At 73.6% G+C, this 55,981-nt stretch carries 55 protein-coding genes and 1 tRNA gene (1 of these 56 cut by a window edge); 20 read left to right on the top strand and 36 right to left on the bottom strand.

Going from position 1 to position 55,981, the window contains the following annotated elements; all coding sequences use genetic code 11:
- Positions 1 to 914, bottom strand: partial view of a PhoH family protein gene (locus G514_RS0107215; protein ID WP_028651209.1) — the 5' portion only. The gene continues 139 nt to the left of window position 1, outside the view; the window shows 914 of its 1,053 coding nt (coding positions 1-914); its start codon is at positions 912 to 914; the stop codon falls past the left edge of the window.
- A gap of 107 nt (positions 915 to 1,021) precedes the next feature.
- On the opposite strand from G514_RS0107215, the gene G514_RS25395 reads away from it, so the two are divergent.
- The gene (locus tag G514_RS25395; RefSeq protein WP_036563954.1) at positions 1,022 to 1,288 is read left to right on the top strand and encodes a hypothetical protein; all 267 of its coding nucleotides are present in this window, start codon (positions 1,022 to 1,024) and stop codon (positions 1,286 to 1,288) included.
- Between the two features lie 8 nt (positions 1,289 to 1,296).
- Here G514_RS25395 and G514_RS0107205 read toward each other — a convergent pair whose 3' ends face one another.
- The gene (locus G514_RS0107205) at positions 1,297 to 2,511 is read right to left on the bottom strand and encodes a hypothetical protein (protein WP_028651208.1); all 1,215 of its coding nucleotides are present in this window, start codon (positions 2,509 to 2,511) and stop codon (positions 1,297 to 1,299) included.
- The gene (locus G514_RS0107200; protein ID WP_028651207.1) at positions 2,508 to 2,846 is read right to left on the bottom strand and encodes an HIT domain-containing protein; all 339 of its coding nucleotides are present in this window, start codon (positions 2,844 to 2,846) and stop codon (positions 2,508 to 2,510) included. Before G514_RS0107200 ends, G514_RS0107205 begins: the two co-directional genes overlap by 4 nt.
- Positions 2,847 to 2,929: 83 nt before the next feature.
- Here G514_RS0107200 and G514_RS0107195 point away from each other — a divergent pair, with 83 nt between their 5' ends.
- Genes G514_RS0107195 through G514_RS25390 form a run of 4 tightly spaced genes read left to right on the top strand, consistent with a single transcriptional unit; the run spans position 2,930 to position 6,517 of the window.
- Positions 2,930 to 3,493, top strand: a complete 564-nt coding sequence (locus tag G514_RS0107195) for a SigE family RNA polymerase sigma factor (RefSeq protein WP_245582129.1) — start codon at positions 2,930 to 2,932, stop codon at positions 3,491 to 3,493.
- Complete coding sequence (locus G514_RS0107190; RefSeq protein ID WP_028651205.1) at positions 3,493 to 4,467, top strand: Gmad2 immunoglobulin-like domain-containing protein; 975 nt, start codon at positions 3,493 to 3,495, stop codon at positions 4,465 to 4,467. The genes G514_RS0107195 and G514_RS0107190 overlap by 1 nt, the downstream gene beginning before the upstream one ends.
- Positions 4,468 to 4,525: 58 nt before the next feature.
- Complete coding sequence (locus tag G514_RS0107185; RefSeq protein ID WP_028651204.1) at positions 4,526 to 5,452, top strand: Gmad2 immunoglobulin-like domain-containing protein; 927 nt, start codon at positions 4,526 to 4,528, stop codon at positions 5,450 to 5,452.
- Positions 5,453 to 5,470: 18 nt separating this feature from the next.
- The gene (locus tag G514_RS25390) at positions 5,471 to 6,517 is read left to right on the top strand and encodes a winged helix DNA-binding domain-containing protein (RefSeq protein WP_036563952.1); all 1,047 of its coding nucleotides are present in this window, start codon (positions 5,471 to 5,473) and stop codon (positions 6,515 to 6,517) included.
- A 4-nt stretch (positions 6,518 to 6,521) separates the two neighbouring features.
- Here the strand turns inward: G514_RS25390 and G514_RS0107175 are convergent, their stop codons facing one another.
- The 3 genes from G514_RS0107175 to hrcA are packed head-to-tail and all read right to left on the bottom strand — an operon-like array spanning position 6,522 to position 9,490.
- Positions 6,522 to 7,265 (bottom strand): 16S rRNA (uracil(1498)-N(3))-methyltransferase, encoded by a 744-nt coding sequence (locus tag G514_RS0107175; protein WP_028651203.1) that lies wholly within the window; start codon positions 7,263 to 7,265, stop codon positions 6,522 to 6,524.
- A gap of 10 nt (positions 7,266 to 7,275) precedes the next feature.
- Entirely contained in the window at positions 7,276 to 8,451 is a 1,176-nt protein-coding gene (gene dnaJ, locus G514_RS0107170; protein WP_028651202.1) for a molecular chaperone DnaJ, read from the bottom strand.
- 25 nt (positions 8,452 to 8,476) lie between these two features.
- On the bottom strand, positions 8,477 to 9,490 hold the full coding sequence (gene hrcA / locus G514_RS0107165) for a heat-inducible transcriptional repressor HrcA (protein WP_028651201.1): 1,014 nt from the start codon (positions 9,488 to 9,490) through the stop codon (positions 8,477 to 8,479).
- An 83-nt stretch (positions 9,491 to 9,573) separates the two neighbouring features.
- Here hrcA and G514_RS25385 point away from each other — a divergent pair, with 83 nt between their 5' ends.
- Genes G514_RS25385 through G514_RS0107150 form a run of 3 tightly spaced genes read left to right on the top strand, consistent with a single transcriptional unit; the run spans position 9,574 to position 11,573 of the window.
- The gene (locus G514_RS25385) at positions 9,574 to 10,440 is read left to right on the top strand and encodes an MBL fold metallo-hydrolase (protein WP_051247033.1); all 867 of its coding nucleotides are present in this window, start codon (positions 9,574 to 9,576) and stop codon (positions 10,438 to 10,440) included.
- A 37-nt stretch (positions 10,441 to 10,477) separates the two neighbouring features.
- Positions 10,478 to 10,678, top strand: coding sequence for a hypothetical protein (locus G514_RS0107155; protein ID WP_028651200.1), 201 nt, complete (start codon positions 10,478 to 10,480; stop codon positions 10,676 to 10,678).
- 52 nt (positions 10,679 to 10,730) lie between these two features.
- The gene (locus G514_RS0107150) at positions 10,731 to 11,573 is read left to right on the top strand and encodes a DUF3097 domain-containing protein (RefSeq protein WP_028651199.1); all 843 of its coding nucleotides are present in this window, start codon (positions 10,731 to 10,733) and stop codon (positions 11,571 to 11,573) included.
- 3 nt (positions 11,574 to 11,576) lie between these two features.
- On the opposite strand, the gene G514_RS25380 is transcribed toward G514_RS0107150, so the two are convergent.
- From G514_RS25380 to G514_RS0107125, 5 genes are all read right to left on the bottom strand, one after another.
- Positions 11,577 to 11,993 (bottom strand): TM2 domain-containing protein, encoded by a 417-nt coding sequence (locus tag G514_RS25380; RefSeq protein ID WP_051247031.1) that lies wholly within the window; start codon positions 11,991 to 11,993, stop codon positions 11,577 to 11,579.
- A gap of 64 nt (positions 11,994 to 12,057) precedes the next feature.
- A complete protein-coding gene (gene hemW / locus G514_RS0107140) occupies positions 12,058 to 13,296 on the bottom strand; it encodes a radical SAM family heme chaperone HemW (RefSeq protein ID WP_028651198.1) in 1,239 nt (412 codons plus the stop codon).
- A 24-nt stretch (positions 13,297 to 13,320) separates the two neighbouring features.
- A complete protein-coding gene (locus G514_RS0107135; RefSeq protein WP_028651197.1) occupies positions 13,321 to 15,144 on the bottom strand; it encodes an AMP-dependent synthetase/ligase in 1,824 nt (607 codons plus the stop codon).
- 70 nt (positions 15,145 to 15,214) lie between these two features.
- Positions 15,215 to 15,865, bottom strand: a complete 651-nt coding sequence (locus G514_RS0107130) for an MOSC domain-containing protein (RefSeq protein ID WP_211222069.1) — start codon at positions 15,863 to 15,865, stop codon at positions 15,215 to 15,217.
- Between the two features lie 43 nt (positions 15,866 to 15,908).
- Entirely contained in the window at positions 15,909 to 16,814 is a 906-nt protein-coding gene (locus G514_RS0107125; RefSeq protein WP_028651195.1) for an aminoglycoside phosphotransferase family protein, read from the bottom strand.
- A gap of 177 nt (positions 16,815 to 16,991) precedes the next feature.
- On the opposite strand from G514_RS0107125, the gene G514_RS0107120 reads away from it, so the two are divergent.
- Entirely contained in the window at positions 16,992 to 18,128 is a 1,137-nt protein-coding gene (locus tag G514_RS0107120) for a nucleoside-diphosphate sugar epimerase/dehydratase (RefSeq protein ID WP_169576319.1), read from the top strand.
- On the opposite strand, the gene G514_RS0107115 is transcribed toward G514_RS0107120, so the two are convergent.
- From G514_RS0107115 to G514_RS25375, 7 genes are all read right to left on the bottom strand, one after another.
- Entirely contained in the window at positions 18,069 to 19,217 is a 1,149-nt protein-coding gene (locus G514_RS0107115; RefSeq protein WP_051247029.1) for a glycosyltransferase family 4 protein, read from the bottom strand. The genes G514_RS0107120 and G514_RS0107115 overlap by 60 nt on opposite strands.
- A 3-nt stretch (positions 19,218 to 19,220) precedes the next feature.
- On the bottom strand, positions 19,221 to 20,507 hold the full coding sequence (locus G514_RS0107110; protein WP_028651192.1) for a hypothetical protein: 1,287 nt from the start codon (positions 20,505 to 20,507) through the stop codon (positions 19,221 to 19,223).
- Between the two features lie 186 nt (positions 20,508 to 20,693).
- A complete protein-coding gene (locus G514_RS0107105) occupies positions 20,694 to 22,085 on the bottom strand; it encodes an O-antigen ligase family protein (RefSeq protein WP_028651191.1) in 1,392 nt (463 codons plus the stop codon).
- A 32-nt stretch (positions 22,086 to 22,117) separates the two neighbouring features.
- Positions 22,118 to 23,254, bottom strand: a complete 1,137-nt coding sequence (locus tag G514_RS0107100; protein ID WP_028651190.1) for a F0F1 ATP synthase subunit B family protein — start codon at positions 23,252 to 23,254, stop codon at positions 22,118 to 22,120.
- A 222-nt stretch (positions 23,255 to 23,476) separates the two neighbouring features.
- Positions 23,477 to 25,333 carry a translation elongation factor 4 gene (gene lepA, locus G514_RS0107095; RefSeq protein ID WP_028651189.1) on the bottom strand — a complete coding sequence of 619 codons (1,857 nt, stop codon included), beginning with the start codon at positions 25,331 to 25,333 and terminating at the stop codon, positions 23,477 to 23,479.
- A gap of 103 nt (positions 25,334 to 25,436) precedes the next feature.
- Positions 25,437 to 26,123, bottom strand: coding sequence for a response regulator transcription factor (locus tag G514_RS0107090; protein WP_028651188.1), 687 nt, complete (start codon positions 26,121 to 26,123; stop codon positions 25,437 to 25,439).
- Positions 26,120 to 27,388 (bottom strand): sensor histidine kinase, encoded by a 1,269-nt coding sequence (locus G514_RS25375; RefSeq protein WP_051247027.1) that lies wholly within the window; start codon positions 27,386 to 27,388, stop codon positions 26,120 to 26,122. The genes G514_RS0107090 and G514_RS25375 overlap by 4 nt, the downstream gene beginning before the upstream one ends.
- A gap of 140 nt (positions 27,389 to 27,528) precedes the next feature.
- On the opposite strand from G514_RS25375, the gene G514_RS0107080 reads away from it, so the two are divergent.
- The 3 genes from G514_RS0107080 (at position 27,529) to rpsT (ending at position 29,410) form a co-directional block, all read left to right on the top strand.
- Complete coding sequence (locus tag G514_RS0107080; RefSeq protein ID WP_028651187.1) at positions 27,529 to 28,044, top strand: DcrB/PsbP domain-containing protein; 516 nt, start codon at positions 27,529 to 27,531, stop codon at positions 28,042 to 28,044.
- Between the two features lie 40 nt (positions 28,045 to 28,084).
- Positions 28,085 to 29,035 (top strand): phosphotransferase, encoded by a 951-nt coding sequence (locus G514_RS0107075; protein ID WP_028651186.1) that lies wholly within the window; start codon positions 28,085 to 28,087, stop codon positions 29,033 to 29,035.
- A 114-nt stretch (positions 29,036 to 29,149) separates the two neighbouring features.
- Positions 29,150 to 29,410: a 30S ribosomal protein S20 gene (rpsT, locus tag G514_RS0107070; protein ID WP_028651185.1), complete on the top strand. Its 261-nt coding sequence runs from the start codon at positions 29,150 to 29,152 to the stop codon at positions 29,408 to 29,410.
- Positions 29,411 to 29,491: 81 nt separating this feature from the next.
- Here the strand turns inward: rpsT and holA are convergent, their stop codons facing one another.
- The 6 genes from holA to G514_RS25360 form a co-directional block, all read right to left on the bottom strand.
- A complete protein-coding gene (holA, locus tag G514_RS0107065; RefSeq protein WP_028651184.1) occupies positions 29,492 to 30,469 on the bottom strand; it encodes a DNA polymerase III subunit delta in 978 nt (325 codons plus the stop codon).
- A 53-nt stretch (positions 30,470 to 30,522) separates the two neighbouring features.
- A complete protein-coding gene (locus G514_RS25370) occupies positions 30,523 to 32,865 on the bottom strand; it encodes a ComEC/Rec2 family competence protein (protein ID WP_036563947.1) in 2,343 nt (780 codons plus the stop codon).
- The gene (locus G514_RS25365) at positions 32,862 to 33,785 is read right to left on the bottom strand and encodes a ComEA family DNA-binding protein (RefSeq protein WP_051247025.1); all 924 of its coding nucleotides are present in this window, start codon (positions 33,783 to 33,785) and stop codon (positions 32,862 to 32,864) included. Before G514_RS25365 ends, G514_RS25370 begins: the two co-directional genes overlap by 4 nt.
- Positions 33,786 to 33,895: 110 nt before the next feature.
- Positions 33,896 to 34,750, bottom strand: a complete 855-nt coding sequence (locus tag G514_RS0107050) for a DegV family protein (RefSeq protein WP_028651183.1) — start codon at positions 34,748 to 34,750, stop codon at positions 33,896 to 33,898.
- 30 nt (positions 34,751 to 34,780) lie between these two features.
- Positions 34,781 to 37,252 (bottom strand): leucine--tRNA ligase, encoded by a 2,472-nt coding sequence (gene leuS / locus G514_RS0107045; RefSeq protein WP_028651182.1) that lies wholly within the window; start codon positions 37,250 to 37,252, stop codon positions 34,781 to 34,783.
- Between the two features lie 135 nt (positions 37,253 to 37,387).
- Positions 37,388 to 38,104, bottom strand: coding sequence for a TetR/AcrR family transcriptional regulator (locus G514_RS25360; protein ID WP_084151846.1), 717 nt, complete (start codon positions 38,102 to 38,104; stop codon positions 37,388 to 37,390).
- Positions 38,105 to 38,300: 196 nt separating this feature from the next.
- Between G514_RS25360 and G514_RS0107035 the strand changes: the two genes are divergently transcribed.
- The 3 genes from G514_RS0107035 to G514_RS0107025 all read left to right on the top strand — a co-directional run bounded on the left by G514_RS0107035 (position 38,301) and on the right by G514_RS0107025 (position 41,215).
- On the top strand, positions 38,301 to 39,071 hold the full coding sequence (locus G514_RS0107035; RefSeq protein WP_028651181.1) for an SDR family NAD(P)-dependent oxidoreductase: 771 nt from the start codon (positions 38,301 to 38,303) through the stop codon (positions 39,069 to 39,071).
- Entirely contained in the window at positions 39,068 to 40,525 is a 1,458-nt protein-coding gene (locus tag G514_RS0107030) for a flavin-containing monooxygenase (protein ID WP_028651180.1), read from the top strand. Before G514_RS0107035 ends, G514_RS0107030 begins: the two co-directional genes overlap by 4 nt.
- A 108-nt stretch (positions 40,526 to 40,633) precedes the next feature.
- Entirely contained in the window at positions 40,634 to 41,215 is a 582-nt protein-coding gene (locus G514_RS0107025; protein ID WP_028651179.1) for a dienelactone hydrolase family protein, read from the top strand.
- Between the two features lie 3 nt (positions 41,216 to 41,218).
- Here G514_RS0107025 and G514_RS0107020 read toward each other — a convergent pair whose 3' ends face one another.
- Positions 41,219 to 42,181: a helix-turn-helix transcriptional regulator gene (locus G514_RS0107020; RefSeq protein ID WP_028651178.1), complete on the bottom strand. Its 963-nt coding sequence runs from the start codon at positions 42,179 to 42,181 to the stop codon at positions 41,219 to 41,221.
- A 61-nt stretch (positions 42,182 to 42,242) separates the two neighbouring features.
- On the opposite strand from G514_RS0107020, the gene G514_RS0107015 reads away from it, so the two are divergent.
- Together G514_RS0107015 and G514_RS29035 are read left to right on the top strand one after the other, a co-directional pair.
- Positions 42,243 to 42,773 carry a DinB family protein gene (locus G514_RS0107015; protein ID WP_028651177.1) on the top strand — a complete coding sequence of 177 codons (531 nt, stop codon included), beginning with the start codon at positions 42,243 to 42,245 and terminating at the stop codon, positions 42,771 to 42,773.
- A gap of 121 nt (positions 42,774 to 42,894) precedes the next feature.
- Complete coding sequence (locus tag G514_RS29035) at positions 42,895 to 44,907, top strand: ATP-binding protein (protein WP_028651176.1); 2,013 nt, start codon at positions 42,895 to 42,897, stop codon at positions 44,905 to 44,907.
- 25 nt (positions 44,908 to 44,932) lie between these two features.
- On the opposite strand, the gene G514_RS25350 is transcribed toward G514_RS29035, so the two are convergent.
- The 7 genes from G514_RS25350 to G514_RS0106975 all read right to left on the bottom strand — a co-directional run bounded on the left by G514_RS25350 (position 44,933) and on the right by G514_RS0106975 (position 49,098).
- Complete coding sequence (locus tag G514_RS25350; RefSeq protein WP_211222068.1) at positions 44,933 to 45,583, bottom strand: GAF and ANTAR domain-containing protein; 651 nt, start codon at positions 45,581 to 45,583, stop codon at positions 44,933 to 44,935.
- A gap of 296 nt (positions 45,584 to 45,879) precedes the next feature.
- A tRNA-Ala gene (locus tag G514_RS0107000) sits at positions 45,880 to 45,952 on the bottom strand.
- A 46-nt stretch (positions 45,953 to 45,998) separates the two neighbouring features.
- Positions 45,999 to 46,652, bottom strand: coding sequence for a histidine phosphatase family protein (locus tag G514_RS25345; protein ID WP_051247021.1), 654 nt, complete (start codon positions 46,650 to 46,652; stop codon positions 45,999 to 46,001).
- 5 nt (positions 46,653 to 46,657) lie between these two features.
- A complete protein-coding gene (rsfS, locus tag G514_RS0106990) occupies positions 46,658 to 47,038 on the bottom strand; it encodes a ribosome silencing factor (protein ID WP_028651175.1) in 381 nt (126 codons plus the stop codon).
- Positions 47,035 to 47,652, bottom strand: coding sequence for a nicotinate-nucleotide adenylyltransferase (nadD, locus tag G514_RS0106985; RefSeq protein ID WP_036563945.1), 618 nt, complete (start codon positions 47,650 to 47,652; stop codon positions 47,035 to 47,037). The genes rsfS and nadD overlap by 4 nt, the downstream gene beginning before the upstream one ends.
- A 13-nt stretch (positions 47,653 to 47,665) precedes the next feature.
- Positions 47,666 to 47,809 carry a hypothetical protein gene (locus G514_RS30175; RefSeq protein ID WP_157544640.1) on the bottom strand — a complete coding sequence of 48 codons (144 nt, stop codon included), beginning with the start codon at positions 47,807 to 47,809 and terminating at the stop codon, positions 47,666 to 47,668.
- Between the two features lie 41 nt (positions 47,810 to 47,850).
- A complete protein-coding gene (locus G514_RS0106975) occupies positions 47,851 to 49,098 on the bottom strand; it encodes a glutamate-5-semialdehyde dehydrogenase (RefSeq protein ID WP_028651173.1) in 1,248 nt (415 codons plus the stop codon).
- A 32-nt stretch (positions 49,099 to 49,130) separates the two neighbouring features.
- Here G514_RS0106975 and G514_RS0106970 point away from each other — a divergent pair, with 32 nt between their 5' ends.
- Positions 49,131 to 49,880, top strand: a complete 750-nt coding sequence (locus G514_RS0106970) for a ZIP family metal transporter (protein ID WP_028651172.1) — start codon at positions 49,131 to 49,133, stop codon at positions 49,878 to 49,880.
- Between the two features lies 1 nt (position 49,881).
- Positions 49,882 to 50,340: a DNA polymerase ligase N-terminal domain-containing protein gene (locus G514_RS25340; protein ID WP_051247019.1), complete on the top strand. Its 459-nt coding sequence runs from the start codon at positions 49,882 to 49,884 to the stop codon at positions 50,338 to 50,340.
- Between the two features lie 41 nt (positions 50,341 to 50,381).
- On the opposite strand, the gene G514_RS0106960 is transcribed toward G514_RS25340, so the two are convergent.
- From G514_RS0106960 to G514_RS0106945, 4 genes are all read right to left on the bottom strand, one after another.
- Positions 50,382 to 51,335, bottom strand: a complete 954-nt coding sequence (locus G514_RS0106960) for an electron transfer flavoprotein subunit alpha/FixB family protein (RefSeq protein ID WP_028651171.1) — start codon at positions 51,333 to 51,335, stop codon at positions 50,382 to 50,384.
- 33 nt (positions 51,336 to 51,368) lie between these two features.
- A complete protein-coding gene (locus G514_RS0106955) occupies positions 51,369 to 52,169 on the bottom strand; it encodes an electron transfer flavoprotein subunit beta/FixA family protein (RefSeq protein ID WP_028651170.1) in 801 nt (266 codons plus the stop codon).
- Positions 52,170 to 52,292: 123 nt separating this feature from the next.
- Positions 52,293 to 52,679, bottom strand: coding sequence for a hypothetical protein (locus G514_RS25335; RefSeq protein ID WP_245582128.1), 387 nt, complete (start codon positions 52,677 to 52,679; stop codon positions 52,293 to 52,295).
- A 12-nt stretch (positions 52,680 to 52,691) separates the two neighbouring features.
- A complete protein-coding gene (locus G514_RS0106945; RefSeq protein ID WP_036563972.1) occupies positions 52,692 to 53,504 on the bottom strand; it encodes an enoyl-CoA hydratase/isomerase family protein in 813 nt (270 codons plus the stop codon).
- 41 nt (positions 53,505 to 53,545) lie between these two features.
- Between G514_RS0106945 and glgX the strand changes: the two genes are divergently transcribed.
- The gene (gene glgX, locus G514_RS0106940; RefSeq protein ID WP_051247017.1) at positions 53,546 to 55,708 is read left to right on the top strand and encodes a glycogen debranching protein GlgX; all 2,163 of its coding nucleotides are present in this window, start codon (positions 53,546 to 53,548) and stop codon (positions 55,706 to 55,708) included.
- The last annotated feature ends 273 nt before the right edge of the window (positions 55,709 to 55,981 follow it).

Below are 55,981 nucleotides of genomic sequence, written 5' to 3'. Positions count from 1 at the left end.
TCCTCGACGTCGTCGAGGATGCCCTCGACCACGCGCAGCCCCGACTGGGTGCCGCCGGGCAGGTCGACCTGGGTGACGTCACCGGTCACCACGATCTTGGAGCCGAACCCGAGGCGGGTCAGGAACATCTTCATCTGCTCGGGCGAGGTGTTCTGGGCCTCGTCGAGGATGATGAACGCGTCGTTGAGGGAGCGCCCGCGCATGTAGGCGAGCGGCGCGACCTCGATGGTGCCGGCGGCGAGCAGCTTGGGGATCGACTCGGGGTCGATCATGTCGTGCAGCGCGTCGTAGAGCGGCCGGAGGTAGGGGTCGATCTTCTCGCTCAGCGTGCCGGGCAGGTAGCCGAGCCGCTCGCCCGCCTCGACCGCGGGGCGGGTGAGGATGATGCGGTTGACGGCCTTCGACTGCAGCGCCTGGACCGCCTTCGCCATCGCGAGGTAGGTCTTGCCGGTGCCGGCGGGGCCGATGCCGAAGGTGATGGTGTGCTTGTCGATCGAGTCGACGTAGCGCTTCTGGTTCAGCGTCTTGGGGCGGATCGAGCGACCGCGGTTGCTGAGGATGTTGAGGCTCAGCACGTCGGCCGGCCGCTCGGTCGTCTCGGCGCGCAGCATCGCCAGCACGCGCTCGACCGTCTCGACGCTCACGCCCTGGCCGGTGCGGATGATCGCGACCAGCTCGTCGAGCAGGCGCTCGGCGAGGGCGATCTCGGACGGCTGGCCCGAGAGCGTGATCCGGTTGCCGCGGACGTGGATGTCCGCGTCGAAGGCCTGCTCGATGAGACCGAGGTGCTCGTCGCCGGGGCCGAGCAGGCTGACCATGTTGATGCTGTTGGGGACCACGACGGTGTGACGTGCGTTCTGGGGAGCCGTCGGCGGGGTCGAGGTCGTCGCCACATCAGGAGTGCTGTCAGTCATGTGTGCCCGGGCGGGCAGGCCTTTCGGTCGGCAGTGAACCCTTCCATGTTACGGGCTGGGCGCGCTCCGTCCCACCTGGTTGCGCGCCGGGGACGTAGGGTCTGCTCATGCCGGTCGATGACTCCGTCGACTACACGGAGGAGTACGGCGACGAGAACACGCCGCCCTCGTGGTTCCCGGGCGGCCACCTGCCCGCGGACGCGCGCCGGATGGGGCTGACCCACCACGTGCCGGAGGGTGCGCTGCTGGACTTCGCCGGCAAGCTCGACGCCACCAAGCCGTGGCACCGGATGGCGGCGTGGGGGCTGCTGGTGGTCTTCGGCCTGCCGGTGGTGTTCGCGGTGATGCGGGTGCTGGGAGCGCTCAGCTCGTAGAGCTGGAGTCAGGAGTCGTACGCCACCGACAGCATGCCGAGGCACATCTCGTCGGTGCTGCCCTCGGCCCACATGACGTAGCGGTCCTCGCGCTGGGTCTCGAACGCCGGCAGCTTGTCGCGCAGCCACTGCTGGTGCTGGCACGTCACCCGCACGGTGTCGCCCGGGTCGAGGTGGACGGGGTCGACCGGCTTGGAGCCCTGGTCGTCGAAGTCCCACACGGGGATCCGCAGGATCGTCTTCTCGCGGTCGGTGCCCGGGTTGACCTCGATGGTGATCTTGCGGCCGAGCAGGTGCATGTGGCCGGCGACGCCGAGGATGGTCATGCCGCGGTTGATCGGCCGCGTGCAGGTCGTCGTCTCGCTGGGCTCGATCTCGGTGCCGCAGAGGAAGTGCAGGAGCGTGTTGGTGTTGCCGGCCGCGCCGAACCGCTTCTTGACGTCGATCGCCGCGGCGTCGCGGTCGCACAGCGGCCCGTCGCTGTGGTCGGCGCGGCAGGGCAGCTCGACCGGGGCCGGCATCAGGAACGTGTGCAGCGCGGTGAGGTCGGTGCTGCCGGGCATCCACCGCAGCTGGGTCGCCGACTGGTCGGGGGCGGCGCCCTTGAGCAGGTTGTAGTGGACCTGCATCACGATCCGCGAGCCGGCCTCGAGCCGGACGCCGTAGTCGTCGCGGGTCTTGGTCTCGTCGCCGCCGGGCGCCCACGCCGCGAGCCAGTTGGCGTCGTCGAGGTCACCGAACTCCCCGGCGATGCCGGTGCCCCCGAAGCAGGTCCAGCCGGGGTCGCCGCTGGCGGCGTCCTTCGCCTCGGCGGCCTTGACGTCGTCGGGTGAGAGCTTGAACAGGATCACGTGGTGGACGACGTCGGGGTTGCCGGGCAGCACGTTGCTGCCGGTCAGCCAGACGTCCTGGTCGAGCTGGGGGTCGAGCAGGAAGCAGCGGTAGTCGTCGGTGCCGCTGCCGTAAGGAGCCGACGGCGTGTAGGTCTCCGGCATCGTCAGCGTCATCCGCTGCTCGCCCTCGCGCAGCGGCAGCAGCTTGCCCTTCGGCACCGCGGCCAGCTCCTGGGCCTCGACCTCGGGCGGCTTGGTGGGGGTGAGGAGCGCCCCCGGGTCGCCCGCGCGACGGCCGTCGTCGCCGGCGTCCATGCAGGCGGCCGCGAACGGCACCACCAGCGCGACCGCCGCCGAGACGAGCACGCGGCGGGCGGAGCGGGCGGTCACCCGGGCGGCCAGGTCATCGAGCGCCCGGCGAGCAGGTGCAGGTGGGTGTGGAAGACGGTCTGGCCGGCGCCGGCGCCGGTGTTGAACACCAGGCGGTAGTCGTCGTGGCCCTCGGCGGCGGCGACGGCGGCCGCGGTGGTGACCAGCTCGGCGGACGCCTGGGGGTCGCCGGCGGCGAGCGCTGCGGCGCTGGCGTAGTGGTCGCGCGGGACCACCAGCACGTGGGTCGGAGCCTGCGGGTCGACGTCGCGGAACGCGATCGTGCGCTCGGTGGCGTGCACGACGTCGGACTCGACGTCACCTGCGACGATGCCGCAGAACAAGCAGCCCTCCACGACCGCGCTCCCTCCTCGAGACCCCCGCCGTCATCGTCGCACAGGCGTGTCAACCGGCGAAGGCGGTGAAGCGTCAGACTGGTGTGACCGCACGTTCCCTGTTGGCCACGTCGAGGCCGCTGGAGGTCGACCTGGACGCCGACACCGCGCTCGAGCAGCTCTACGCCGCACACTGGCGCGGGCTGGTGCGGCTGGCCGTCCTCCTCCTGCGCGACCGCGGCGCGGCCGAGGAGGTCGTGCAGGACTCGTTCGTGGCGATGCACGGCCGGTGGCGCTCGCTCCACGACCACGACAAGGCCCTCGCCTACCTGCGGCGGACGGTGGTCAACCGGTCGCGCTCGGCACTGCGGCACCGCGGCGTCGTGGAGCGGTACGTCGCCCGGCAGGGCCCGGCGCTGACGCTCGCCGACCCGGCGGACACCCCGGCCCTCGTGAGCGACCGGCGTAGCGCCGTGCTCGACGCCCTGCGTGCGCTGCCCACCCGGCAGCGGGAGGTGCTCGTCCTGCGCCACTACCTCGACCTGTCCGAGACCGAGATCGCCGAGACCCTCGGGATCAGCCGCGGCTCGGTGAAGGCGCACGCCTCCCGCGGCTCGGCCGCCCTGCGCGGCCTGCTCGCCGACCAGCTCCACGAGGGAGAGATCTGATGGACGACCTGGCCACGCTGATGCGGGAGGCGGTCGAGGACGTCGAGCCGTCCGACCGGCGCGCGGAGCTGCGCGAGCGGGTCGCGGCCGCGTCGAAGCGGCGCCGCGTGCGCTACGGCGTCACCGTCGGCCTGCTCGCCGCGGCGGCCGTGACGACCGGCGTCGCGGTGGCGGTCCACCAGTCCGACGGCCCCGAGGCCCAGGTGTCGCACGGCACGCACGCGATCGACCGCAGCCGCGACCAGCGCCCGGCGTACGCGCTCTACTACGTCGGCGACACGCCCCAGGGTCCGCGGCTCTTCCGGGAGTTCCGGACCGGCCCCGGGCCTGGCACCACCCCCGGCGCGGCGCTCGACCTGCTGCAGGCCGACCCGGACGACCCCGACTACGCGTCGTACTGGTCGCCGGGACAGCTGCTCGGCGCCGAGCTCGTCGACGACGTCATCGAGGTCGACGTCGACCCGTCGCTGGCCCAGCTCTCGGCGGGCATGAGCGTGGCCGACGGCGAGCTCGCGCTCCAGCAGGTCGTCTACACCGTCCAGGCCGCGGCCGGCGACGCGCAGCTGCCCGTCCAGTTCGTCCACGACGGCAACCCGGTGGCCGAGGTGTTCGGGCAGCCGACGAGCGAACCGCTGACGAGCGCGCCGCAGCTCGACGTGCTCGCCCTCGCCAGCATCAGCGACCCGACCGAGCGGCGGGTGGTGGTCGACTCGTTCAGCGCCCGCGGCCGGGCCAGCTCGTTCGAGGGGAACGTGCCGTGGGAGCTGCGCGCCCCCGACGGGAGCCTCGTGCGCTCCGGCACCTCGCAGACCTACGGGTGGGAGGACCACCTCTACCCCTGGGCAACCGGCCCGATCGACGTGTCCGACCTCGAGCCGGGCGACTACACCTTCGCGGTCATGACCGACGACCCCTCCGGCGGCGAGGAGGGGGCCGGGCCGACGGTCGACACGCGCACGGTCGTCATCAAGTAGCGGCGGACACACGGCCCAATTCCCACCAGTCACACCTGTCCCAGCAGAGGATGGACCCATGACCGCCCACCGCACCCGACTCCGCGCCGTCCTCGCCCCGCTGCTGGCGATCGGACTTGCCGTCGGGCTGGCGGGCTGCGGCGACGACGACGACCCGCAGGCCAACGACCCCAACGACAAGCCGTCGCACTCGACCAAGCCCACCAGGACGCCGAAGCCGAGCGACGACCCGAGCGCCACCCAGTCAGGCGGAGGCGAGCCGGACCGCGTCGCCGCACCGCTGTACTTCGTGGGTGACACGCCCCAGGGGCCGCGGCTGTTCCGCGAGTTCCAGCAGGTCGAGGCCGACAACCCGGCCGACGAGGCGCTGGCCCTGATCAGCGCCGGCGACGCCGACGACCCCGACTACGGCACCCTGCTCCCGGGCGGGCAGCTGCGGCTGGCGGGCTACGACGAGATCGCGTCGGTGACCGTCCCCGACGAGGTCCAGGACCGGCCGGGCGACATGAGCACCAAGGACGCCAAGCTCGCCCTCCAGCAGGTCGTCTACACCGTCCAGGGCGTGCTCCAGCAGCGCATCCCGATCGGCTTCGTCACCGCCGACGGCGACAGCACGACGTTCCTGGGGCTGCCGACGCCGTCGGGCGGCTTCAAGGCCGCGCCGCAGAACAACGTGCTCGCCCTGGTCAACATCACCCAGCCGCAGCAGGGCTCCGAGCCCGGGCGGACGTTCGTCGCCAGCGGCGTCGCCAACTCCTTCGAGGCGACGGTGCCGTGGCAGGTGCGCGACGAGAACGGCAACCAGGTGCTCGAGGGCTTCGCGACCGCCGAAGGCTGGGGCGACCACCTCTACCCGTGGGAGTCCGCGGTCGACGCGAGCGCCCTGCCGCCGGGCGTCTACACCTTCGTGGCGATGACCGACGACCCGTCGGACGGCGAGGGCTTCGGGCCGACCGAGGACACCAAGACGTTCACGATCAGCTGACGGGCGAGGCTCGACCGCGTGAGGCTCTCCCCGCGACGACTCAACCGCACCCTGCTCCAGCGGCAGCACCTTCTCGCGCGGACCGACGCGACCCCGCACGAGGTGGTGCGCCACCTCGTCGGCCTCCAGGCGCAGGAGAACCTGCCGCCGTACCTCTCCCTGGCCGCGCGGCTGAGGTCGTTCGACCCCCACGACGTGTCCGCCGGGCTCGAGGACCGCTCGCTCGTGCGTCTCCTGACCATGCGCGGCACCGTGCACCTGCTGGTCGCCGATGACGCCCTGACGCTGCGGCAGTGGACGGCGCCGGTGCACGAGCGCGAGATCAGGCTCAGCCAGAGCATCGGCCCCGCCCGCGACGTCGACCGGGAGGCGTTCCTCGAGGCCCTCGCCGAGCTGCTCGCCGACGGGCCCCAGCCGCAGAAGGCGCTCGGGCTCGCCCTGGCCGAGCGGTTCGCCGGCCCGACCGCCACGCAGCTGGGCCAGCTCGCCCGGTCGGCGGCGCCGCTGGTGCAGTGCCCGCCGCGCGGCACCTGGCGTGGCAGCGGCGGCGTGGTCTACCAGTACGTCGACCGGTGGCTGGGGCGTCCGCTCGTGGAGCCCGACGTCGAGGAGATCGTGCGCCGCTACCTGCGCGCCTACGGCCCCGCGACCGCGGCCGACGTCACGGCGTGGTCGGCGGTGACCCGGCTGGGGCCGGTCGTCAAGGCGATCGACGACCTGGTGGTCCATGAGGACGAGCACGGCAAGCCGGTCTACGACCTCCCGGGGCTCGAGCTCGCCGACGAGGACGCACCGGCGCCGGTGCGGCTGCTCGGGCAGTACGACAACGTCTGGCTCTCCCACGCCGCCCGCGACCGGGTGACGACGCCGGAGACGCGCTCGTTGTGGATGGGCACCAACGGCGGCCTGGCCAGCACGATCTTCGCCGACGGGATGCTGGTCGGTCTGTGGCGCCCCACGAACGGCCGGGTCGAGATCCTCTCCACGGTCCGCGACCTCACCCGGCAGGAGAGGTCCGAGCTCGACGACGAGGTCGCCCGCGTCGACGAGCTCCTCGCCCGCTGATCCCTCAGCTCCAGCGCGACGTGCGGGACAGCAGCGCGGACACGGCCGCGACGCCCGCGGTGGAGGTGCGCAGCACCTCGGTGCCGAGCCGCGCGGTGCGCGCCCCGGCGTCCTCGAACGCCGCCAGCTCCTCTGGCGCGAGGCCGCCCTCGGGCCCGACCACGAGGACGACGGGGTCGGGCACGTCGGCCGGCACCAGCGCGGGCAGCGCCAGCGTCGCCTCCTCGTGCAGCACCAGCGCCAGCGGCGCGCCGGCCACGAGCGCGGCCACGTCGGCCGTCGTGGCGAGCGGGGACACCTCGGGGAACCACGCGCGCCGCGCCTGCTTGGCGGCCTCGCGCGCCGTCGCCTGCCACTTGGTGAGCGACTTCGCGGCCCGGTCGCCACGCCAGACCGCGACCGACCGCGCTGCGGCCCAAGGCACGATGCGGGCGACGCCGACCTCGGTGAGGAGCTCGACCGCCAGCTCGCCGCGGTCGCCCTTGGGGAGTGCCTGGACGACCACCAGCTCCGGCACGGGCCGCGGGACCGACGAGACCGAGCGCACCACGACGTCGAGCCGCGCCTTGCCCGTCGCGGTCACCTCGCACTCGGCCACCTGACCGGCGCCGTCGGTCAGCACCACCGACTCGCCCACCGCGAGGCGGCGTACGACGACCGCGTGGTGCGCCTCGGCGCCCTCGACCGTGACCGTCGAGCCCGCGTCGACGCCCGCGAGCGACGGCACCAGGTGGACGTGCAGCGACATCGGCGTCGCGTCAGTGCGGGTTGAAGGCGTCGCGGAGCCGGCCGAACGGGCTCTTGCGGCCACCGGGCCGCAGCCGCGCGGCGGGCTGCTCCTCGCCACGGATGGCGGCGAGCTCGCGCAGCAGCTCCTCCTCACGAGGGCCGAGCCGCGACGGCGTCTCCACCGCGATCGTCACCACCAGGTCACCCCGGCCGCCTCGAAGCCCGGGGACGCCGCGGCCGCGCAGCACCTGCTCGGTGCCCGACTGCGTGCCGGGATGGACGTCGAGCTCGAAGGTGGTCTCGAGGTCGGTCGAGGCGCCTTCCGGACGCACGACGTCGGCCTCCAGGGTCGGCAGCTCGAGCGTCGTGCCCAGCGCCGCGGCGGTCATCGGGACCGTCACTGTGCAGTGCAGGTCGTTGCCGTGCCGGGTGAACACCTCGTGGTGCGCGACGTGGATCTCGACGTAGAGGTCGCCGGGCGGGCCGCCGCCGGGGCCGACCTCGCCCTCGTCGGCGAGCTGCACGCGGGTGCCGGTGTCGACGCCGGCGGGGATCTTGACGGTCAGCGTCCGCCGGGAGCGGACCCTGCCGTCGCCCGAGCACTCGCGGCAGGGGTCGGGGATGATCGAGCCGAAGCCGCGGCAGGCCGCGCACGGGCGCAGCGTGCGGATCTCGCCCAGGAACGACCGCTGCACGTGGGCCACCTCGCCCGCGCCCCGGCAGGTCTCGCAGGTCTGCGGGTGCGAGCCCGGGGCCGCGCCTTCGCCGTGGCAGGTCGAGCACACGACGGCGGTGTCGACCTTGAGCTCGCGGGTGACGCCGAACGCCGCCTCGGCGAGCTCGACCTCGATCCGGATCAGCGCGTCCTGGCCGCGCCGGGTGCGCGGCCGCGGGCCGCGGCCCTGACCGCCCTGCTGGCCGCCGAAGAACGCGTCCATGATGTCGGTGAACGAGAAGCCGGCGCCCTGCCCGAAGCCGCCCATCCCGCCGAACGGGTCGCCGCCGCGGTCGTACGCCGCCCGCTTCTGGGGGTCCGACAGGACCTCGTAGGCGCGCCCGATCTCCTGGAAGCGCGACTGCGCCTCCGGGTCGGGGTTGACGTCGGGGTGCAGCTGACGCGCCTTCTTGCGGTAGGCCTTCTTGATGGCGTCCGCGTCGGCGTCCGGGCTCACGCCCAGGAGGGCGTACAGGTCCTGCTGTGTCATGGTTCCCTTCGGGAGTGGGGGCGTCTCACGCCTCGTCGAGGATCCGCGAGACGTAGCGGGCGACGGCACGCACCGCTGCCATCGTGCCTGGGTAGTCCATGCGGGTGGGTCCGACGATGCCGAGCGTGGCGACGGCCTCGTCCTTCGGGCCGTAGCCGGTCGTGACCACGCTCGTCGCCGCGAGCTGCTCGTAGGGCCCTTCGGCACCGATCGTCACGGTGACCGCGCCGCCGGTCGAGGCCTCGCCGAGCAGCTTGAGCAGCACGACGTGCTCCTCCAGCGCCTCGAGGAGCGGCCGCACCGCGGAGTCGAAGCTGTCGCCGTAGCGCGCCAGGTTGGCCGCGCCGCCGACCACGATCCGCTCGTCGGAGCGCTGGTCGATCATCGCGTCGACCAGGACGTCGACGACCGCGGCCGTCGTGCCCCCGTCGCCGGGAGGGACGGCGGCCCGCAGCGCGGTCACCGCATCGGCGATGACCTCGCCGGCCGCCGCGGCGTTGAGCCGGGTGCGGAGGTCGGAGAGGGCCAGGTCGGTCAGGTCGGTGGCGAGCTCGACGATGCGCTGCTCGACCCGCCCGGTGCTGAGGATCAGCACGACGAGGAGCCGGCTCGGCGCCAGCGCGACCATCTCGATGTGCCGGACCGTCGAGCGCGAGAGCGTGGGGTACTGCACCATCGCGACCTGGCGGGTCAGCTGCGAGAGCACCCGCACCGAGCGACCGACGACGTCGTCGAGGTCGACAGCACCGTCGAGGAAGGTCGCGATCGCCCGCTTCTCCGGGGCGCTCATCGGCTTGACCGTGGTGAGCCGGTCGACGAAGAGCCGGTAGCCCTTGTCGGTCGGCACCCGGCCCGCGCTCGTGTGCGGCTGGGTGATGTAGCCCTCGTCCTCCAGCGCGGCCATGTCGTTGCGGACGGTGGCCGGCGAGACGCCCAGCCCGTGGCGCTCCACCAGCGCCTTGGAGCCGACCGGCTCCTCAGTGGCCACGTAGTCCTCGACGATGGCGCGCAGCACCTCGAGCCGACGTTCCTCCTGCATCGCCACCTCCGACCTGGCACTCGTCCGTCCTGAGTGCCAATGCTACTCGGCCGGCGCCATCACGCCCCGCTCATACTGAGGGGGTGCGGTTCACCGAGGTAGGTCATGACGTCTGGGTCGGCCGCTACGAGTGGTTCGACGTCAACATCACGCTGGTGCGTGGCACCGCGGGCCTGCTGGTGGTCGACACCCACGCCTCCGCGGCTGCCGCCCGGGAGGTGGTCGCCGACGTCCGCGCCCTCGGGGCGGGCGACGTGGTCGCGGTCGTGAACACCCACGAGCACTTCGACCACACCTTCGGCAACGGCGTCCTCCTCGCGGAGTACGGCGCGGTGCCGGTGCACGCCCACGAGGTCGCGGCCGCCCGCACCGTCGAGGCGGGCGAGTGGATCAAGGCGCGATACGACGAGCCCGCCAACGCCGACGACCCGCACCGCGAGGAGGTGCAGGAGACCGAGGTCGTGCCGGCGGACACGACGTTCTCCTCCGCCGTCGCGCTCGACCTCGGCGACCGGATGGTCGAGCTGGTCCACCCCGGGCGCGGCCACACCGCGGGCGACCTCGTCGTCCGCGTGCCCGACGCCGACGTCCTGCTCGCCGGCGACCTGGTCGAGGAGTCGGCGCTGCGCCAGGGCGTGCCCGGCTTCGGGTCCGACTGCTACCCGCTGGAGTGGCCGCTCACCCTCGACATCGTGCTGGGGCTGCTGACGGCCGGCTCCGTGGTCGTGCCCGGTCACGGCGCCCCCGTCGACCGGGAGTTCGTCGAGGCCCAGCGCAACGACATCGGCATCCTCGCCGAGACCGTCCGCGACCTCGCGACCCGTGGGGTCCCCGTCGCCGAGGCCCTCGACAGCGCGGAGTGGCCCTTCCCCAGGGAGTACCTCGCCGACGCCGTGAGCCGCGGCTACGAGCACCTCCCCCGCAGCCAGAAGCGCCTGCCGCTGGTCTGAGCCTGCGCCCGCCCGGTCGTCGGGGGTACTGGAGGGCATGACGAGCTCGAGCGACGAGACACAGGACACCCAGGGCATCGACGACGAGGCGCTGCCGGAGGACCTCAGGCCCGGCGACGACAACCCGCTGGCCGAGGGACTGGACGCCGAGGAGACCGCGGGCGACCTGGGCCCGGGCGAGCTGCTGGAGGAGGGCAAGAAGCCCGACCAGTGGGACGACGAGCAGCTCGAGGACTGACTCTCGGCGTGTGCTGCCCGGGGCGCCCGGCGCCCGCCCCTACCGTCGTGGGGTGGCCGACCGCTATGGGACAGACGTGCTCGCGGGCGACTGGCAGGCCCCCAGGCGCGGGCGCGCCGTCGAGGCCGCCGCCGAGCTCGGAGCCGTGGTCGAGGAGGTCATGAGCGACTTCTGCGGCGAGATCGTCGCGGTCGACCGCGACCTCGACACCCTGACCCTCGAGGACCGCCGCGGCCGGCGCCGCACGTTCCCGCTCGGGCCGGGGTTCCTGCTCGAGGGCCGGCCGGTGATCCTCCGCCCGCCGGTCCGGCAGGCCGCACCCGCCCGGCCGACCCGCACCGCCTCGGGCTCGGTCGCCGTGCACGGCGCACGGGCGCGCGTCGCACGGGCCAGCCGCATCTACGTCGAGGGCCGCCACGACGCCGAGCTGGTCGAGAAGGTGTGGGGCGACGACCTGCGCCTCGAGGGCGTCGTCGTCGAGTACCTCGGGGGCGTCGACGACCTCGTGGGGCACCTGCGCGACTTCGGGCCTACCGCCGAGCGCAAGGTGGGCGTGCTCGTCGACCACCTGGTGCCCGGCTCCAAGGAGAGCCGGATCGCCGACGAGGTCGCCCGCTCCCCGGTCGGGGCGCACGTGCTGGTCGTCGGCCACCCGTTCGTCGACGTCTGGCAGGCCGTCAAGCCCGACCGGATCGGCCTGTCGGAGTGGCCCGAGATCCCCCGCTCGGTCGAGTGGAAGAAGGGCGTCTGCGCCCACCTCGGCTGGCCGCACGCCACCCAGGCCGACATCGCGCGCGCGTGGCAGCACATCCTGGCCCGGGTCTCGTCCTACGACGACCTCGAGCCCGCGCTCCTCGGCCGGGTCGAGGAGCTCATCGACCACGTCACGGCCTGAGGGTCACGGTCTGAGGATGTAGCCCTGCGCGTCTTTGGTGTCGTCGTGCACCAGCATCAGGATGCCGTCGATGAGCGTCCAGATGTGGGCCAGCCCGCAGGTCAGCACCGTCGCGACCGTCTGCCAGACCCCGATCGTCGTGTCGCCGATGTAGTAGCGGCCGATCCCGAACGGCAGCAGGATCTGCAGCAGCCCGGCGACGATCTTGGACTTCTCGGAGTACGGGATGCCGGTGGCGGGGTGCAGCCCGTACGGCGCCTGCGAGCTCACGCCGTAGCCACCCGCGGGCACGCCCGGCGCGGTGTAGCCGGCGTAGCCCGGCCCAGGCGTCGTCGGGGGCGGCGGAGGCGGCGGAGGCGGCGGGACCGAACCGTAGGGCTGGGTCGGGTCCGGCGGCGGGGTGTCGGGACCGGTCGTCATGCGGCACAGCCTAGGGCCGTCGCGGGCCTCGGACGGGGTGCCTCAGGGAGGGTTCAGGGTCGGGTCAGGGGAGCAGGTCGCGGACCACGCCGTCGGCCAGCAGCCGGCCCTCGGCGGTCAGCACCAGCCGGTCGCCCTCGACCGTGACCAGGCCGCGGGCGACCTGTCCGTCGACGGCCGCGCGACCGGCCTCGTCGAGCACGGCGAGCGGCAGGCCCTGGCGCAGGCGGAGCTCGAGCAGCACCCGCTCCACGCGCCGGGTCCCGGGGTCGAGCACCTCGCGCGCCTGCGCCGGGCTGACGCCGGCCGCGATCCGGTCGGCGTACGCCGCAGGGTGCCGCACGTTCCACCACCGCACACCGCCGACGTGGGAGTGCGCCCCGGGGCCGACTCCCCACCAGTCGGCGCCCGTCCAGTAGAGGAGGTTGTGCCGGCAGCGGGTGGACTCGTCGGTGGCCCAGTTGCTGACCTCGTACCACCCCAGCCCCGCGGCGGAGAGCCGCGCGTCGGCGACGGCGTACTTGTCCGCGAGGTCGTCCTCGTCGGGCATCGGCAGCTCGCCGCGGCGGACCCGGCGGGCCAGTGCCGTGCCGTCCTCGACGATGAGGGAGTACGCCGAGACGTGGTCGGGCCCGCACGCGAGCGCCGCGTCGAGGGTGGCCTCCCAGTCGGCGAGCGACTCCCCCGGCGTGCCGTAGATCAGGTCCAGGCTGATGCTCCCGCCGGAGGCGGGCTCGAACCCGGCCGCGCGCGCCCAGGCCACCACGTCGGGGACCCGCGCCGGGTCGTGGGTGCGGTCGAGGACGCGGAGCACGTGGCCGACCGCGGACTGCATGCCGAAGGAGATCCGGTTGAACCCGGCCTCGCGGAGCGCCACGAGGTCGGGGGCAGTCACGCTGTCGGGGTTCGCCTCGGTGGTGACCTCGGCCCCGGGGGCCAGCCCGAGCTCGTCGTCGATCGCGGCCAGCACGGCGCCGAGGTCGGCGGGGCTCAGCAGCGTCGGCGTGCCCCCACCGAGGAAGACCGTCTCGACCGGGGCCGGGGTGCCGAGCACCCGCCCGGCCAGCCGCACCTCCTCGACCGCGGCGGCGGCGTACGTCGTGCGGGAGGCGCCGGGCACGCCGCCGGCCGTGCCGAGGTCGGCGACCGTGTAGGTGTTGAAGTCGCAGTAGCCGCAGCGGACCGTGCAGAACGGCACGTGCACGTAGACGCCGAACGGCCGCTCGGCGACACCGGCCAGCGCCGAGGCCGGGAGGCTGCCGTCGCTCGGCGCCGGCTCTCCTTCGGGCAGGGCTGACGGCACCCGACCAGTGTGCCGGGGGGCGGGTCAGCCCGTGTAGAAGGCGTCGATCCGGTCCTTGTTGTTGCTCTCGACGACGTTGCGCTTGACCTTCATCGACGGGGTCAGCTCACCCGACTCGACCGAGAGGTCGTGGTCGAGGAGCTCCCACTTCTTGATGGTCTCCCAGCGGTTGAGCCGCTGGTTGAGCTGGTCGACGTACTCCCCCACCATCGCGCGCACCGGCTCGGAGCCGACGATCTCGGCGTAGGACCGGCCGGCCATGTCGTGGTCGGCGGCCCAGCCGTTCATGGCGTCCTCGTCGAGGGTGATCAGGGCGACGCAGTAGTTCTTCTCGTCGCCGAAGACCACGAACTGGCTGGCGTAGGGGCACAGCGCCTTGAACTTCGACTCGATCGCCGACGGGGCGATGTACTTGCCGCCGGAGGTCTTGAAGAGGTCCTTGATCCGGCCGGTGATCGTCAGGAAGCCGTCGGCGTCGATGGAGCCCTTGTCGCCGGTGTGCAGCCAGCCGTCGGGGGTGAGCGCCTGGGCGGTCTCCTCGGGCAGGTTGTGGTAGCCGTCCATGACGTGCGGGCCCTTGATCATGACCTCGTCGCCCTCGCCGAGCTTGATCTCGCTGCCGGGGAACGCCGTGCCGACCGTGCCCATCTTGTAGTCGTCGGGGTGGTTGACCGCGGCGCCGGCGGCGTTCTCGGTCATGCCGTAGCCCTCGAGGATCAGGATGCCGGCGGCGTTGAACCACTCGGCGATCTCCTGGTTGAGCGCGGCGGCGCCCGAGATGAAGAACCGCACCCGGCCGCCGAACCGGTCACGGACCTTGCTGAACACCAGCTTGTCGAAGAGGCCGTGCTGGAGGCTGAGCGGCAGCGGCACCGACTGGCCGGCCCGCTTGCGGCGGTTGACCTCGAGGCCCACCTTGAACGCCTGGTTGAAGATCTTCTCCTTCAGCCCGCCCTCGGCCTGCTGCATGGTGATGATCCGGCCGTGCGCCTTCTCGAAGATGCGCGGGGCGGCGCCCATGAACGTCGGCTTCACCACGCCGAGGTTGTCGACGATCTTGTCGACGCGGCCGTCGATCGCGGTCGCGAACCCGCAGGCGAGCTGCGTCGAGAGCAGCACCTTGCCGAAGGAGTGCGCCATCGGCAGCCAGAGGAACTGCAGGTCATTCTCGTCGAGGATGCCCTGCGCCTCGATCGCCGCGCCCTCGTAGACCCACGCGCGGTGGGTGAGCCGCACGCCCTTGGGGCGGCCGGTGGTGCCGGAGGTGTAGATCAGCGTCGCGAGCTGCTCGGGCCTGATCGCCGCGACGGTCGTCGTGATCGCGTCGGGGTGCTCCACGAGGTACTTCTCACCGAGGTCGGCCAGCTGGTCGAGGGAGATGATCCAGTCGCCATCGGTCGTGCCCTCGAAGGTGACGACCTTGCCGACCGTGGGCAGCTCGGAGCGCCGCTCGGTGAGCTTCTTGATCTGGTCGTCGTCCTCTGCGAAGACGATCTGGCACTCGGAGTCGCTGAGGATGTAGGCCGTGTCCTCCTCGTTGGTGGAGGGGTAGACCGTCGTCGTCGCGCCGCCCGCGCACATCACGGCGAGGTCGGCGAGGATCCACTCGTAGCGGGTCGACGACGCGATGCCGACGCGCTGCTCCGGCTGGACGCCCAGCGAGAGGAGCCCGGCGGCGAGGTTGGCGACCCGGTCGCCGGCCTGCGCCCAGGTGACCGACTCCCACCCGCTGCCGCTGGGGTAGCGGTAGGCCTCGAGGGAGCCCGAGGACGCGACCCGGTCCAGGAAGAGCTGGGCGAAGTTGGGCGTCATCGTGTCGACGAAGCTCGAGTCGATGTTGCGCGGCATTGCGTCTCCTGGCTGGTCCGTCCGAGATCCGTGGGGGCGGCGTTTAGCGACGTAACCTAGTTCACAGGGGCTACCGACCGGTAGCGACCGTCTCGGCGCGCAGCCTGACCTTGGCAGCGAGGCCGTCCAGGCCGAGCAGGCTCGGCAGCAGCTCGGGCTCGCGGGTCAGCGCGCGGAAGAGGTACGACGCGGTCAGCCCGTGACCCGGCCGGTGGACGACCTCGATCGGGTCGCCGGCGGCGAGCACCCCGGGCTGGAGCACCCGCAGGTAGGCGCCGGGGCGCGCCCGCTCGGCGAAGCGGCGCACCCACGCCCGGTTGTCGTGCCCGCAGCGACCCATCCACACCTTGAAGTCGTTGCAGGGCGTGCGCACGAGCGCGACCTCGACGAGCACGGTGCCGATCCGCCAGCGCTCGCCCAGCTCGGCGCCGTCGACGTCCACGCCGGTGGTCGTGAGGTTCTCGCCGAACTCACCGTCGCGGATCTCGTCGCCGAGCTGGTCGGCCCACCAGTCCAGCTCCTCGCGCGCGAACGCGTAGACCGCCTGGTCCGGCCCGCCGTGGTGCCGCGTGTCGGAGACCTGGTCGCCCTCGAGCCCGAGGCGATGCACCTCCACCGGGCCGGTCACAGGCGTCTTGTCGATCGAGGTCCGGCCGATGCCCGCCCACGCCGCGTCGCGCGGCCGGCCGACCTGCACCGACCTCAGCACCCCCTCGTTCACGCCGCCATCATCCCGGCCCCGGCAACCCGTGTGCGGCGCGCGCTCAGTCCTGGACGGCCTTGGCGATGGCGATGCACATCGTCAGGTGGCCGTGGTCGGGCGAGTCCGGGTGGTCCTCGAGCTCCCACAGGGCGTTGTGCAGCATCCGCACGACGACCCAGTCGCGGCAGCGGTCCTCGTCGAGGAGGGCCCCGTCGACGAGGGTGTGGAACCGCCGGCGCACGGCGGAGCGCAGGTCGCCCGAGGCGACGACCTCGTCCCAGCGGTTCCAGAGCATCGGCGCGAGCTCGTAGTGCGGGTCGCCGCTCACCGGCTTGGGGTCGATGGCCAGCCAGGGCTCGCGGTCGCCGGCGAGCACGTTCTCGTACTGGAGGTCGGCGTGGATCATCGTGCCGGTGCTGGCCTCGTCGGCCGCGAGGTTCCGGCCCAGCGAGACCGCCTGCTGGACGAGCCGGTGCGGGACGGGCGCGGCCCGCGGCAGCTCCGCGAGCCGAGCCGTCCAGCGCTCGACGTACGCCGTGAGCGGGCGCAGCTGGGGCAGGGCCGGCACGTGCAGCCGCGCGTAGAGGTCGGCGACCAGCTCGCACGCCCCGAGCGCGTCGACCGAGCCCAGGTCGACCGGGTGCAGCCGCTCCAGCAGCAGCGCGGAGCGGTGCGGGTCGGCGGCGAGGAGCCGGACGGCGCCGTTGCCGGCCCAGCGCTGCAGGGCCAGCCCCTCGTGCTCGCTCTCGTCGTCGGGGAACCCGAGCTTGAGGATCGCCGGCTCGCCGGCCCGGCGGACGGGCACCACCAGGGCGCAGTAGCCGTGGGTCGGCTCCCCGTCGACGACCAGCCCCCACTCCTCGGACACCTCGCGGACCAGCCGCGGCAGCCGGTCGACGAACGCCGCCCAGTCGGCGCCGCGCGCCGCGAAGGCGAGCACTCTGGGCGGCAGCGGGAGGGACGTCACCCGCCGATGGTGACCGACGGCGCCAACGACCGACGACCCCCATGGACATCGGCGCCGCTCCGGGGTTGGATGGGCGGGCCGGGGCGTCTACAGGGGGCCGCACCCGGGTGGTTCGGGGGGACTGCTGTGCTGGCACGTGTGCGCCGGGGGATCCCGTGGCTCGCCACGGTCGGACCCGTGCTGACCGTTGCCGACGCCGGCGCGGTCGCCGCGGCGGGCGCCGTGGCCACCGACGATTCCCCCGCGACGCTGGTGCTCGGGGCCGTCGTGGCCGTGCTCGTCGCCCGGGCCGCCGACCTGCACCGCCCTCGGCTCGTGCTCTCGATCGCCGACGACGTCCCCGGCCTCGTCGTGGCCGCGGGGGCCGCGACCGTGGTGCTGGCGGGCCTCGGCAGCGCGGGCCTGGCCGTGTGGGTGCTCGCCCTCGCCTGCCTGGTGCTCGCGCGCACGCTGGTCTACGCCGTCACCCACGTGCTGCGGCGCAGCGGCCGACTGGGCCGACGCGTGCTGGTCGTCGGCACCGGCCCGACCGCCCGGCGGCTCGCCCGGACCCTCCTGGCGCGGCGCGAACTGGGACTGCGGCCGGTCGGGCTCGTGGGCACCGGGTCGGGCGACCCGCTCGACCAGGCCCGCGGGCTGCCGGTCGCGTGGCTCGGGCCGGTGACGCGCCTGCCCCGTGCGATGACCGAGACCGGCGTCGACGCCGTGGTGGTCGCTCTCGGGGGGCCTGCGGGCGACGACGAGACCGCCGCGGTCGAGGGCCTGCTCGCCACCACCGCGGACCTCTACGCCGTGGCCGCGTGGTTCCCCCCGGTGCGGGCCGGCGCCCGGCACCCGCGCGAGCTGGTCGACGGCATCCCAGTCGTGCGCCTGCACAGCCGGGGGGCGCCGCTGCCGGTGCGCGCCTTCAAGAGGCTGGTCGAGGTCCTGGTCGCCCTCGCCGCACTGCTGGTCCTGGTCCCGGCGTTCACGGTGCTCGCGCTGCTGGTGAAGGCCGAGACCGGCGGCGTGCTGGTCCGGCGTCCGGTGGTCGACGAGGGCGGGCACGAGACCACGAGACCGCGCTTCCGCACCCGGCGGGCCCGGTCGGTGGCCCGGCCCGGGACGACGACCTCGATCACGATCTCCGGCCGGATCGGCCCGGTCGGGCGGATCCTGCGCCGCACCCGGCTGGTCGCCCTGCCCGAGCTGGTGTGGGCGCAGCTGCTGAGGCTGCGGTACGCCGGCGGGGTGCCGGTCGCGCGGGCGCCGTCGTCAGCGACCCCGCCGCGCCCCAACGAGACGCAGGTAGACGCGGGCCAGCTCACGCGCTGACGTCGTCGCGTCGTGCTGCGACTCGACGTGGGAGCGGCCGCGCCAGCCCTCCTCCTCGGCGAGCGTGGGGTTCTCGAGCCGCTCGACCACTGCCTCGACCAGCAACGCCGGGTCGTCCAGCGGAACGACCGCCCCCGCGTCGGGCGGCACGCTCTCGACGACGCCGTTGACGTCGGTCGCGACGACGCTGCGCGCGCAGGCCATCGCCTCGAGGGGCACCAGCGCCATCCCGTCCCACCGCGACGGGACCACCACGACGTCGGCCGCCGCCATCCACAGCGGCACGTCGGTGCGCGACCCGACGAAGGTCACCCCGTCGAGCCCCTCCGCCAGCCTCTCGAGCGCCAGCCGGTCGGCGCCGTCGCCGAGGAAGAGCAGCTCGGCCCCCGGCACCCGGGCGCGGATCGCCGGCCAGTCGGTGATGAGGTCCTGCTGGCCCTTCTGCACGACGAGCTCGCCGACGCACAGCACGGTCGGCACGTCGTCGAGGCCGAGCAGCTTGCGGGCGTGGATGCGGTCGCGGGGTCCGGCCGGGCGGAACTCCGCGAGGTCGACTCCGTTGAGGACCACGGTCGTGGGCGCGTGGATGCCGAGGCTCTCGCCGAGCTGCCGCTCGGTGGTGCTCACGCAGACGAGCTCGGTGGCCCACCGGGCGGCGTACCGCTCCCACCGCAGCGAGGCGCTCCGCACGCCGCTGCGGTGAGCGAGGAAGGCCCAGGCGTGCGGCTGGAAGACCGTGGGGATCCGGTCGCGCACCACCAGGCGCCCGGCCAGCCCGGCCTTGCCGCTGTGCAGGTGCACGACGTCCGGCTTGGTCTCGCTCACGATCCGTCTCAGGCGGGCGACGGCGCCGGGCAGCGTGCTGTCGTGGGGGTCGGCCCGCCACCACCGCACGGCGGCACCGGCCTCGCGGGCGGCGTAGCCCAGGTCGCCGCGCGAGGGGCAGGCGACGGTGACGTTCCACCCGCGCTCGACCTGGTCGCGCACGTAGCGCGTCACGACCGTGGCGACGCCGCCACGCGTCGGCGCGGACACGTGGAGGACGTGCAGCCGACGGTTGGTCGGGATCTGCTGGTCTCTGAGAGACACGACCTAGGCCACCGCCCGCTCGGGCTGCTTCGCGACGAGGACGACGCCGAGCAGCCGCGCGCCCACCGCGCGGATGCGGTCGGCGTGCTGGCGCAGGGCGCTGGCCGAGACGGAGCCCTCCACCAGTGCGAGCACGATCGAGCTGTCCACGGCCATCGCGCGCGAGTCGTCGGAGACGTCGAGCGGCGGGCCGATCACCACGATGTTGTCGAACTCGCTCGCCGCGGAGTCCATGACGCTCACGAAGCGCTGCGCGATCAGGTCGGGCACCTCGGCGCTGCCGTAGGTGCCGGCCGGCAGCACCTCCAGCAGGTCCACCGGCCCGGGGCTCATCGCGGTCTCGAGGTCCGCACCGAGCAGGACGTCGTAGAGACCGGGCGTGTCGGGCGCGTCCTCCACCGGGGTCCCGAAGCGGTCGCCCATCCGGCCGTCGACCAGCAGCACCCGGTGGTCGGTGCCGGCCAGCGCGAGCGCGACGTTGGCGCCGATCCAGATGTTCACGTCGCCGTGGGTGATGCCGGCGACCACGACGCGTGGTGAGCCGGCCTCGGCCTGCGCCTCCAGGGCGAGCCGGAGGTGGCGGAACAGGTCGGCCTCGCCGGTGCCCGGGTGCAGCGCCGGCATGGTGGTCAGGTCGCTGGGCGGCGTCAGGTGCGCCAGCAGGGGTGCGGTCGCGGCCTCCTCGACTGCCGCGGCGTCGTCGACGGTGTGGGTGCGCCGGTCGCGCCAGACCGCGGCCGTGGTCGCGAGGCCGACCGCGAGGAGCACGCCCAGACCCAGCGCGAGGCGCAGGTCCGGGCTGCTGAAGGTGCCCGGCGGGTCGGCGGGGTCGCTGGCCGTGAGCACGAGCGCGCGGTCGAGCGACGGGCCGGCGACGTCGCCGACCACGCCACCGCCGACCAGCACCGCCGCCACGGCGTTCGCGAGGGCGGCCGCGGTGTCCGGGTCACGATCCTCGACGGTGATCCGCACGAGGATCGTGCCCCGGACCCAGTCGCCCTGGATGGAGCGACGCAGCTGCGCCACGCTCCGGTCGGTCGAGGTCCGGGACCGGACCTCGTCGACCACCCCCCGGGAGCTGGCGAGCTCCGCCAGGGTGGCGCGCAACGCGTCGGGATCGTCGGTGACGGCCACCCCCGGCGCCTCCGCGGCGCTGATGGTCGCCGTCGCGGCGTACGACTTCGGGGCAAGCAGGATCCCGGCTGCGACGGCGCCGCCGGTGATCACCAGGATCAACACGACAAGCGGTCGCTGGCGCCAGAGCGCCACCCCCACGTCGCGCACGTCCATCGATGTCCCCACGCTTTGCTCAGACGGCCGGTGCGCAGACCCCCCTGAGCACCTGGCCGTCGTGTGGCGTCAGTATTCACGTCCTGACCCCACGTACCCCATTGCGGCAGCGCCCCCCGCGTTGCGCACAGGACGCACCACCGCCGAGGCCATGATTGCGACGGCGCGGCCCGGGCGCCGCAAAACTCACGATCTGGGCCCGACCTGTCCAGACGACCCCTCGCCCGGCTCCACCGCGAACAGCGGACGCCGCGGGAGCGGCGGTCGGCCCACCGCCAGCGCCATCGCGGCCACGAACCACAGGGGCAGGACGAACTGCTCCGACTCCAGCAGGGACGCGGTGAGGAGGCCGGCGAGGGCGAGCAGCACGGCCGAGGTCAGCTGCGACCGGTGGCGCCGCCGGCGCCGGTGCGCGCCGACGGCCGGCACCAGCCACCCGGCGTAGAGGGCCGCGGTGCCGAGCACGCCGAGCTCGGCCGAGCTCTCGAGCAGGGTGCTGTAGGCGGTGTCGAGCTCGCGCTCGCCGAGGCCGTCGCCGTCGTGGCGGTAGTCCTGGTGGAACAGCGCGAAGGAGCCCGGGCCGAGGCCGAGCACGGGCGCGGCTCTCGTCATCTCGAGCGCCGCGCGGCGCACGTCGTTGCGCTCGGCGATGTTGGAGTCGGAGTAGCGGTGCGGGTCGGCCAGCACCTCGCTGACCGACACGGGCAGCACGGCCACGACGAGCGCGACCCCGGTCGTGACCAGCGCCAGCAGCGCGCCGGCGTGGCGCAGCGCGAGCGCGCCGGTGAGGACGGCGAGCACGACCATCACGACCAGCGCGACGAACGCCGCCCTCGACTGGGTGCCGACGCCGGCGACCACGATGACGGCGAGGCACGTCCACACCCGCCAGGCGCGCTGGTCGGGGCGGGTGCGCAGGGTGCCGACCAGCGGCAGGGCCGCGACGAGGAAGAAGGCCATCGTGTCGACGCTCTCGACCGGCCCGACCACGCGGTGCCGCTCGGTGAGGACGGCGGTGACGATCCCGCACACCGAGGCCGCGACGCACGAGAGCACGTAGAGGCGGGCGGCCCGGCGTGGGTCGAGCGGCCCGCACAGCACGTCGGCGAGCACGAGGGCCACGAGCGCGAGCTCGGCGTAGGTGGCGCAGGTCCGGGCACCGTCGCTCCCCAGGGGGTGCGCCACGAAGGCCGCGCCGAGTGCCAGCCCGAGCGCCGCGACCGGGACGCCGAGCGCGACCACCCGGTGCGGGTGCAGCGGTCCCTGCGCGCGCCGGACCGCCCACGAGACCAGCAGCACCGCGGCGAGCCAGTCGGTCGCCCACGGCGAGACGAGGTCGAGGTAGCCCTCGAAGACGCCCGTGGCCACCACCGCCAGGGCCGCCCACTCGACCCTGGCCACCAGCACGACCGCGGAGACCGCGGCCGCGACCACGGTGAGGGTCGCCTGGGGCGACGCGCCCGCCTCGAGGCCGACCGCGGCAGCGACGGGGAGCGGGAGGAGGAACGCCGTCCGGCCGCGCGGCCGGGTGACCGGGAGCGACCGGGCGTCCGGGCGCGTGGCCACCGGCACGCTCACGGGTCAGCCGGTCCGGTCGCGGTCGCGACCCGCTAGGACGAGGACCGGAACAGCCAGCCGAGCGGCTTGCCGGCGTCGGTGTCCTCGCCGGCGTCGTCCTGGTCTGCGTCGGTCACGCGCTCGTCGGGCCCGGGCTTGCCGCTGCGGCTGGGACGCCGCTCGACCTCGCGCTCGGGCAGGACCTCGAGCGTCTCCTCGTCGCGCCGGCTGCGCGCGCGGGCCGTGGCGCGCATGGCGTCGCGGGCGTAGCGGGCCCCGATGTCGCTGTCGTCGGTCGGCGGGAGGGGCGGGTCGCCGTGGTCGATGTGGGCCGAGCGGAGGAAGGCCTCGGTCGCGGTCAGCGGCGGGTCGTCGTCGTCGGCGACCCTCTCGTCGAGGTCCGCGAGGGCGTCGACGAGGTGACCGGACCGGACGGTCCGGCCGGAGGCCGGTTGACCGTCGTCGGCCTCGTCGTCGGCCTCGTCGGTCTCGTCCTCGGTCTCGTCCCGGGTCCCGGCCCGGGTCTCGTCCGCCCCGTCGTCGTCGCCAGCGTGGGCCTCGAGGTCGTCCGGCCGGTCGTCGCCCGCCTCCGCGTGGCGGGCCGGGGTCAGCGAGGTGGTCGCGTCGCCCAGCGACTCGGTGGAGTGGGCGCGCAGCGAGTCGAGCGCGCCCAGCATCTCCGAGATGTTGGCGGTCGCGGCCTCCATCGAGACGCCGAGGATGCGCACCGACGCCTCGATGTCGCCGATCATCGACTGCTGCCGCTCGTGGAGCCGGGTGAGCTCGCGCCGGCTCTGCTCGGTGACCTCGCGCGTGACCTGCTCGGTGAGCTCGGCCCGGACCCGCTTGCGGTGCTCCTCGACCTGGGCCTCGGCGCGAGCGCGTACGGCGTCGGCGGCGGCGCGGGCCTGCCGGGTGATCTCCTCGGCCTCCTCGCGGGCGCGGGCCACGACCCCCTCGGCACGCACGCGGGCCTCGCTGGTCGTGCGCTCGGCGTCGGCGCGGCTCTCGCGCAGCAGCTGGTCGGAGACCTGCTGCGCCTCCTCGATGATCGCGTCGGCGTCGGCGACCGCGGCCTCGCGGGTCGCGCTGGCCTCGGCCAGCATGGCCTCCACCTCACGCCGTGCGCCCAGGCTGGCGCGCAGCTCCTGCGCGCGTGCGCTCGTGCTGGCAGCGTCGTTCGGCTCCATCAGCCGTTCCCCCTGTGCTCCGTCGCCGGCTCCCCACAAGCCGACACCCGAGACGCCCCCACAATGCCTGACCGGAGCTGGTCGAGGGCAGCTCCGGTTCAGGATATCCCCTCTTTGGGAGAGCGTTTGCGCTGGCCACGCGGGGTGGCGCCGGCCGAGCGGCGTACGCCTGTGACGGGTGTGACAGCAGCGCCCGGATGAGGCGGAGGTGACTGGCCGCGGCTACTTCGTCGAGCGCTCGGTCGTCGAGAGCGCGGCGACGAACGCCTCCTGGGGGACCTCGACGCGGCCGACCATCTTCATCCGCTTCTTGCCCTCCTTCTGCTTCTCGAGGAGCTTGCGCTTGCGGGTGATGTCGCCGCCGTAGCACTTGGCGAGCACGTCCTTGCGCATCGCGCGGATGTTCTCGCGCGCGATCACCCGGGCGCCGATCGCGGCCTGGATCGGCACCTCGAACTGCTGCCTCGGGATGAGCTCCTTGAGCTTGCCGGCCATCATCACGCCGTAGGAGTACGCCGCGTCCCTGTGCACGATCGCGCTGAACGCGTCGACCGGCTCGCCCTGGAGCAGGATGTCGACCTTCACCAGGTCGGCGGCCTGCTCGCCCGAGCGCTCGTAGTCGAGAGAGGCGTAGCCCTTGGTGCGTGACTTCAGCTGGTCGAAGAAGTCGAAGACGATCTCGCCCATGGGCAGCGTGTAGCGCATCTCGACGCGGTCCTCGGACAGGTAGTCCATCCCTTGCAGCGTGCCGCGCTTGGTCTGGCAGAGCTCCATGATCGTGCCGATGTAGTCGCTGGGCGAGAGGATCGTGGCCCGGACGACGGGCTCGCGGACCTCGGCGATCTTGCCGTCGGGGAACTCGCTCGGGTTGGTGACCTCGTGCTCCGAGCCGTCCTCCATCACCACGTCGTAGACGACGTTGGGCGCGGTGGAGATCAGGTCGAGGCCGAACTCCCGCTCGAGCCGGTCGCGGGTGATCTCCATGTGCAGGAGGCCGAGGAAGCCGCAGCGGAAGCCGAACCCGAGCGCGCCGGAGGTCTCCGGCTCGTAGGTGAGGGCGGCGTCGTTCAGCTGGAGCTTCTCCAGCGCCTCGCGCAGGTCGCCGAACTCGTCGCCGTCGATCGGGTAGAGCCCGGCGTAGACCATCGGGTTGGGGTGCTTGTAGCCGCCGAGCGCCTCGACGGCGCCGTGGTGCTGGGTCGTCACCGTGTCGCCGACCCGGGACTGTCGGACGTCCTTCACGCCGGTGATGAGGTAGCCGACCTCGCCGACGCCGATCTCGCCGGCCCTGACCTGCTCGGGACTGATCACCCCGAGCTCGAGCAGCTCGTGGGTCGCTCCGGTCGACATCATCTTGATCCGGTCGCGGTGGGTGAGCTGGCCGTCGACGACGCGGACGTAGGTGATCACGCCGCGGTAGGTGTCGTAGACCGAGTCGAAGATCAGCGCGCGGGCCGGGGCGTCGGCGTCGCCGACCGGGGCCGGGGTCTGCTTCACGACCTCGTTGAGCACCGCCTCGACGCCCTCGCCGGTCTTGGCGCTGATCCGGAGCACGTCGTCGGGGTCGCAGCCGACGATGCCGGCGATCTCCGCGGCGTACTTCTCGGGGTTGGCGCTGGGCAGGTCGATCTTGTTGAGCACCGGGATGACGTGCAGGTCGGCGCCGATCGCGAGGTAGAGGTTGGCCAGCGTCTGGGCCTCGATGCCCTGGGCCGCGTCGACGAGGAGGATCGCGGCCTCGCACGCCTCCAGGCTGCGGCTGACCTCGTAGGTGAAGTCGACGTGGCCCGGGGTGTCGATCATGTTGAGCACGTAGGTGCCGGGCTCCGCGCCCTCGTCGTTGCCGGCCGGGACCGTCCACGGCATCCGCACTGCCTGGCTCTTGATGGTGATGCCGCGCTCGCGCTCGATGTCCATCCGGTCGAGGTACTGCGCCCGCGCGCTGCGCGCGTCGACGACGCCGGTCAGCTGCAGCATGCGATCCGCGAGCGTCGACTTGCCGTGGTCGATGTGGGCGATGATGCAGAAGTTGCGGATCGTCGCCGGGTCGGTGTGGCCGGGCGGCGGCGCGGGCTTCACGGGACTCTCGGCTCGCTCTCGGGATGGTGCGGAAGGGGACTCCCAATCCTCCCACGGGCGGCGCGGCGGTCCGATTCCTGAGCGCCTCGACCGCGCCGCGCCGTCACCCCGCCGGGGAGACCAGGCCGCGGTCGAAGGCGTAGACGATCGCCGCGGCGCGGTCGCGCAGGTCGAGCTTGGTGAAGATCCTCCCGATGTGGCTCTTCACGGTGACCTCGGAGATGACCAGGGTCGCGGCGATCTCGCCGTTGCTCAGCCCGCGCCCCATCAGCTCCAGCACCTCACGCTCGCGGGCGGTGAGCTCCTCGATGGGCCCGGCGACGGCGGCCGGCGCGTCGGGGCTGGCGCGGAACCGGTCGAGGACCCGCCACGTGACGGCCGGGTCGAGCAGCGCGTGCCCGGCCGCCACGGCCGCGACGCCGCGGACGACGTCTTCTGCCGGGCTGTCCTTGAGCAGGAACCCGGCCGCGCCGGCGCGGAGCGCTCCCGACAGCAGCTCGTCGTCGTCGAAGGTCGTCAGCACCAGGACGGGCGGGGTGTCCGCGCGGCGGCGGAGGGCCGCCGTGGCGTCGATCCCGCTCGTCCGGCGCATCCGCAGGTCCATCACGACGACGTCGGGACGCAGCTCCTCGACGGCCGCGACGACCTGGTCGCCGTCCTCGCACTCCCCCACGACCACGAACCCGTCGCGGCGGCGCAGGATGCGGGTCAGCCCGGATCGCACCAGCTCCTGGTCGTCGACGAGGAGCACGCGGATCAGCGCGTCACCCCCGCCGGTCGCGCCCGTCATGCCGGCCCCGGCGCGGTGCGGCGGAACGGCGCGGTCAGCCGCGGCAGCGGGCACACGCGGCCGTCGCTGCCGGCGTCGCCGCGGGGCAGGTCCACCCGGACGACCCACGCACCGTCGACCGGCCCGGCGCGGAAGCCCGCACCGAGCTGGGCCGCACGCTCGGCCATGCCGGAGAGGCCGGACCCACCGGTGTCGGCCCTGGCCCCGCGTGGCAGGTCGCTGGTGACGGTCAGCTCACCCGGGTCGCCGTCGACGTCGAGACGCACTCGCACCCGCGCTCCCGGGGCGTGCTTGGCCACGTTGGCGAGCGACTCCTGCACGATGCGGTAGAGCCCGAGCGCGGTGGTGGTCGGGACCTGCGCGAGGTCGCCCTCAGCGGCGTAGTCCACGGCGAGGCCGGCGCCGCGGAAGTCGGCGACCAGGCCTGCGAGGTCGTCGAGCCCCGGCGCCGGCGCGGTGACCGGCTCGTCGCCGCGCCCGAGGAGGCCGACGGTGCCACGGATGTCGGTCATCGCCTGCCGCCCGACGCGCTCGGCGTCGCGCAGCGCGGCCATCGCGTCGTCCAGGCCGGCCACGTCGCCCTGCCCGGCGGCGTCCTCGACCTCGCGCCGGGCCGCCGTGAGGTGCAGCAGCGTGACGCTCAGCGAGTGCGCGACCAGGTCGTGGACCTCGCGGCCGATGCGGTGACGCTCCTCGAGGACCGCCTGCCGCTCGCGGGTCGTGTGCTCGCGCGCCTGGGCGTCGAGCCGCAGCTGCTGGGAGCGCAGCACGAACCCCATGTCGAGGCCGACGACGATGCCCGCAGCCCAGATGCCGACCTCGGGCCCGGCCAGGTTGCCCGACAGCCAGACCGTCACGACCACGGCCTCGCCGACGAGCGTCACCACGACCCCGCGCCCGAGGCCGGCGACCGCCGTCACGTGCCCGGCCATGAGGATGAGGAGGAACGGCGCCCACTCGTAGGCGACCGGGTGGACCGTCATCAGCACCAGCACCGAGCCGCCGGTGAGGACGACGAACGCGATCCAGGTCGTCGCGTGCGTCCACAGCTCGGCCACCCACGGCACCAGGGCGAGCGCCGCCAGGCCGATGACCGGGACGAGGTTGCCGTCGTGCCGCTGCACGACGACCACGCCACCGGTGACCAGCGCCGAGGAGTCGATGAGGGCGGCGATCCACAGCGGGTAGTCGGGGAGCCCGTCGGCGACCCAGCGCTTCTTCCTGCGCACCACGAAGGCCGGCACCGCGCGGGTGGGGAGGTCCACCCGTCGAGGGTAGGCCCGCGTGCGCCCGCGCACATCCGACTGCGGGCGGAGGCGGGCGGCGCGCGTCCGCCCCTGGACGGGGGTCCAGGACCCGCCCCTCGACGGCAGATCGAGCGAGGCTCGCTCCCTAGCGTCGGAGCATGGACCACAAGACCCTCCCCCGCCGTTCCACCCTCCTCCGCGTGGTGCGGGCCGTCGAGGACGACGGCGCCCTCCCCTGGGACGCCGAGCTGGCCGCGGCCTACGGCGACCGCGACGCGCTGCTCGTCGCCCTCCAGGACCACTGGTCGCGGCAGCTGCTCTCGCGCATCGACGTCGCCCTCGAGCTGGGTGCGGAGACGCCGGAGGCGAGCGTCGCCGTGGCCTGGCGCTCGGCGCTGCGCGACCAGCCGGGCGTGCACCGGCTGCTCGACGACGAGGCGGACAACCCCGCGCTACGCGCGGCGAGGCGCTCGCTGCTGGCGTCCGTGGCGGTCGCCGCGGGCCTGGCGACGTTCGACGACCCGCGCTCAGCGAGTGCCGAGGCCGGAGCCGGGCTCCTCGGGTCGGTCACCGGGCCCGGTGCCACCGACCCGCGCCCCTCCCGGCTGGCGCGCCTGCTGCGCAGGCTGTGGGACGGCGGCCCGGCTCCGGACCGGTACCCCTGGGCCGCCTGAGCGCAGGCCGCCCGAGCGCAGGGCACGCCGAGCCGGGAGGATGGGGCTCGTGCCCGCCTCACCGATCCCTCACGGCCGCACCGCGCGCCGCCTCGAGTGGTCACACCTGCCGCGCACGGTCCGCGAGGCGGTCGAGCAGCGGTGCGGGACGCCGATCCGCTCGGCGACGTCGCAGAACAGCGGGTTCACCCCGGGGTTCGCCTCGGTGCTCGAGGGCGAGGACGGCAGCCGGCACTTCGTGAAGGCGGCGTCGACCGTCGCGCAGCGGATGTTCGCGCAGGCCTACCGCGAGGAGGCGCGCAAGCTGGCCGCGCTGCCGCCCGAGGCCCCGGCCCCGCGGCTGCTGTGGACCCTTGACGTCGACGGCTGGTTCGTCCTCTCGACCGAGTACGTCGACGCGCGGCAGCCGCGCCGGCCGTGGCGGCTGCCGGAGCTCGAGGCGTGCCTCGACACGCTCGCCGCCGCCGTGCCGGTGCTGACGCCGCCCCCGGCCGGGCTCGACCTGCCCCCGGCGTCGGAGGAGTTCGCCGAGTGGCCGGCGTACTGGGACGTGCTGGCCCGCACCGAGCCCGGGCTCCCGCACCTCGACGAGGCCGCGGCCCTGGCCGGCCGGTACGTCGAGGCGATGGCGGGCGAGACGGTCGTGCACACCGACGTGCGCGACGACAACATCCTCCTCACCACGGACGGCCGGACGCTGCTCTGCGACTGGAACTGGCCGTTCGTCGGGGCCTCCTGGCTCGACTCGCTGTTCCTCCTGATCGGGCCGCGCGGCGACGGCCTCGACGTGTCCGCGGTGATTGCTCGCAGCCCGCTCCTCTCCGCGGTGCCCCCCGAACACGTCGACATCGTGCTCGCGCTCGTCACGGGCTACTTCCTCAAGAGCGCCGGAGACCCGGTGCCGCCGGCCTCGCCGTACCTTCGCGACGCCCAGCGCTGGCAGGGCGAGGTCTGCTGGGCGTGGCTTGGCGAGCGCCGCGGCTGGACGTGAGCCCGGATTTGAGCGGGCGAGCGCACCGCTGTTACCGTTGTCCGTCGCGCTGGCGGTCGATCCGCCGTGCCCATCGACTCACCTGATCGTCCACTTCACACCGGAAGAGCACCTGTGGCCAACATCAAGTCCCAGATCAAGCGGAACAAGCAGAACGAGAAGCGTCACGAGCGCAACAAGGCCGTCAAGACCGGCCTCAAGACCGCCGTGCGCAAGTTCCGCGAGGCCGCCGACTCCGGCGACGCCGCGCAGGCCAAGGCGCTCGCCCAGGACGCCGCGAAGAAGCTCGACAAGGCCGCCTCCAAGGGCGTCATCCACAAGAACCAGGCCGCGAACCGCAAGTCCGCGATCGCCCAGAAGGCCGCCTCTCTCTGAGCCCCTCCCTGCTCGGCCCGCCAGAAGCTCTCTCTGGCGGGTCGATCTGCATTTCGCGCCGGGGTGGCCGGCGCGCGGGGCTCAGCGGGGGTCGCGCAGGCTGGTGATGGTGAGCACCAGCCGCTCGAGGGTGTAGCTCGCGTCGCTGGCTGCTCCCTTGATGTCCGCGTCGGCCTGGGCGACCGCCCGGATCGCCCGCGCCAGGCCGGCCTCGCTCCAGCCGCGCGACTGCTCGCGCAGGCTCCGCAGCTTCCACGGCGGCACGCCGACCTCGCGGGCCAGGTCTGCTTCCTTCAGCCGCGGCGGGGCGCCGTGGTAGCGCGCCAGGCCACGCACCCCGCCGGCGAAGGCCGAGGTGACCAGCACCGCCGGCGTGCCGCCGTCGAGAGCCCAGCGGAGCTCCTCGAGCGCGGTCTGGCGCCGGCCGGAGAACGCCGCGTCGGCCACCGCGAACGACTTCGCCTCGGCCCGGCCGCCGAAGTACTTCTTCACCGACTCGACCCCGATCGTCTCGCCGGGGAAGTCGCTGACGAGCTGGTGGGCCGCGGCCGCCAGCGAGCGCAGGTCGAGACCGACCGCCTGCACGAGCACGGACGCCGCCTCGCCGTCGATGCGGGCGCCGAGTCGCTTGACCTCGCTCACGACGAACTGGGGGAACTCGCTCGGACGGAGCTCGGCCGACTTGTGCTCGGTGACGGTGGGGAGCTTGCGCAGCTTGGTGAGCACCCCGCTGCCCTTGGCGCCGCCGGAGTGCACCAGCACCAGGGCGACGTCGTCGGCCGGAGCGGCGGCGTAGGCGAGCAGCCCGTCGACGGACTCGTCGGGGAGGTCCTCGAGCGCGCGGACCACGACGCAGCGCACCGAGCTGAACAGCGACGGCGCCGCGAGCTCCCCGAAGGTCGCCAGGGTCAGCCCGGAGGCCTGGGTCTCGGAGAGCTCGGCGTCGGGGTCGGCCCGCCGCACGGCCTCGCGGGCGGCCGCGACCGTGCGCTCGCCGAGGAACTCCTCCTTGCCGGTGACCAGCGTGACCCGGCCGAGCGGTGTCTCCGGGCTGGCCATGCCGGCAAATCTAGTGGTGTGTGCCGACAGCCCGCCGAGGGCCCCGCCTGCGCTCAGCGGCTGGTCGCGACGGCGGCGGCGCCGTCCTCGGCGACGACCGCGAGGTCGCCGTGCTGGTCGGTGCGGACGACGAGGGCGCCGCTCTCCTCGAGCGGCCGCAGCGCCGACCCGGCAGGGTGCCCGTAGTCGTTGTCGGCGCCCACCGAGACCAGCACGACCGAGGGCTGGAGGGAGAGCAGCCAGGCCTCGTCCTGGTGGGCGCTGCCGTGGTGGGGCATCTTGAGGACGTCGACGCGGAGCCCCGGCAGGAGCCGCGCCAGCTCGGCCTGGCCCTCGGGCTCGACGTCGCCGGTGAGCAGCAGCCGCAGCCCCGCGACCTGCACGAGCAGCACGACGCTCGCCTCGTTGGCCGTCGACCCGTCACCCGGGCCCGCGCTGGGTGGCCCCGGCGGAGGCCACAGCACCTGCATCGAGAGCGGTCCGACGCTGGAGGCCGCCGCGAACGTGGCCGGAGCAGGGGTCAGCCCGGCCCGGGCGGCCGCGTCGTCGACCTCCCGCACGCCGCCCGGCGGGTCGAGCAGCGTCGTGGTCTCGACCGCGCCGACCGGCCGTCGCGCCAGCACGCCCTCGACGCCGCCCACATGGTCGGCATGGAAGTGGGTGAGCACGAGCAGCGGCACGCTGTCGACGTCCAGCCGGTCGAGGCACCGGTCGACCGCCGCCGGGTCGGGGCCGGTGTCGACCACGACCGCGCGCCCGGACCCCGCGTTGAGCACCAGCGCGTCACCCTGGCCGACGTCGCACGCGACGAGCACCCAGCCCTCGGGTGGCCAGCCGAACGTCGGAGGCCGCACCAGGACGCCGAGGACCAGCAGGAGGGTGGCCGCGACGCCCGTCAGCGGTCGTCGCAGCAGCCACGGCCCGGCGAGGGCGACGACCACGGTGACAACGGTCAGCAGCGCGACCGCGGCCGGCCCGGTCCCCCACCCCACGGCGGCCGTCGGGAGCGCGGCTCCGTGCTCGGCCACGGCGACCAGCCACGCCACGCACCATGACGCGAGGGTCCCGCAGAGGCGCCCGAGCGGTGGCCACACCAGCGTCAGCAGGCCACCGGCCAGGCCCAGCACGGTCGCGGGCCCGACCACCGGGGCGACCAGCAGGTTGGCCGCGACCGCCACCAGGCTGACCTGCCCGGAGATCGCGGCGACCAGGGGCGTGCAGGCGAGCTGCGCGGCGGCGGGCACGGCGATCGCCTCCGCCACCCAGCGAGGGAGCCAGCGCGCGAGCGCGTCGCGCCACGCCGGCGCGAGCAGCAGGATGCCGCCGGTCTCGAGCGCGGACAGCGCGAACCCGGCCGAGACGGCCAGCGTCGGGTCGAGCAGCACCAGCACGACGACCGCAGCCCCGAGGCCGCGCAGGGCACGGTGCCGGCCGTCGGCGCCGAGCGCGACCAGGCCGATGGTGCCCATCACCGCGGCCCGCAGCACGCTCGGCTCGGTGCGGGCGATCAGGACGAAGCCGACGATCCCGGCCGCGGCCACCACGTGCAGCCACCGCCCGCGCACCCGGCACCAGCGCGCCACCGCCAGCAGGAACCCGACGAGCAGGGTGAGGTTGGTGCCGGAGACCGCGAGCAGGTGGGTCAGCCCCGTCGCGCGGAACGCGGCTTGCAGGGCCGGGTCGACCTGCGCGTCGTCGCCGTCGACGAGTGCCGGCACGAGGGCCCGCTGGTCGTCGGGACGGTGCGCGACCGAGTCGCGCAGCGCCTGGCGGACGGCGCCGGCAGCGCGCCACCACGGGCCGGGCGGCTCGAGGACGTCGACTTCGCCGCTCGGCCGGAGCAGGGCGACGAGGTCGCGGTCGTCGGCGGCGAGCAGGCGCCCGTGCACGCGCACGGTCGCACCGAGCGGCACCCGGCCCCCGTCGGCCTTGCCGAGCACCAGCACCGGCGCGACGAGCTCGAGCGTGCGCCCGCGACCCGCGACCTCGCGGAGATCGAGCCGCCAGACCACCCGGTCGCCGGCGAACGCCGGACCGCCGCTGACGACGTGGGGGTCGGAGGCGACCGTGCCGACCGCCGTGACGGCGGCGCCGTCGGCGGCCAGGGACGCCACCGGGTTGTGCGCGATGCGGTCGGCCCGGAGCGCGGCGACCGCGACCGCGGCGAGGGCCACGAGCACGAGGCCGGCCACCGCAGGCACCAGCCCGGGCGGCCGGCGTCGGGCGCGCGCCACGACGACCGCCACCACGACCGGACCCACCACCACCAGACCGACCACGACGCCGAGGAGCAGCGCGCCGGTCGCCAGCGTGCCAGCGACGGCGCCGAGCCAGGCGGCCGCGCCCAGCAGCGGCATGCGGAGGTCGAGGTCGCGGTGCGGGCCATCGTCGGTCACACCGTGACGTAGGGGGCCAGCTTGCCGAGCGTGACCTCGCCGATGCCGTCGATCTCGAGCAGCTCGTCCACCGAGCTGAACCCGCCGTGCTGGTCGCGCCACTGCAGGATCGACGCCGCGGTCACCGGCCCGACCTCGGGCAGGGTGTCGAGCTCCCCGGCGGTCGCGGTGTTGAGGTTGACCAGCGTGACCGGGCCGTCCGACGCGGCCGGTGGCGGCGCCCCGCCGGCGGCCGCTCCCGAGGACGGCGGCTCCCCCACCACCACCTGCTCGCCGTCGACGAGCACCCGGGCGAGGTTGAGGCCGGTCAGGTCGACGCCGGGCCGGGCACCGCCGGCGGCCTCGAGGGCGTCGACCACCCGCGCGCCCGCGTCGAGCACGGCGATGCCGGGGTGGCGCACCTTGCCCGCCACGTCGACGGTCACCGTGCCGGGAGCGGCGGCCGGCGTCGCCGCACCGGTGGGCGCCGCGGCGACGGGCTCGACCTCGGGCGGGGCCGACACCAGCGGCCGGGCCGGCGCCGCCGCCAGGGCCGGCGCCTCGTGGGCGGAGCCGCGCACCAGCCACCAGCAGGTGACCGCGAGCCCGACCGCGACCACGACCGCGACCACCGCGAGCTGGGCCGGCCCGAGGCCCGCCGGCCCCCGGGAGCGGGCGGCGTGCCGCCCGGGCGCGACCGGTGCCGGCACGTCGGTCGGCGGCGCAGTCCGGGGCCTCGACCGGGGCCTGGTGTGGTCGTCCCACCACGGGGCGGTCGTGAGGTCGGTGGCGGGCTGCGGCTCGGGCCGGGCCGGACGCACGCCGCCGGCCCACCGCTCGGCGGCGAGCTCGTCACCGAGCTGGTCACCGAGCTGGTCACCGAGCTGGGCCAGCCGGCGCGAGAGGGCCGCGTCGTGCTCGGCGGTTCGTCGCGTGCGCATGGGTCGAACCTAGGAAGATCCGGCGGCCGGCGTGGCGGGCGCCGGCGCGACCTGTGGACAGCCGACGCGCACGGGCCGCCTGTGGACAGCAGGCGGACGGCCGGCCGTGCCTACAGGAGCGGCGCCACGCAGACCGCGAGCATCCCCGGCCCGACGTGCGCGCCGAGCACGGCGCCGAGCTCTCCGCACCCGACCTCGCGGCCCTCGAGGTTGTCGGCCAGCCGGGTGGCCAGCTTCTCCTGCAGCTGCCCCGCACGGTCGGGGCTGGCGAGGTGCGCGACCGTGACCTCGACGGGGTCGCTGCCCGCGGCCTGCACCGCGAGCTCCTCCAGGCGCGCCAGCGCGCGGCCCGAGGTCCGCACCCGCTCCAGGGAGGCGACCCGCCCGTCCGAGATCTCCAGCAGCGGCTTCACGGCGAGCGCCCCGCCGACCAGGGCGGCGGCGGCTCCGATCCGGCCGCCGCGCCGGAGGTACTCCAGCGTGTCGACGTAGAACAGCGACCGGCTCCCCGCGGCCCGGGCCCGCGCGGCGTCGGCGGCCTCGGCCGCCGACCCGCCCCGGTCGACGACATCGGCGGCCGACAGGGCGGCGTACCCCGTCGCCACCCCGACCTGTCGGCTGTCCACGGGTACGACGGGCACGGGGGCGTCGCGCGCGGCGAGCTGGGCGGACTCGAAGGTCCCGCTCATCTCGGCCGACAGGTGCACCGACACGATCTCGGTCGCGCCGTTGCGGGCGCACTCCTCGTAGACCTCGAGCAGGGCCGCGGGCGTGGGCCGCGACGTGCTCACCGGCCGGAAGTCCTTGAGCGCCGCCGCCACCAGCTCGGGCGTCGCGCCGTCGGAGCCCTCGTCGTAGACGTGCGCACCGATCACGACCTGCAGCGGCACCACCACGATGCCCCGCTCGGCGGCCAGGTCGGGCGGAAGGCTGGCCGTCGAGTCGGTGACGACGACGACCGGCATGGACGCGAGGCTAACGGTTCGCGGACGCGGTCAGACGACGACGTTGACCAGCGACGGCTCGCGCACGATCACCCGGCGCACCTCGCGGCCCTCGATGGCACGGGCCACCGCGGGCTCGGCCAGCGCCAGCGCCTCCAGCTCGGACGCCGCGATGTCGGGGCTCACCTCCAGCCGCGCCTTGACCTTGCCCTGCACCTGGACCACCGCGGTCACCGACGACTCGACCAGCAGGTCGGGGTCGACGGACGGCCAGCTGGTGCGCGCCACCGTCGGCTCGTGGCCCAGCCGCGACCACATCTCCTCGGCGGTGTACGGCGCCACCAGCGACAGCATGATCGCGACCGCCTCGGCCGCCTCGCGCACGGCGGGGTCGGCCGGGCCGCAGCCGGAGTCGATGGCCTTGCGGGTGGCGTTCACCAGCTCCATGACGCGGGCGATCATCACGTTGAAGCGGAAGCCCTCGACCAGCTCGCCCGCCTCGTGCACGGCGTGCGCGGTGGCGCGCCGCAGCTCCACGTCGCCGCCGGAGGCGTCGGCGCCGACCGGCGACGTCACGTCGCCGCTCAGCCGCCACGCCCGCTGCAGGAACCGCACCGACCCGGTGGGCGACATGTCCGCCCAGTCGATGTCGTCCTCCGGCGGACCGGCGAAGACCAGCGTCAGTCGGACCGCGTCCACGCCGAAGGCCGCAAGTTGCTCCCCCAATCGCACGCCGTTGCCCTTGGACTTCGACATCTTGGCGCCCTCGTTGATGACGGTGCCCTGGTTGAGCTGCGCCGAGAACGGCTCGCGGAAGCCCACCAGACCCATGTCGTTGAGGACCATCGTGAAGAAGCGCGCGTACAGCAGGTGCAGCACCGCGTGCTCGACGCCGCCGATGTAGACGTCGCACGGCCCCCACGCGTTGACCAGGTCGGTGTCGAAGGCCCGGTCGGTCTCGTGCGGCGAGCAGTAGCGCAGGAAGTACCACGACGAGTCCACGAACGTGTCCATCGTGTCGCTGTCGCGCTTGGCCGGGCCACCGCACGACGGGCAGTCGACGTTGACCCAGTCCTCGGCCGCCGCCAGCGGCGAGACGCCGCGCGGGGTCAGGTCCGCGCCGCGCAGCTCGGGCAGCAGGACCGGCAGCTGGTCCTCGGGCACGGGCACCTCGCCGCACTTCGCGCAATGCACGATCGGGATCGGGGCGCCCCAGTAGCGCTGGCGCGACAGCAGCCAGTCGCGCAGCCGGAAGTTCACCGCGCCGGTGCCGGCCCTCTGCTGCTCCAGCCAGCCGATGATCGCCGTCTTGGCCTCGTCGACCTCCATGCCGTCCAGCGAGATCTCGTCGTTGGCGGAGTTGACCGCGGGGCCGGGGCCGACGTAGGCCTCGCCCTCCCAGTCCGCGGGCGGCTGCACCGTGCGGACGATCGGCAGGTCGAACTTCTGGGCGAACTCCCAGTCGCGCTGGTCCTGCGCCGGCACCGCCATGATCGCGCCCGTGCCGTAGTCGGGCAGCACGTAGTCGGCGGCCCAGATCGGGATCTGCTCGCCGTTGACGGGGTTGACGGCGTAGCGCCCCAGGAAGACGCCGGTCTTCGGACGCTCGGTCGACAGCCGCTCGATGTCGGAGGCCTTGCGGACCTCCTCCAGGTAGGCGTCGTACGCCGGACGCTGCTCGTCGGTGACCAGCTGCGCGGCCAGGTGCGCGTCGGCCGCCACGACCATGAACGTCGCGCCGAACAGCGTGTCCGGGCGCGTCGTGTAGACCGTCAGCGGCTCGCCGTCGACCACCTCGAAGGTGACGTGGGCGCCCTCGGAGCGGCCGATCCAGTTGCGCTGGGCGTTGATCACGCGGTCGGGCCAGGTCGGCGCCAGGACGTCCAGGTTGTCCAGCAGCTCCTGGGCGTACTCGGTGATCTTGAAGTACCACTGGGTCAGCTCGCGCTTGGTCACCTCCGCGCCGCAGCGCTCGCAGTGGCCGTCGATGACCTGCTCGTTGGCCAGCACGGTCTGGTCGACCGGGCACCAGTTGACCGGGCTCTCCTTGCGGTAGGCGAGCCCCCGCTCGCGGAACTTCAGGAACAGCCACTGGGTCCAGCGGTAGTACTCGGGGTCGGAGGTGTTGAGGGTCCGGCTCCAGTCGAAGCTGGTGCCGAACTTCTTGCACGACTCGGTCGAGATCGCGATGTTGGCGTAGGTGAACGTCGCCGGGTGCTCGTTGTCGCGGATCGCGGCGTTCTCGGCGTTCAGGCCGAAGGAGTCGAAGCCCATGGGGTTCAGGACCTCGTAGCCGCGCAGCCACCAGTAGCGCGCCGCCACGTCGTGCAGTGCGAACACCTCGGCATGACCCATGTGCAGGTCGCCGCTCGGGTAGGGGAACATCGTCAGCGCGTAGCGCTTCTCGCGCGGCGAGTCGTCGGCGGCGCGGAAGGGGTCGAGGTCGGCCCACACCTGCTGCCACTTCTGCTCGACCGATGCCGGGTCGTAGCGCTGGTCGTCGGCCTCGTCGGTGTCGCTCATCTCCAGGTCCTCATCACTAGAATCCCGCTCTTGTCTCGGGCACAAAAAAGCCCCTCGTAGGCGAGGGGCGGCCGCGTCGACTGGTGCTGGTCGGCGCGGCTAGGTAAGGAGCAGGGTCCTGCGCATGGGACCAGACTACCGGACGGGGTCGACCGACCTGCCGACCGGTGCGCCCGTCCGCCGGCCCGCCCGCCTGCCCCCGCGGGTGCCGGCGCGCGTGCCTGCCGCGCGCGGCAGCGGGCCGAGGGTCAGCGGCAACAGGACGTGCACCTGCTCGACGAGTCGCGAGACCGCGTCGGCGTTGCCGGTCACGTGGGCGAGCAGCGCGGCCTCGAACAGCCCGTCGAGCACGGCGTACGCCGCCGGCGCGTCCATCGCGACCTCGCGGTCGACGAGCACGGCGTAGCGGCTCACGACCTGCCAGATCATGTCCTGCAGTGCCGCGTCGATGTGGAGGACGGTCTCGCGGAGCCGGGCGTCGAACATGCTCTCGACCCGCAGGTCGTACCAGAGCCGGTGCATCGCCGTCTCCTCGAGCAGCGTCTCGACCAGCCTGGCCGCGAAGGCCTCGACCAGCGCCTCGGGCGTCGTGGACCGCTCGACCACCTCGTCGTAGCGGGTCACGCAGCGCTGCTTGTAGTGGGTGATGCTGTAGGCGACGAGCTCGAGCTTGTCGGCGAAGTAGTAGTGCAGGACCCCGTGGCTGTACGGCGAGTTGCTCGCGATCTCGCGCAGGCTGGTGCGCGCGTAGCCGAGCTCGCCCAGGGTCAGCAGCGCCGACTCGGCCAGCTCGTTGCGCCGCTCGTCGTACTTGTCGACCGGGGAGCGCCGAGTCCTGGAGGACGGGATCATCACGTCATGGTGACACGCGTCCAGACATTTCTGCCGCGTGTCAGGACGACCCTTGACAGGTGTCCAAACCAGGCGGGAACGTGGGAGTCCCCCCAGAAGAACGGCTCGGGACCTCGGCGGGTCGGGGCCGTGACCATCCCCCGGACGTCCCCGCCCCGCCGGTCCCGACGCCTACCCCGGGCCTACGATCGCGACCATGGCAGACCGTCCCGTCCTGGACCGATTCCGACTCGACGGCAAGGTCGCCGTCGTCACCGGCGCCTCGAGCGGGCTGGGCGTCGCATTCGCCCAAGCCCTCGCCGAGGCGGGCGCCGACGTCGCGCTGGGCGCGCGGCGCGTCGACCGGCTGGCGGAGACCGCGGCGCTCGTGGAGGGCGCCGGGCGCCGCGCCGTCACCCACGGCACCGACGTCGCCGACCCGCAGTCGTGCACGGACCTGGTCGCGCGGGCGATGGAGGAGCTCGGGCGCGTCGACGTGCTCGTCAACAACGCCGGGATCGGCACCGCCGTGCCGGCCACCCGCGAGACGCCGGAGCAGTTCCGGCAGGTCATCGACGTCAACCTCAACGGGTGCTACTGGATGGCCCAGGCCTGCGGGCGGGTCATGCAGCCGGGCTCCAGCATCATCAACATCAGCTCGGTGCTCGGCCTGACCACCGGCGGGCTCCCGCAGGCGGCGTACTCCTCGTCGAAGGCGGCACTGATCGGGCTCACCCGCGACCTGGCCCAGCAGTGGACCGGCCGCAAGGGCATCCGGGTCAACGCGATCGCACCGGGCTTCTTCGAGTCCGAGATGACCGAGCAGTACCCGCCGGGCTACCTCGAGGGGCAGCTGTCACGCATCCCGGTCGGCCGCAAGGGCGACCCGGCCGAGCTCGCGGCGGCCGTGGTCTTCCTCGCCTCCGACGCCGCGGGCTACGTCACCGGGCAGACGCTCGCGGTCGACGGCGGCATGACGATCACGTGAGCGGGCCTCGGGTCGTCGTCATCGGCGCCGGGTTCGGCGGGCTGGGCGCCGCTCGCGCGCTGCGCCAGCAGGGCATCGAGGACATCACGATCCTGGAGCGCGCCGGCGCGGTCGGCGGCGTGTGGCGCGACAACACCTACCCGGGCGCGGCCTGCGACGTGCCGTCGCCGCTCTACTCCTGGTCGTGGTCGCTGAACCCGGGGTGGACGCACCGGTACTCGGGCCAGGCCGAGATCCTCGCCTACCTCGAGCGGGCTGCGGGCGACGCCGGCCTGCTCGACCTCGTGCACACGGGGCAGGCGGTCGCGGAGGCGGCGTACGACGACGCGACCGCGACGTGGTCGGTGCGGACCACCGACGGGACGACCCACGAGGCCGACGTGGTGGTCTCGGCGGTCGGCCAGCTCTCCGACCCGGTGGTCCCCGGGCTGCCGGGCCGCGACACCTTCGCCGGCCCGGCGTTCCACTCGGCGCAGTGGCGCCACGACGTGCCGCTCGAAGGCGCCCGCGTCGCCGTGGTCGGCACCGGCGCGAGCGCGATCCAGTTCGTGCCGGCCATCGTGGACCGGGTCGGCTCGATGACGGTCTTCCAGCGGTCGGCGCCGTACGTCGTGCCCAAGCCGGACACGGAGTACCGCCCCTTCCACCACCGCACCTTCGACCGGTGGCCGGCGGTGATGCGGGGCGAGCGCGGGGCGACGTTCCACCTGACCGAGCTGCTCAACCGGGCGCTGGGCGGCGACTCGGTGCTGTCCACCCCGCTGCTGGCCACGATGCGCCAGGCGTGGCGGCTGCACCTGCGGCGCCAGGTCGCCGACCCCGCCCTGCGCCGCAGGCTCGAGCCCGACTACCCCATCGGCTGCAAGCGGATCCTGTTCAGCAACGACTGGTACCCCGCGCTCGCCCGCGACCACGTCGAGGTCGTCACGGAGCCGGTCGCCTCGGTGGAGCCGACCGGAGTGGTCACCGCGTCCGGTGCGCGGCACGACGCCGACGTGCTCATCTGGGGCACGGGCTTCGCGGCCACCGACTTCCTCCGGACGATTCGGGTCACCGGCCGCGAGGGCGCCGACCTGCACGACGTCTGGCGCGACGGCGCCTCGGCCTACCTCGGGATCGGCGTGCCCGGCTTCCCCAACCTGTTCTGCGTCTACGGGCCCAACACCAACCTCGGCGGCAGCTCGATCATCGGGATGATGGAGGCCCAGGCGGGCTGGATCGCGCAGGTGGTCCGGCGGGTCGCCGACGGCGGCGCCCGCACGGTCGAGGTCCGCCCGGAGGTGGCGCGGGCCTACGACCGGGAGATGCAGGACCGGCTCGGCGACAGCGTCTGGTCGGCCTGCGACAACTGGTACCGCGACGGCGGCAAGATCACGACCAACTGGCCGGGCCTGGTCGGCGAGTACCGCGACCGGCTGGCGCACGTCGACTGGTCGGCACTCGTCGCCTCCTGACCGCTGGGTGCGGTCAGGGCGCCGAAACGACCACGACCGTCTTGCCGCCGGCGCGGCCGGCGGGCATCCGGTCGTCGTTCGTCCGGAACCTGGCCTAGCGTCGCCCTCATGGCAGACGTACTCCTCTTCCACCACATCCAGGGCCTCACCCCCGGCGTCCTCGCGTTCGCCGACGAGCTGCGGGGGGCCGGCCACACCGTGCACACGCCGGACCTCTTCGACGGCCGGACGTTCGACTCGATCCCCGAGGGCGCGAAGTACGCGCACGGCGACGGCGCCCCCGACTTCGAGGCCCTCACCGACGCGGTCGCGGCCGACCTCCCCGCGGGGCTCGTCTACGCCGGGTTCTCGATGGGCGGCGCCCAGGCGCAGCGGCTGGCCCAGACCCGGCCGGGCGCGGCCGGGGCACTGCTGTTCGAGTCGTGCATCCCGCTCACCGGCGAGTGGGCCTTCGGCCCGTGGCCCGAGGGCGTGCCCGTGCAGGTCCACGGCAAGGACGACGACGAGTTCTTCGCGCACGAGGGAGACCTCGAGGCCGCCCGCGCGCTCGTCGCCGCGGTGCCGGACGCCGAGCTGTTCACCTACCCCGGACCCGAGCACCTCTTCTCCGACTCCTCGCTGGCGTCGTACGACGCCGAGGCGGCGGCTCTCATGAAGGAGCGGGTGCTGGAGTTCCTCGCGCGGGTCTGACCGTCACTGGCCGAGCGAGGCGAGCATCCGCTCGGCCACCTCGCGCACGGCGGTCCGGATCTCCGGGCCGCCCACGACACGGTAGGTCGCCGGCAGCTCGGCGATCTCGGTGGCGTACCAGTGCAGGTTCTCGGTGGTGCCGGTCAGGCGGGTCCGGTCGTCGTCGATCGCCTCGGTGCGGCCCATGCTGCGCCGGACCCACCGTCGCACCTCGTCGACCGGGGCGTCGATCTCGACCTCGACGGCGTACGGCCAGCCCTGCGACATCTGCTCCTCGAGGGCACGGAACGGGTCCAGCCCCTCGGGCGGCTCGAACGACTCGTCCTGCACCTCGACCGAGCGCACCCGGTCGACGCGGTACATCCGGCGGGCCTGCGCGGCGTGCGACCAGCCCAGGACGTACCAGCGGCCGTGCCGCACCACCACCGCCCACGGGTCGACCTGGAGCGTGCGCTCGCGGTGGGGGCCGAGCGCGTAGCCGATCCGGACCCGGCGCCGGTCGGCGCTGGCGCGCACCAGGGTGGCGGTGGTCTCGGGGTGCGGCGGGTCGGGGTCCGTACGCCGCGCGCTCACGTGCCGCAGCGCCTCGAGCGGGCGGGCGACGTTCTCGGGCAGGACGCGCACCATCTTGCCCACCGCACTGGCCACCGGGTCGTCGCCGTGCGTGCCGCCGTGCGCCTCCAGCACCGCCATCACGAGACCGAGCGCCTCGGTGGCGGTGAACATCAGCGGCGGGAGCCGCAGGCCGCGGCCGACCCGGTAGCCGCCGTACGGCCCCCGGACGGACTCGACCGGCACCCCGGCCTCGCGCAGGATCGCGACGTAGCGCCGGGCCGCTCGCTCGGAGACGCCGAGGCGGTCACCCAGCCGCTCGGCGGTGATGCCGGGGCTCCCCTGCAGCAGCTCGAGCGCCAGCAGGGTCCGGGCGGTCGGGCTGGAGTCCTCCAGGGCGAGCAGGTCGGGCATGCCGAGACGCTAGCGCAGGTACCGGCAGCAGAACGTCCGGAATGGCTCCTAGCCTCGCGCCATGACCACCTTCGCGGACATCCAGGTCGCCCTGCCCACCGCCGGCGACGAGACCCAGACCCTGCTCGGCGCGCTCGACCGCAACCGGCGCACGTTCGCGTGGAAGTGCCTCGGCCTCCCGGCCGAGGACCTGCGCCGCACGCTCGCGCCGTCGACGCTGACCCTCGGCGGGCTGGTGAAGCACATGGCGCTGGTGGAGGACCACCACTTCACCCTGCAGTTCGACGCCACGATGCCGGAGCCGTGGGCGTCGGTGGACTGGGACGCCGAGCCGGACTACCCGTGGACCTCCGCCGCCGACGACTCGTCCGAGGAGCTCGGCGCGCTCTGGAAGGCCGCCGTCGACCGGTCGCGCGACCTGCTCGCCCGCACCGGCCTCGACCAGCCCGCGAAGTACTCGGAGTGGGACGAGCTGCCCAACCTGCGCCGGGTGGTCGTCGACATGATCGAGGAGTACGCGCGACACACCGGGCACGCCGACCTGATCCGCGAGTCGATCGACGGCCTGGTCGGCGAGGACGCGCCTCGCTGAGCGACACCCCGCGGATCGGCACCGCCGCGCACCGCTCGTGACCTAGGGTCGACGGCAGGGGGAAGGACCGGTCCGCAACACGGCGGGGTGTGGGGGCACGCCAGACGAGCAAGGGGTAGGGGTGTCCAGGCCACCGCGCGCGGTCGTCGTTCTCGGCCTGCTCGTCCTCACGGCGGCGTTCGGCGTCGTCGCGGTCGCGGCCACCCCCGAGCACGGCCGGGGCATCGGCATCTGGCCCGTCGCCCTCGCCACCGCGACGCTCATGCTCACCCCGCGGCCGCGGGCCTGGACGTGGGTGGCGCTGCTGGCCCTGCTCGCGACCGCGACCATCTGGGTCGCCGGCCGTGAGCCCGGGGTCGCCGCCGGCCTGGGCGTGGGCCTCGCGGCCGAGGTCTGGGTGACGTGGCGGATCGCGTGCCGGGGCCGGCGCGAGCGCGCGCCGCTCGAGACCGTCGTCGACCTCGCGAGGTTCCTGAGCGCGGTCAGTGCCGGCGCGCTCACGATGGCCGCGGCGTCGATCGTGACCAGCGTCGTCACCGGCTGGGGCTCGCCGCTCCTGCTCGCGCTGACCACCGGCAGCTCCAGCCTGGCCGCACAGCTGACCCTGCTGCCGTTCTTCTGCCGCTTCCGCAACCACCCGCCGCTCGCCGGACCCGTCGAGCGGTGGGCGCAGTGGAGCGTGCTCGTCGCGGTGACGGTCGCGGTCTTCGTCCCCCAGGACTTCCCGTTCCTCGGGCTGCTCGTGCTGCCCGTCCTCGCGTGGGGCGCGCTGCGCAACGGCTCCTACGAGTCGATGGCGCAGATGGCGGTCGCGGTGGGCATCTCGCTGCCGCTCACGACGTTCGGCCACGGTCCGTTCGCGCGACCCGACCAGCGCTTCGACGTACCCGTCGACCTGCAGGGGATCATGCTGGCGACGTTCGGGGGCGTCTGCGCGCTGGTGGTGCTGGCGCTGCGGCTGACGGTCGGCGAGCAGCACGAGAACGCCCGCCAGGTGGTCGCCGAGCGCGACCGGATGCGCCACGTCGTCGACGGCATCGACAGCGTCGCGATCATCGGGGCCGAGCTCGACGGGACGATCACGCTCTTCAACCCCGGCGCGCAGCGCCTGCTCGGGTACGACGCCGAGGAGATGCTCGGCCGCACGACGCGCACGCTGCACTCCGAGCGCGGGGTGGCGGAGAAGGCGGCCGAGCTCGGTGTCGCCGCGGACTACTCGACGGTGGCCCAGACCCTGATCGGGCGCGGCCCGACCGCGATGGGCTTCGTCCGCAAGGACGGCGAGGAGCGCCGCCACTGGATGTCGCTCAACGAGGTGGTCGACGACCGCGGGCAGCGGATCGGCTACGTGAGCACGTCGGAGGACATCACCGAGCGGGCGCGGGCCGAGGCCCGCCTCGTCGAGGCGCTCGAGACCGAGCGGGAGGCGGTCGAGCGGCTGCGCGAGGTCGACCGGGTCAAGGACGCCTTCGTATCCAGCGTCTCCCACGAGCTGCGCACGCCGATCACGTCGATCCTGGGCTACACCGAGCTGCTCGAGCAGGGCGCGCTCGGCCCGCTGTCGGCCGAGCAGCTCGACGCCGTCGACCGCGTGAGCCGAAACTCCAACCGGCTGCTGACCCTGATCTCCGAGCTGCTCACCCTGTCGCGGGTGCAGTCGATGGACGGTCCGGTGGACGAGGAGGTCGTCGACCTCGCGCAGGTCGTGGCCGCCGCCCTCGCGGTCCTCTCCCCCATCGCGGCGCGGCGCGGCGTCGAGCTCACCGTCGACCTGCCCTCGGTGCCGGTGCCGGTCACCGGTGACCGCGAGATGCTCGAGCGGGTCGTGATCAACCTGACCGACAACGCCGTGAAGTTCACCCCCGACGGCGGCCACGTCTCCGTCGCGCTGACGTCGTCGTCGGGCCACGCCGTCCTCGAGGTCGTGGACACCGGCATCGGCGTCCCGGCAGCCGAGCAGCAGCGGCTCTTCGACCGGTTCTTCCGGTCCTCACTGGCGCAGCACCACGCGATCCCGGGCAGCGGTCTCGGCCTCTCGATCGCGCACAAGATCGTCGAGGACCACGGCGGCACGCTCGAGGTCGACTCCGAGGCCGGTCAGGGCTCGACGTTCCGGGTCCGCCTGCCCGCCTGAGGAGCCGTCGGCCGGGCGGTCCGGGCTAGGTCTCGGCCAGGAGCCGCTCCGCCACGACGCGGAGCTTGACCTCCTCCGTCGAGGAGAGACGGGTCAGGAACGCGAAGGCGCGGGCCTCGTCGAGGCCGTACCGCTCCATCACCACGCCGACGGCGCGCCCGATGAGCGACCTGGTCTCGATGGCCTCCTCGAGCTGGCTGATCTGGCGCGCGTACCCGAGCGCCATCGCGGACTGGTGCGCGAACAGCTGCTCGAGCGTGCCGAGGTCCTCGAACGCGCCCTCCCGGCGGGAGTAGAGGTTGAGGGCGCCGTTGGACCCGTGCGTGTCGAAGAGCCGGATCCCGGCCTGTGCCCTGATGCCGGCTCGCGCCGCGACCGGTGCGTAGCGAGGGAACCGGTCGTCGTCCGCGAGGTGGGGCGCGGCGACGTGCACGGTCTCCGTCGCGGCCTCGTAGCACGGCCCCTCCTGGAGGTCGTACTGGGCGGCGTCGACCTCGCAGAGCACGTCGTCGGTGGGTGCGAACGTCTCGAGCCGGCCGTCGGCGTGCTTGACCGTGATGCTGGCACTGTCGACGTCCGGCAGCACCTCCACCGCGGCCGCGGTGATGCGCTCCAGCGTCCGGTCGAGGTCACCGGGCTCCAGCGCCTCCGAGGCCCGACGGCTGGCCTCCAGCATCGCTGCGTCCTCCACGTCGCCCCTCCCGCTCGTCTCGGGCCTCTCGATCCTCCAAGACCGGCGGTCCGCCGCCGGCGGAGCCCCTCCCCACTGGGCTCGAGGGAAGGGCCCCTACCGGCTCACCGTCGTCCGGACTGTGTCGTGCCGGCAACGGGCGGGTACCCGCGGAGCGGCCGATGACACGCTCGTGCGGGCATGAGCTGCGCTCATGACGTGCGTCGGGTCGGCTCGGGCCATACACGACAGCACCCCCGGGGCCAGCGCTGCGCGCCGTCACCGGGGGTGCATGTCCTGAGTGGAGCTGAGGGGACTCGAACCCCTGACCCTCTGCATGCCATGCAGATGCGCTACCAGCTGCGCCACAGCCCCAAGGTGTTGCCCGAGGGTGGAAGCCCCGCGGACAACTCGCGGAATCTTAGCCAACGGCGGGGGCGGGGCCTAAATCGGGCGGCACCCTCGGGACCGGGACGGTGCGGTTGTAGGCGTGCAGCCGCCAGCGCTCGGCGGTGGTGCGCCGTCGGAGCACCGCCCAGCCGCAGTTGTCCATGCCATGCAGCGTGAGCGCCTCGTCGGAGTCCCAGCCGAGCAACGCCGCGACGCAGGTGCGGATCGCCGAGCCGTGGGAGACGACGAGGGCGACGCCGTCGGACGGCACGGTCGCCACCGCCTCGGAGACCGCCGCGACCATCCGGGCCGCGACCTCGGCCAGCTTCTCGGCCCCGGTCACGGCGTCCCAGTCGGCACGGATGAAGCGGGCGTACTCCTCGGGCGCCTCCGCCTCGAACTCGTGGTGGAACAGGCCCTCGCGCGGGCCGAGGGAGTACTCCCGCAGCCGCGGGTCGAAGGTGGGCGCCAGGCCACACGCCGCGGCGACGTACGACGCCGTCGAGCGGGCCCGGTCGGAGTCGGACGACCACAGCACGGCGGGCGACAGCGCGGCCAGCACCGGCGCCACGGCCTCGGCCTGCGCGTGCCCGAGCTCGTCGAGCTGGGAGTCGGCCTGGCCCTGGATGCGGCGGGCGGCGTTCCAGTCGGTCCGGCCGTGGCGCAGCAGCACCAGGTCAACCACGGGGGTCAGCCACGGTCGGAGGCGGTGACGTCCGCGGGGAGCGGGATCGTCGGGCAGTCGCGCCAGAGCCGCTCGAGGGCGTAGAACTGCCGCTCCTCCTCGTGCTGGACGTGGACCACGATCTCGCCGTAGTCGATCAGGACCCAGCGTCCGTCGCGCTCGCCCTCGCGCTGCACCGGCTTGGCGCCGATCTCGCGGAGCCTGTCCTCGACCTCGTCGACGATCGCCTTCACCTGCCGGTCGTTGGTGGCCGAGGCGAGGACGAACGCGTCGGTGATGGCGAGCTGGTCGCTCACGTCGAAGGCGATGATCTGCTGGGCGAGCTTGTCGGACGCCGCGCGGGCGGCGGCGACGACGAGCTCGACGGCACGGTCGGTGGCGGTCACGGGTGTTCAGGAGCTCCAGGGTCGGACGGGTAGAGGCCGTGCTTGGCGATGTACTGGACGACGCCGTCGGGGACGAGGTACCACACCGGCTCGCCCCGCTTGCTGCGGGCGCGGCACTCGGTGGAGGAGATGGCGAGCGCCGGGATCTCCACCATCGTGACGCGGTCGGACGGGATCGCGGCCAGGGTGGCGGGGTCCATCTCGTGGCCGGGCCGGGTGCAGCCCACGAACTGCGCCAGCGCGAACAGGTCCTCGGTCGAGCGCCACGTGAAGATGTCGGCGAGCGCGTCCGCGCCGGTGATGAAGTAGAGCTCCGCGTCGGGCATAGCCGCCTGCAGGTCCTTCAGCGTGTCGACGGTGTACGTCGGCCCGTCGCGGTCGATGTCGACGCGCGAGACGTTGAACCTCGGGTTGGACGCGGTCGCGATGACCGTCATGAGGTAGCGGTGCTCGGCCGTGGTGACCGCGCGGTCGGACTTCTGCCACGGGTCGCCGGTCGGCACGAAGACGACCTCGTCGAGGTCGAACCACGACTGCACCTCGGACGCCGCCACCAGGTGGCCGTGGTGGATGGGGTCGAAGGTCCCGCCCATCACTCCGACGCGGCGGGTCATCCCTTGCCCAGGATCAAGAGTGCTCGCGTCCGCCACCGAAGGCGACCAGGGCGCCCAGCAGCCCGAGCAGGATGAGCAGTGCAGCGCCCCCGACGCCGAAGCTGATGCGCTGGTCGACCTCGAGGGCCACGACCGCGAGGTTCTGGGCGAGGATCATGGCGCCAGCCTATCCAAGGACACCGACCGGTGACGCCGGGGTCAGCGCACGTGGCCGTCGCCGACGACGACGTACTTGGTCGAGGTCATCTCTGGGAGGCCCATCGGCCCCCGGGCGTGCAGCTTCTGCGTGCTGATCCCGATCTCCGCGCCGAAGCCGAACTCGCCGCCGTCGGTGAACCGCGTCGAGGCGTTGACCAGCACCGCCGCGGAGTCGACCTCGGCGACGAACCGCCGGGCAGCCGCCTGGTCCTCGGTCACGATCGCGTCGCTGTGCTTGCTCGACCAGCGGCGGATGTGGGCGATCGCCTCGTCGAGACCGGCCACGACGCGGGCGGAGATGTCGAGGGAGAGGTACTCCTCGCCCCAGTCGTCGTCGGTCGCCGCCACCACGCCGTCGTACGCCGCGAAGCGCTCGTCGCCGTGGACGGTGACACCGGCGCCCCGCAGAGCCTCGACCACGCGCGGCAGGAAGCGGTCGGCCACGGCGGCGTCCACCAGCAGCGACTCGGCGGCGTTGCACACGCTGGTGCGCTGGGTCTTGGCGTTGAGCACGATGGCCAGGGCCTTGTCGAGGTCGGCCGCCGCGTCGACGTGGACGTGGCAGTTGCCGACGCCGGTCTCGATGACGGGGACCGTCGACTCCTCGACGACCGACCGGATCAGCCCGGCCCCCCCGCGCGGGATCAGGACGTCGACCAGGCCACGTGCGCGCATCAGCGCCTTGACCGAGTCGTGGGAGTCGCCCGGCACGAGCTGGACGACGTCGGGGTCGAGCCCGGCGGACGCGGCCGCGTCGCGCAGCACCGCCACGACGGCGGCGTTGCTGGAGCGCGCGGACGACGAGCCGCGCAGGAGCACGGCGTTGCCGGACTTCAGGCAGATGCCGGCGGCGTCCGCGGTGACGTTGGGGCGGGCCTCGTAGATCATCCCGACCACGCCGAACGGCACCCGGACCTGACGCAGCTCGAGGCCGTTCGCGAGGGTGCTGCCGCGCACCACCTCCCCCACCGGGTCGGGCAGCGCGGCCACGTCGCGCAGGCCGCGCGCCATGTCCTCCAGCCGCTGCGGGGTCAGCCGGAGCCGGTCGACGATGTTGGCCGGCGTCCCGTCCGCCTCGGCCCGGGCGACGTCGTCGGCGTTCGCGTCGAGCACCTCGCTCCAGCGCGCGAGCAGGGCTGCTGCCATCGCGAGCAGCGCGGCGTCCTTCTGCGCCCGGGTCGCGAGCGCCAGGCCGTGACTCGCCTCGTGGGCGCGCCGCGCTGCGTCGAGGACGTCCTGGGTACTCACGCAGGCGAGGATAGGCCGGAGGAGGTCCGCCAGTGCCCGTGTACCTGCAGGCTGGACTGTGGGGCCTGGCCGCCGGCGCGATGCTGGTGGTGGGTGCCGCGATCGCGTGGTTCGTGCGCGTGCCGCGCGTCGTCGTCGCGGGGGTGATGGCCTTCGGGTCAGGCGTGCTCTTCTCCGCGCTGGCCTTCGACCTCGTCGACGAGGCGGAGCGCTCGGGCGGCCTCGTCGCCACCCTGGTCGGCCTGGTTGCCGGCGCGGCGGCGTACGTCGCGGCCAACGTCGCGCTCAGCCGGCGCGGAGCGGCCCGGCGCAAGAGCGACGGCGAGGAGCAGATGTCCGAGCAGGACCAGGCCGGCAGCGGCACCGCGATCGCCGTCGGCGCGCTGCTCGACGGGGTCCCGGAGTCGATCGTGCTGGGGCTCTCGCTGCTCGGGGGCGGCGGCGTCGGCGTGCCCGTCCTGGCCGCGATCGCGATCTCGAACCTGCCGGAGGGGCTCTCGAGCTCGGCCGGCATGAAGCGCAACGGACGCAGCGCGCGCTACGTCTTCGGCGTCTGGGGCGCCATCGCCGTGGCGAGCGGCCTCGCCGGGCTGCTGGGCTGCCTGGCGCTCGACGGCGCCTCCGACCCGACGGTCTCGGTGATCACCGCGATCGCCGCCGGCGCGATCCTGACCATGGTCGCCGACACGATGATCCCGGAGGCGGTGGCCCGGACCCAGCTCTGGACCGGGCTGATCACGACGCTCGGCTTCGTGACGGCGTTCGCGCTGACGAGGGCCTGAGGTGGACCCGCTGCGGTTCGTGGTCAACCGTCACCACGCGACCACCCTGCACTTCGACCTGCGGCTCGAGGTGGACGGCACGCTGCCCTCGTGGGCGGTGCCCAAGGGCCCCTCGCTCGACCCCGCGGCCAAGCGGCTCGCGGTCGAGGTCGACGACCACGGGATGGAGCACCTCGACTTCGAGGACGAGCGCAAGGTCGTCTGGGACACCGGCCTCTACGTCCCGGCCGAGGACCCCGGCCCGGCGCTGGACGGAGGTCACCTGCGGTTCGTGCTGGGCGGGCAGAGGCTGCGCGGCGCCTTCGCCCTGACCCGCACCCGGATGGGCGGCAACCCGCGCAACTGGATCCTGGTCAAGATCGACGACGAGTACGCCGTCGCCGGTCACCAGTGGACGACGGGCGACCTGGGTTCGGTGCTGACCGACCGCCGGCTCGAGGCCGACGGGACCGGTGGTTGAGGGAGGCGGCCTGCGCCCTCCTCAACCACCGACCGGGCAGGTCACCCCTTGCGCTGGTTGACGGCCTCGGTGGCCGCAGGGAGCACGGTCTTCAGGTCGCCGACGACGCCGAAGTCGACGAGCTCGAAGATCGGGGCCTCCTCGTCCTTGTTGACCGCGACGATCGTCTTGGAGGTCTGCATGCCGGCGCGGTGCTGGATCGCACCGGAGATGCCGGCCGCGACGTAGAGCTGCGGCGACACGGTCTTGCCGGTCTGGCCGACCTGGAAGGCGTGGCCGATCCAGCCCGAGTCGACGGCGGCGCGGGAGGCGCCGACGGCACCGCCCAGCGCGTCGGCGAACTCCTCGATCGGGGCGAAGTCGCCACCCGTGCCACGGCCTCCGGAGACCACGATCGCGGCCTCGTTGAGATCGGGGCGGCCCGACGCCTTCCGCGGCTGGGAGGCCACGATCTGGGCGCCCTTCGCGGCGTCGGAGACCTCGGCGGTGAACTCCTCGACGGTGCCCGCACCCTCCGACTCCTCGGGGGTGGCGGAGTTGGGCTTGACCGTGATGATCGGCGTGCCCTTGGTGACCTTCGCGGTCACCGTGTAGCTCCCGGCGAACACGCTCTGCGTGGTGACCGGGCCCTCCTGGACGTCGACCGCGTCGGTGATCAGGCCCGACCCGAGCTTGATCGCGAGGCGGCCGGCGATCTCCTTGCCCTCGATGGTGGAGGGGATCAGGATCGCGCTCGCAGAGGTCTTCTCCGCGAGTTGTTGGAGCGCCTCGGCCTTCGGGGCGACGAGGTAGCCCTTGATCTGGGCGTCGTCGACGACGTAGACCTTCTCGGCGCCGTACTTCTTGACCTTGTCGACGACGTCGGAGGCCTTGGCGCCGTCGCCGATGAAGACGGCCGAGGGCTCGCCGAGCCGCTTGGCGATGGTGAGCAGCTCGTAGGTCGGCTTGCGGACCGCACCGTCGAGGTGGTCGACGAGGACGAGTACTTCAGACATGGGTTCTCACGGCTCCGTATCGGGGGAGGTGGCTCAGATGAACTTCTTGGAGGCGAGGAACTCGGTCAGCGCGGTGGCGCCGGACCCGTCCTCGTCCTTGACGATCTCGCCCTGGCTGCGCGGCGGGCGGGCGGTGGTCTCCTCGACCTCGGTCCAGGCCACCGACAGCCCGACGTCGCCTGCGTCGACGCCGAGGTCGCTCAGCGACCAGGTGTCGAGCGGCTTCTTCTTGGCGGCCATGATCCCCTTGAACGACGGGTAGCGGGCCTCGCCGGACTGGTCGGTCACCGACAGCACCAGCGGCATGGACGCGCCGATGACCTCGGTCGCGGTGTCGCCGTCGCGCTTGATGCGGACCTGGTCGCCCTGCGACTCGATCACCGAGGCCATCGTGACCTGCGGCCAGGAGAGGCGCTCGGCCAGCATGGCCGGCACGACGCTCATCGCGGCGTCGGTCGAGGCCATGCCGCAGAGCACGATGTCGACCTTGCTCTCGGCGCCGGCCTTCTCGACGGCCTTCGCGAGCACGAGCGAGGTGCCGATCGCGTCGGAGCCGGCGATGGCGTCGTCCACGACGTGGATGCCCTTGTCGGCACCCATCTGGAGCGCCTTGCGCACCGCGTCGACGGCCTTCTCCGGCCCGACGCACAGCGCGGTCACCTCGACCTCGCTGTCGCCCGCCTTCTCCTTCAGCTGGAGGGCCTGCTCGACGGCGTACTCGTCGAGCTCGGACAGGAGCCCGTCGACCCCCACGCGGTCGACGGTGTTGTCGTCCTCGAACTTGCGGTCGGCGGTGGCATCGGGCACGTGCTTGACACAGACGATGATGTTCATGGTGCTTCGGAGGTTACCGCCGTGTCACACGCAGTTACACCGAGGCCCGGCGAGGCCTTCCTCACACCAGAACTGTCACGGTCGGCCGTGACCCACCGGCGTCCGACCGGGGTCCGACCGGCGTCAGGGACGGATGACCCGGTCGAGGATCCGGCCCACGAACAGCCACGCCGCGGCGCCGAGGCCCCAGTTGAACAGCGCGTTCTTGGTGTCGGCGTCGGCGCCGGAGAACTGCTTGACGCCGTTGTCGCGCGAGAAGATCCCGAGGTCGACCCGGTCGGCGCCCTCGAGCACGAACGTCACCAGGTCGTTGCCCTGGTTGGCGTCGAGGGCGACCAGCAGCGCCCCCACCGCGAGGAACAGCGCGGCGACCAGGAACAGCAGCCAGATCACCTGCGAGAGCACCGTCCGCACCCGGGCGACGGTCGTGGCGCCGCGGCCGGGGGCACCCGACCTGCCCGAGGCCTCCGCACCCGAGTCGACCCCGGCGCCCGTGCCGCGTCCGAACATCCCGCTCCCCCGTCAGCGACCCTCGAAAGTGGCCTTGCCCGGCCCCTGCTCGACGAAGGATTGCATACCGGCGGTGCGGTCGTCAGTGGCGAACAGGCCCGCGAACGCCGCCCGCTCGAGCTCCAGACCGGTGTCGAGGTCGGCCTCGAGCCCGCGGTCGATCGCCTCCTTGGCGGCCCGCAGGGCGAGGGCGGCGGCGCCGGAGAACTGCGCCGCCCAGGCGACCGCCTCGTCGTACACGCTGCGCTCGGCGTCCTTGGGCACGACCCTGTCGACCAGCCCCATCGCGAGCGCCTCGTCGGCCTTGACGAACCGGCCGGTGTAGATGAGGTCCTTGGCGCGGCTCGGCCCGACGAGCCGGCTGAGCCGCTGGGTGCCGCCCGCGCCCGGGATGATCCCGAGCAGCACCTCGGGCTGGCCGAGCTGGGCGTCCTCGGCCGCGAATCGCACGTCGGCCGCCAGCGCGAGCTCGCACCCGCCGCCGAGCGCGTAGCCGGTGATCGCGGCGACGACCGGCTTCGGGATGCGCGCCACGGCGGTCACCGCCGACTGCACCGAGCTGCCGAGCCTGACCATGTCGGCGTACGACAGCCCCGCCATCTCCTTGACGTCGTTGCCGGCCGCGAAGACCCGCTCGCCGCCGTAGAGCACCACCGCTCGGACGTCGTCTCGCTCGGTCGCCTCGGCCGCCACCTCGCGCAGCTCGGCCTGCACCTGGAAGCTGATGGCGTTCATCTTCGGCCGGTCCAGCCGGATCGTGCCGACGCCGTCCGCGACCTCGAGGTCGACGAACTCCCTGCTGCCCTGACCGGCGATCTCACCCATGACCTGCATCATGCCGCTCGCGCTCTGCATAGGGTGACCGGGTGCCTGGACTGTGGCGGACGCGCGGCGAGGTGGCGCCCATCTGGCCCGGCTCGCACCACCAGCTCGGCTCGACCTGGTCGGAGGAGTCCACCAACTTCGCGGTCTGGGCCCCGGAGGCCACCGCTGCCTACCTCTGCCTGGTCGACGACGACGGCACCGAGACCCGGCACCGGCTGACCGAGCGCACGCTCGGCATCTGGCACGGCGCGGTGCCCGGCATCGAGCCCGGCCAGCGCTATGGCTACCGCGTCGCCGGGCCGTGGGCGCCGCAGCAGGGCCTGCGGTTCAACCCCCAGAAGCTCCTGCTCGACCCCTACGCGCGCGCGGTCAGCGGGCGGCTGGTCGAGGACCCGGCGATCTTCGGCTACACCGTCGGCGCCCCGCAGACCCGGGACGCCCTCGACTCCGCGGGCAAGGTGCCGCTCAGCGTGGTGGTCGACGACCGCTTCGACTGGGGAGCGGACCGCCCGGCGCGCCGCCGGTGGCGCGACACCGTGATCTACGAGCTGCACGTCAAGGGGATGACCGCGCTCCACGACCGTGTGCCCGAGGAGCTGCGCGGCACCTACGCCGGGCTCGCCAGCCGGCCGGTGACCGACTACCTGACCGACCTCGGTGTCACCGCGGTCGAGCTGCTGCCGATCCACCAGTTCGTCACCGAGCCCGAGGTCGCGGCGCGCGGGCTCGCCAACTACTGGGGCTACAACTCCATCGGGTTCTTCGCCCCCCACGCGGCGTACTCCTCGAGTGGCGACCGCGGCGAGCAGGTGACCGAGTTCAAGGCGATGGTGAAGGCCTTCCACGACGCCGGGCTCGAGATCATCCTCGACGTGGTCTACAACCACACGGCGGAGGCCGGCGTCACCGGGCCGACGCTGAGCTTCCGGGGGCTCGACGACAAGATCTACCACCGCGTCGCCCCCGAGCCGGGCGACGGCGGCCCCCCGAGCCTCGACTACCACGACACCTACTGGGACGTGACGGGGTGCGGCAACACGGTCGACGCGAGCCACCCCTTCGCGCTCCGGATGATCCTCGACTCGCTGCGCTACTGGGTGACCGAGATGCACGTGGACGGCTTCCGCTTCGACCTGCTCTCGGCGCTGACCCGCACCCGCCAGCGGCTCGACATGCACAGCGACCTGCTGGTCGCCATCGGCCAGGACCCGGTGCTGCGGCAGGTCAAGCTGATCGCCGAGCCCTGGGACGCGTCGATCGACGGCTACCGGGTCGGGGAGTTCCCGCCGCCGTGGATCGAGTGGAACGACCAGTTCCGCGACGAGATCCGCGACTTCTGGAACGGCCGCAGCTCCGGCATCCGCTCGGTGGCCACCCGGCTGGCCGGGTCGTCCGACCTCTACGCCGACGACGGCCGCTCGCCGTACGCCTCGGTGAACTTCGTGACCGCCCACGACGGCTTCACCGTGCGCGACCTCGTCAGCTACGACCGCAAGCACAACGAGGCGAACGGCGAGGACAACCGCGACGGCACCGACAACAACCGCTCCTGGAACCACGGCGTCGAGGGCGAGACCGACGACGAGGTCATCGTCGCGCTCCGTCGCCGCCAGGCCGCGAACCTGATGGCGACGCTGTGCCTGTCCAACGGCGTCCCGATGATCACCGCCGGCGACGAGCGCGGCCGCACCCAGCGCGGCAACAACAACGCCTACTGCCAGGACAATGAGATCTCCTGGGTCGACTGGCGCGCCGACGACGCCTGGCTCGACGTCTACGAGGTCACCAAGGCCGCGCTGCGCCTGCGTCGCGAGCACCCCGCCCTGCGGCAGCGCCACTTCTTCGAGGGCCGCCCGACGATCCGCGGCGGCCCGAAGGACCTTGCCTGGCTGCACCCGTCCGGCCGCGAGATGACCGGCGACGACTGGCACGACCCGACCCTGACCCTGCTCGGCATGTTCGTCTCCGGCGACCCCCTCCGCTCCCCCGGCCCCCGCGGCGAGCAGCAGGTCGACCGGTCCTTCGCCATGTTCTTCAACTCCGGCGACCGCTCGGTCCACGTCGAGCTCCCGGTCAACGACTGGGTCCACGCCGGCGAGGTCGTCCTCTCGACCGACCCCCTGCTCCCCCTCGGCACCCCCGTCAAGACCGGCGACCGCCTCCGCCTCGGCGAGCGCAGCGTGGTCGTCCTGCGCGAGGCCTGACCGCCGGCCCGCCGGCTGGCGGAGGACGAGTCCTTGCGTGGGTGCGGCAACCCGATTGCCGAGTGTCTGCGCTCCACGGTGGCTGAGGTGCGAGGAGCGCCAGCGACGAGCCTCGAAGCCCCCGCAACGAAGGCACCCGCTTGCTTCGGGTGCGGCAACCCGATAGCCGAGTGTCTGACCCTCGCCGGGGCTGTCAATCCTGGGTGCCTTCGCTGCGGTTCGGTGGGCGGGTTGACAGCCCCGGCGAGGGTCAAAGGCTTGGCTGGCTATCGG

This window comes from Nocardioides halotolerans DSM 19273 (assembly GCF_000422805.1).
Taxonomy (GTDB): domain Bacteria; phylum Actinomycetota; class Actinomycetes; order Propionibacteriales; family Nocardioidaceae; genus Nocardioides; species Nocardioides halotolerans.
Note: the sequence above shows the minus strand (reverse complement) of the source record. Positions and strands in the feature narration are given on the sequence as shown.

What these genes read in the sequence shown, in the direction of transcription:
- dnaJ (WP_028651202.1), bottom strand. Translation starts at nt 8,451, where the DNA reads ATGACACAGCAGGACCTGTACGCCCTCCTGGGCGTGAGCCCGGACGCC.
- G514_RS0107185 (WP_028651204.1), top strand. Translation starts at nt 4,526, where the DNA reads ATGACCGCCCACCGCACCCGACTCCGCGCCGTCCTCGCCCCGCTGCTG.
- G514_RS0107020 (WP_028651178.1), bottom strand. Translation starts at nt 42,181, where the DNA reads ATGCCCGACCTGCTCGCCCTGGAGGACTCCAGCCCGACCGCCCGGACC.
- G514_RS30175 (WP_157544640.1), bottom strand. Translation starts at nt 47,809, where the DNA reads ATGATCCTCGCCCAGAACCTCGCGGTCGTGGCCCTCGAGGTCGACCAG.
- G514_RS0106945 (WP_036563972.1), bottom strand. Translation starts at nt 53,504, where the DNA reads ATGGGTGAGATCGCCGGTCAGGGCAGCAGGGAGTTCGTCGACCTCGAG.
- G514_RS0107075 (WP_028651186.1), top strand. Translation starts at nt 28,085, where the DNA reads ATGGGGCTCGTGCCCGCCTCACCGATCCCTCACGGCCGCACCGCGCGC.
- leuS (WP_028651182.1), bottom strand. Translation starts at nt 37,252, where the DNA reads ATGAGCGACACCGACGAGGCCGACGACCAGCGCTACGACCCGGCATCG.
- G514_RS0106960 (WP_028651171.1), bottom strand. Translation starts at nt 51,335, where the DNA reads ATGTCTGAAGTACTCGTCCTCGTCGACCACCTCGACGGTGCGGTCCGC.
- G514_RS0107050 (WP_028651183.1), bottom strand. Translation starts at nt 34,750, where the DNA reads ATGCCGGTCGTCGTCGTCACCGACTCGACGGCCAGCCTTCCGCCCGAC.
- G514_RS0107155 (WP_028651200.1), top strand. Translation starts at nt 10,478, where the DNA reads ATGACGAGCTCGAGCGACGAGACACAGGACACCCAGGGCATCGACGAC.
- G514_RS25335 (WP_245582128.1), bottom strand. Translation starts at nt 52,679, where the DNA reads ATGTTCGGACGCGGCACGGGCGCCGGGGTCGACTCGGGTGCGGAGGCC.
- G514_RS0107110 (WP_028651192.1), bottom strand. Translation starts at nt 20,507, where the DNA reads ATGGACGTGCGCGACGTGGGGGTGGCGCTCTGGCGCCAGCGACCGCTT.
- G514_RS0107025 (WP_028651179.1), top strand. Translation starts at nt 40,634, where the DNA reads ATGGCAGACGTACTCCTCTTCCACCACATCCAGGGCCTCACCCCCGGC.
- G514_RS25380 (WP_051247031.1), bottom strand. Translation starts at nt 11,993, where the DNA reads ATGACGACCGGTCCCGACACCCCGCCGCCGGACCCGACCCAGCCCTAC.
- nadD (WP_036563945.1), bottom strand. Translation starts at nt 47,652, where the DNA reads ATGACCCGCCGCGTCGGAGTGATGGGCGGGACCTTCGACCCCATCCAC.
- G514_RS0107175 (WP_028651203.1), bottom strand. Translation starts at nt 7,265, where the DNA reads ATGTCGCTGCACGTCCACCTGGTGCCGTCGCTCGCGGGCGTCGACGCG.
- holA (WP_028651184.1), bottom strand. Translation starts at nt 30,469, where the DNA reads ATGGCCAGCCCGGAGACACCGCTCGGCCGGGTCACGCTGGTCACCGGC.
- G514_RS0106955 (WP_028651170.1), bottom strand. Translation starts at nt 52,169, where the DNA reads ATGAACATCATCGTCTGTGTCAAGCACGTGCCCGATGCCACCGCCGAC.
- G514_RS0107015 (WP_028651177.1), top strand. Translation starts at nt 42,243, where the DNA reads ATGACCACCTTCGCGGACATCCAGGTCGCCCTGCCCACCGCCGGCGAC.
- G514_RS0107100 (WP_028651190.1), bottom strand. Translation starts at nt 23,254, where the DNA reads ATGGAGCCGAACGACGCTGCCAGCACGAGCGCACGCGCGCAGGAGCTG.
- G514_RS25365 (WP_051247025.1), bottom strand. Translation starts at nt 33,785, where the DNA reads ATGCGCACGCGACGAACCGCCGAGCACGACGCGGCCCTCTCGCGCCGG.
- G514_RS0107190 (WP_028651205.1), top strand. Translation starts at nt 3,493, where the DNA reads ATGGACGACCTGGCCACGCTGATGCGGGAGGCGGTCGAGGACGTCGAG.
- G514_RS0107035 (WP_028651181.1), top strand. Translation starts at nt 38,301, where the DNA reads ATGGCAGACCGTCCCGTCCTGGACCGATTCCGACTCGACGGCAAGGTC.
- G514_RS0107090 (WP_028651188.1), bottom strand. Translation starts at nt 26,123, where the DNA reads ATGACGGGCGCGACCGGCGGGGGTGACGCGCTGATCCGCGTGCTCCTC.
- G514_RS0107080 (WP_028651187.1), top strand. Translation starts at nt 27,529, where the DNA reads ATGGACCACAAGACCCTCCCCCGCCGTTCCACCCTCCTCCGCGTGGTG.
- hrcA (WP_028651201.1), bottom strand. Translation starts at nt 9,490, where the DNA reads ATGCAGGAGGAACGTCGGCTCGAGGTGCTGCGCGCCATCGTCGAGGAC.
- G514_RS25360 (WP_084151846.1), bottom strand. Translation starts at nt 38,104, where the DNA reads ATGATCCCGTCCTCCAGGACTCGGCGCTCCCCGGTCGACAAGTACGAC.
- G514_RS25395 (WP_036563954.1), top strand. Translation starts at nt 1,022, where the DNA reads ATGCCGGTCGATGACTCCGTCGACTACACGGAGGAGTACGGCGACGAG.
- G514_RS25350 (WP_211222068.1), bottom strand. Translation starts at nt 45,583, where the DNA reads ATGCTGGAGGCCAGCCGTCGGGCCTCGGAGGCGCTGGAGCCCGGTGAC.
- G514_RS0107135 (WP_028651197.1), bottom strand. Translation starts at nt 15,144, where the DNA reads ATGCCGCGCAACATCGACTCGAGCTTCGTCGACACGATGACGCCCAAC.